This window comes from Lactobacillus isalae, assembly GCF_947539375.1.
Lineage (GTDB): Bacteria > Bacillota > Bacilli > Lactobacillales > Lactobacillaceae > Lactobacillus > Lactobacillus isalae.
The window spans coordinates 288,358-346,028 of record NZ_OX443569.1 but is presented as its reverse complement, the minus strand read 5'-3'; the positions used below and the strand labels follow the sequence as shown (position 1 = coordinate 346,028).

The 57,671-nt window shown below is 33.7% G+C and carries 56 protein-coding genes, 1 tRNA gene and 3 pseudogenes (2 of these 60 only partly in view); 5 read left to right on the top strand and 55 right to left on the bottom strand.

Annotated features, from left to right (window positions below; all coding sequences use genetic code 11):
- Positions 1 to 23, bottom strand: partial view of a M1 family metallopeptidase gene (locus tag QM512_RS01590; protein ID WP_282805802.1) — the start only. It extends 2,512 nt beyond the left edge of the window; the window shows 23 of its 2,535 coding nt (coding positions 1–23); its start codon is at positions 21 to 23; the stop codon falls past the left edge of the window.
- Positions 24 to 221: 198 nt separating this feature from the next.
- Here QM512_RS01590 and QM512_RS01585 point away from each other — a divergent pair, with 198 nt between their 5' ends.
- The gene (locus QM512_RS01585) at positions 222 to 2,606 is read left to right on the top strand and encodes a Xaa-Pro dipeptidyl-peptidase (RefSeq protein ID WP_282805801.1); all 2,385 of its coding nucleotides are present in this window, start codon (positions 222 to 224) and stop codon (positions 2,604 to 2,606) included.
- Positions 2,607 to 2,753: 147 nt separating this feature from the next.
- On the opposite strand, the gene QM512_RS01580 is transcribed toward QM512_RS01585, so the two are convergent.
- The 11 genes from QM512_RS01580 to map form a co-directional block, all read right to left on the bottom strand.
- Positions 2,754 to 3,614 carry a zinc ribbon domain-containing protein gene (locus tag QM512_RS01580; protein ID WP_282805800.1) on the bottom strand — a complete coding sequence of 287 codons (861 nt, stop codon included), beginning with the start codon at positions 3,612 to 3,614 and terminating at the stop codon, positions 2,754 to 2,756.
- 70 nt (positions 3,615 to 3,684) lie between these two features.
- Positions 3,685 to 5,139, bottom strand: coding sequence for a zinc ribbon domain-containing protein (locus tag QM512_RS01575; protein WP_282805799.1), 1,455 nt, complete (start codon positions 5,137 to 5,139; stop codon positions 3,685 to 3,687).
- A 170-nt stretch (positions 5,140 to 5,309) separates the two neighbouring features.
- A complete protein-coding gene (locus QM512_RS01570) occupies positions 5,310 to 6,584 on the bottom strand; it encodes a sensor histidine kinase (RefSeq protein ID WP_282805798.1) in 1,275 nt (424 codons plus the stop codon).
- Between the two features lie 9 nt (positions 6,585 to 6,593).
- Positions 6,594 to 7,259, bottom strand: a complete 666-nt coding sequence (locus tag QM512_RS01565) for a response regulator transcription factor (RefSeq protein WP_282805797.1) — start codon at positions 7,257 to 7,259, stop codon at positions 6,594 to 6,596.
- A gap of 3 nt (positions 7,260 to 7,262) precedes the next feature.
- Complete coding sequence (locus QM512_RS01560) at positions 7,263 to 7,874, bottom strand: GTP pyrophosphokinase (RefSeq protein ID WP_282805796.1); 612 nt, start codon at positions 7,872 to 7,874, stop codon at positions 7,263 to 7,265.
- A 149-nt stretch (positions 7,875 to 8,023) separates the two neighbouring features.
- Positions 8,024 to 8,434: an OsmC family protein gene (locus tag QM512_RS01555; RefSeq protein WP_282805795.1), complete on the bottom strand. Its 411-nt coding sequence runs from the start codon at positions 8,432 to 8,434 to the stop codon at positions 8,024 to 8,026.
- Positions 8,435 to 8,447: 13 nt separating this feature from the next.
- Positions 8,448 to 9,998 carry an ABC transporter permease/substrate-binding protein gene (locus QM512_RS01550; RefSeq protein ID WP_282805794.1) on the bottom strand — a complete coding sequence of 517 codons (1,551 nt, stop codon included), beginning with the start codon at positions 9,996 to 9,998 and terminating at the stop codon, positions 8,448 to 8,450.
- Complete coding sequence (locus tag QM512_RS01545) at positions 9,991 to 10,953, bottom strand: ABC transporter ATP-binding protein (protein ID WP_282805793.1); 963 nt, start codon at positions 10,951 to 10,953, stop codon at positions 9,991 to 9,993. The genes QM512_RS01550 and QM512_RS01545 overlap by 8 nt, the downstream gene beginning before the upstream one ends.
- Positions 10,954 to 11,366: 413 nt before the next feature.
- Positions 11,367 to 12,275 (bottom strand): UTP--glucose-1-phosphate uridylyltransferase GalU, encoded by a 909-nt coding sequence (galU, locus tag QM512_RS01540; RefSeq protein WP_282805792.1) that lies wholly within the window; start codon positions 12,273 to 12,275, stop codon positions 11,367 to 11,369.
- 57 nt (positions 12,276 to 12,332) lie between these two features.
- The gene (locus QM512_RS01535) at positions 12,333 to 13,256 is read right to left on the bottom strand and encodes a YihY/virulence factor BrkB family protein (RefSeq protein ID WP_282805791.1); all 924 of its coding nucleotides are present in this window, start codon (positions 13,254 to 13,256) and stop codon (positions 12,333 to 12,335) included.
- 14 nt (positions 13,257 to 13,270) lie between these two features.
- Positions 13,271 to 14,095 carry a type I methionyl aminopeptidase gene (gene map / locus QM512_RS01530; protein ID WP_003651099.1) on the bottom strand — a complete coding sequence of 275 codons (825 nt, stop codon included), beginning with the start codon at positions 14,093 to 14,095 and terminating at the stop codon, positions 13,271 to 13,273.
- Between the two features lie 185 nt (positions 14,096 to 14,280).
- Between map and QM512_RS01525 the strand changes: the two genes are divergently transcribed.
- Positions 14,281 to 14,727: a flavodoxin gene (locus QM512_RS01525; protein WP_282805790.1), complete on the top strand. Its 447-nt coding sequence runs from the start codon at positions 14,281 to 14,283 to the stop codon at positions 14,725 to 14,727.
- On the top strand, positions 14,720 to 15,229 hold the full coding sequence (locus QM512_RS01520) for a GtrA family protein (RefSeq protein WP_282805789.1): 510 nt from the start codon (positions 14,720 to 14,722) through the stop codon (positions 15,227 to 15,229). Before QM512_RS01525 ends, QM512_RS01520 begins: the two co-directional genes overlap by 8 nt.
- Positions 15,230 to 15,270: 41 nt before the next feature.
- Here QM512_RS01520 and wecB read toward each other — a convergent pair whose 3' ends face one another.
- The 5 genes from wecB to QM512_RS01495 form a co-directional block, all read right to left on the bottom strand.
- Positions 15,271 to 16,413: a non-hydrolyzing UDP-N-acetylglucosamine 2-epimerase gene (gene wecB / locus QM512_RS01515; RefSeq protein ID WP_282805788.1), complete on the bottom strand. Its 1,143-nt coding sequence runs from the start codon at positions 16,411 to 16,413 to the stop codon at positions 15,271 to 15,273.
- Between the two features lie 373 nt (positions 16,414 to 16,786).
- A tRNA-Arg gene (locus tag QM512_RS01510) sits at positions 16,787 to 16,859 on the bottom strand.
- Between the two features lie 50 nt (positions 16,860 to 16,909).
- Complete coding sequence (locus tag QM512_RS01505) at positions 16,910 to 18,241, bottom strand: PTS sugar transporter subunit IIC (RefSeq protein WP_282805787.1); 1,332 nt, start codon at positions 18,239 to 18,241, stop codon at positions 16,910 to 16,912.
- The gene (locus QM512_RS01500; protein ID WP_282805786.1) at positions 18,241 to 19,470 is read right to left on the bottom strand and encodes a DEAD/DEAH box helicase; all 1,230 of its coding nucleotides are present in this window, start codon (positions 19,468 to 19,470) and stop codon (positions 18,241 to 18,243) included. Before QM512_RS01500 ends, QM512_RS01505 begins: the two co-directional genes overlap by 1 nt.
- A gap of 10 nt (positions 19,471 to 19,480) precedes the next feature.
- Complete coding sequence (locus QM512_RS01495; RefSeq protein ID WP_282805785.1) at positions 19,481 to 20,200, bottom strand: GH25 family lysozyme; 720 nt, start codon at positions 20,198 to 20,200, stop codon at positions 19,481 to 19,483.
- A 114-nt stretch (positions 20,201 to 20,314) separates the two neighbouring features.
- On the opposite strand from QM512_RS01495, the gene QM512_RS01490 reads away from it, so the two are divergent.
- Positions 20,315 to 21,625, top strand: a complete 1,311-nt coding sequence (locus QM512_RS01490) for an APC family permease (protein WP_282805784.1) — start codon at positions 20,315 to 20,317, stop codon at positions 21,623 to 21,625.
- Positions 21,626 to 21,706: 81 nt separating this feature from the next.
- On the opposite strand, the gene hpt is transcribed toward QM512_RS01490, so the two are convergent.
- The 6 genes and pseudogenes from hpt to QM512_RS10210 form a co-directional block, all read right to left on the bottom strand.
- Positions 21,707 to 22,276: a hypoxanthine phosphoribosyltransferase gene (gene hpt, locus QM512_RS01485; RefSeq protein ID WP_282805783.1), complete on the bottom strand. Its 570-nt coding sequence runs from the start codon at positions 22,274 to 22,276 to the stop codon at positions 21,707 to 21,709.
- Positions 22,277 to 22,373: 97 nt separating this feature from the next.
- A complete protein-coding gene (locus tag QM512_RS01480; protein ID WP_282805782.1) occupies positions 22,374 to 23,753 on the bottom strand; it encodes a hemolysin family protein in 1,380 nt (459 codons plus the stop codon).
- A 50-nt stretch (positions 23,754 to 23,803) separates the two neighbouring features.
- Complete coding sequence (locus QM512_RS01475) at positions 23,804 to 24,499, bottom strand: hypothetical protein (RefSeq protein WP_282805781.1); 696 nt, start codon at positions 24,497 to 24,499, stop codon at positions 23,804 to 23,806.
- Positions 24,500 to 24,611: 112 nt separating this feature from the next.
- Positions 24,612 to 25,268: a nitroreductase gene (locus tag QM512_RS01470; protein ID WP_282805780.1), complete on the bottom strand. Its 657-nt coding sequence runs from the start codon at positions 25,266 to 25,268 to the stop codon at positions 24,612 to 24,614.
- 166 nt (positions 25,269 to 25,434) lie between these two features.
- Complete coding sequence (locus QM512_RS01465; RefSeq protein ID WP_282805779.1) at positions 25,435 to 27,840, bottom strand: phosphoketolase family protein; 2,406 nt, start codon at positions 27,838 to 27,840, stop codon at positions 25,435 to 25,437.
- A 124-nt stretch (positions 27,841 to 27,964) separates the two neighbouring features.
- Positions 27,965 to 28,757, bottom strand: a pseudogene (locus tag QM512_RS10210) (DeoR/GlpR family DNA-binding transcription regulator).
- Between the two features lie 264 nt (positions 28,758 to 29,021).
- Here QM512_RS10210 and QM512_RS01450 point away from each other — a divergent pair.
- The gene (locus QM512_RS01450; protein WP_282805777.1) at positions 29,022 to 29,348 is read left to right on the top strand and encodes a bacteriocin immunity protein; all 327 of its coding nucleotides are present in this window, start codon (positions 29,022 to 29,024) and stop codon (positions 29,346 to 29,348) included.
- Positions 29,349 to 29,412: 64 nt separating this feature from the next.
- Here QM512_RS01450 and QM512_RS01445 read toward each other — a convergent pair whose 3' ends face one another.
- The 32 genes and pseudogenes from QM512_RS01445 to QM512_RS01290 form a co-directional block, all read right to left on the bottom strand.
- Positions 29,413 to 30,141: a GntR family transcriptional regulator gene (locus QM512_RS01445; protein ID WP_282805776.1), complete on the bottom strand. Its 729-nt coding sequence runs from the start codon at positions 30,139 to 30,141 to the stop codon at positions 29,413 to 29,415.
- A complete protein-coding gene (locus QM512_RS01440; protein WP_282805775.1) occupies positions 30,141 to 31,064 on the bottom strand; it encodes a nucleoside hydrolase in 924 nt (307 codons plus the stop codon). The genes QM512_RS01445 and QM512_RS01440 overlap by 1 nt, the downstream gene beginning before the upstream one ends.
- A gap of 92 nt (positions 31,065 to 31,156) precedes the next feature.
- Positions 31,157 to 32,731, bottom strand: a complete 1,575-nt coding sequence (locus tag QM512_RS01435) for an ATP-binding cassette domain-containing protein (RefSeq protein WP_014567265.1) — start codon at positions 32,729 to 32,731, stop codon at positions 31,157 to 31,159.
- 68 nt (positions 32,732 to 32,799) lie between these two features.
- On the bottom strand, positions 32,800 to 32,928 hold the full coding sequence (locus QM512_RS01430; RefSeq protein ID WP_257578787.1) for a hypothetical protein: 129 nt from the start codon (positions 32,926 to 32,928) through the stop codon (positions 32,800 to 32,802).
- A gap of 24 nt (positions 32,929 to 32,952) precedes the next feature.
- Entirely contained in the window at positions 32,953 to 34,065 is a 1,113-nt protein-coding gene (locus tag QM512_RS01425) for a lanthionine synthetase C family protein (RefSeq protein ID WP_014567264.1), read from the bottom strand.
- Positions 34,058 to 35,557, bottom strand: coding sequence for a class III lanthionine synthetase LanKC N-terminal domain-containing protein (locus QM512_RS01420; RefSeq protein ID WP_282805774.1), 1,500 nt, complete (start codon positions 35,555 to 35,557; stop codon positions 34,058 to 34,060). The genes QM512_RS01425 and QM512_RS01420 overlap by 8 nt, the downstream gene beginning before the upstream one ends.
- Positions 35,558 to 35,713: 156 nt before the next feature.
- Positions 35,714 to 36,526, bottom strand: coding sequence for a helix-turn-helix domain-containing protein (locus QM512_RS01415; RefSeq protein ID WP_014567262.1), 813 nt, complete (start codon positions 36,524 to 36,526; stop codon positions 35,714 to 35,716).
- Positions 36,527 to 36,591: 65 nt separating this feature from the next.
- Positions 36,592 to 37,290, bottom strand: coding sequence for a ribose-5-phosphate isomerase RpiA (gene rpiA, locus QM512_RS01410; RefSeq protein WP_282805773.1), 699 nt, complete (start codon positions 37,288 to 37,290; stop codon positions 36,592 to 36,594).
- Complete coding sequence (rbsK, locus tag QM512_RS01405) at positions 37,290 to 38,216, bottom strand: ribokinase (RefSeq protein WP_282805772.1); 927 nt, start codon at positions 38,214 to 38,216, stop codon at positions 37,290 to 37,292. The genes rpiA and rbsK overlap by 1 nt, the downstream gene beginning before the upstream one ends.
- Before the next feature lie 90 nt (positions 38,217 to 38,306).
- Positions 38,307 to 38,774, bottom strand: coding sequence for a Dps family protein (locus tag QM512_RS01400; RefSeq protein ID WP_282805771.1), 468 nt, complete (start codon positions 38,772 to 38,774; stop codon positions 38,307 to 38,309).
- A 76-nt stretch (positions 38,775 to 38,850) separates the two neighbouring features.
- Positions 38,851 to 40,389, bottom strand: a complete 1,539-nt coding sequence (locus QM512_RS01395; RefSeq protein ID WP_282805770.1) for a YfcC family protein — start codon at positions 40,387 to 40,389, stop codon at positions 38,851 to 38,853.
- 155 nt (positions 40,390 to 40,544) lie between these two features.
- A complete protein-coding gene (gene phoU / locus QM512_RS01390; RefSeq protein ID WP_282805769.1) occupies positions 40,545 to 41,237 on the bottom strand; it encodes a phosphate signaling complex protein PhoU in 693 nt (230 codons plus the stop codon).
- Between the two features lie 14 nt (positions 41,238 to 41,251).
- Positions 41,252 to 42,007, bottom strand: a complete 756-nt coding sequence (gene pstB / locus QM512_RS01385; RefSeq protein WP_282805768.1) for a phosphate ABC transporter ATP-binding protein PstB — start codon at positions 42,005 to 42,007, stop codon at positions 41,252 to 41,254.
- A 10-nt stretch (positions 42,008 to 42,017) separates the two neighbouring features.
- Positions 42,018 to 42,818: a phosphate ABC transporter ATP-binding protein PstB gene (gene pstB / locus QM512_RS01380; RefSeq protein WP_282805767.1), complete on the bottom strand. Its 801-nt coding sequence runs from the start codon at positions 42,816 to 42,818 to the stop codon at positions 42,018 to 42,020.
- Between the two features lie 10 nt (positions 42,819 to 42,828).
- The gene (gene pstA, locus QM512_RS01375) at positions 42,829 to 43,719 is read right to left on the bottom strand and encodes a phosphate ABC transporter permease PstA (RefSeq protein ID WP_282805766.1); all 891 of its coding nucleotides are present in this window, start codon (positions 43,717 to 43,719) and stop codon (positions 42,829 to 42,831) included.
- The gene (gene pstC, locus QM512_RS01370; protein ID WP_282805765.1) at positions 43,719 to 44,711 is read right to left on the bottom strand and encodes a phosphate ABC transporter permease subunit PstC; all 993 of its coding nucleotides are present in this window, start codon (positions 44,709 to 44,711) and stop codon (positions 43,719 to 43,721) included. Before pstC ends, pstA begins: the two co-directional genes overlap by 1 nt.
- A 16-nt stretch (positions 44,712 to 44,727) precedes the next feature.
- Positions 44,728 to 45,597 carry a phosphate ABC transporter substrate-binding protein gene (locus tag QM512_RS01365; RefSeq protein ID WP_282805764.1) on the bottom strand — a complete coding sequence of 290 codons (870 nt, stop codon included), beginning with the start codon at positions 45,595 to 45,597 and terminating at the stop codon, positions 44,728 to 44,730.
- Positions 45,598 to 45,715: 118 nt separating this feature from the next.
- Entirely contained in the window at positions 45,716 to 46,237 is a 522-nt protein-coding gene (locus QM512_RS01360) for a GNAT family N-acetyltransferase (protein WP_282805763.1), read from the bottom strand.
- Between the two features lie 97 nt (positions 46,238 to 46,334).
- Positions 46,335 to 47,069: an amino acid ABC transporter ATP-binding protein gene (locus QM512_RS01355; protein WP_282805762.1), complete on the bottom strand. Its 735-nt coding sequence runs from the start codon at positions 47,067 to 47,069 to the stop codon at positions 46,335 to 46,337.
- Complete coding sequence (locus QM512_RS01350) at positions 47,053 to 48,549, bottom strand: ABC transporter substrate-binding protein/permease (RefSeq protein WP_282805761.1); 1,497 nt, start codon at positions 48,547 to 48,549, stop codon at positions 47,053 to 47,055. The genes QM512_RS01355 and QM512_RS01350 overlap by 17 nt, the downstream gene beginning before the upstream one ends.
- Positions 48,550 to 48,651: 102 nt before the next feature.
- Positions 48,652 to 49,500 carry a patatin-like phospholipase family protein gene (locus QM512_RS01345; protein WP_282805760.1) on the bottom strand — a complete coding sequence of 283 codons (849 nt, stop codon included), beginning with the start codon at positions 49,498 to 49,500 and terminating at the stop codon, positions 48,652 to 48,654.
- Positions 49,501 to 49,572: 72 nt separating this feature from the next.
- Complete coding sequence (locus QM512_RS01340; protein ID WP_282805759.1) at positions 49,573 to 52,377, bottom strand: cation-translocating P-type ATPase; 2,805 nt, start codon at positions 52,375 to 52,377, stop codon at positions 49,573 to 49,575.
- 87 nt (positions 52,378 to 52,464) lie between these two features.
- On the bottom strand, positions 52,465 to 52,743 hold the full coding sequence (locus QM512_RS01335; RefSeq protein WP_282805758.1) for a hypothetical protein: 279 nt from the start codon (positions 52,741 to 52,743) through the stop codon (positions 52,465 to 52,467).
- A gap of 7 nt (positions 52,744 to 52,750) precedes the next feature.
- Positions 52,751 to 53,041 (bottom strand): bacteriocin immunity protein, encoded by a 291-nt coding sequence (locus QM512_RS01330; protein WP_282805757.1) that lies wholly within the window; start codon positions 53,039 to 53,041, stop codon positions 52,751 to 52,753.
- Between the two features lie 192 nt (positions 53,042 to 53,233).
- Positions 53,234 to 53,464 carry a hypothetical protein gene (locus QM512_RS01325; RefSeq protein WP_282805756.1) on the bottom strand — a complete coding sequence of 77 codons (231 nt, stop codon included), beginning with the start codon at positions 53,462 to 53,464 and terminating at the stop codon, positions 53,234 to 53,236.
- Positions 53,465 to 53,477: 13 nt separating this feature from the next.
- Positions 53,478 to 53,675 (bottom strand): hypothetical protein, encoded by a 198-nt coding sequence (locus QM512_RS01320; RefSeq protein ID WP_282805755.1) that lies wholly within the window; start codon positions 53,673 to 53,675, stop codon positions 53,478 to 53,480.
- Positions 53,676 to 53,822: 147 nt separating this feature from the next.
- Complete coding sequence (locus tag QM512_RS01315; RefSeq protein ID WP_282805754.1) at positions 53,823 to 54,107, bottom strand: bacteriocin immunity protein; 285 nt, start codon at positions 54,105 to 54,107, stop codon at positions 53,823 to 53,825.
- A gap of 44 nt (positions 54,108 to 54,151) precedes the next feature.
- A complete protein-coding gene (locus QM512_RS01310) occupies positions 54,152 to 54,745 on the bottom strand; it encodes a hypothetical protein (RefSeq protein WP_282805753.1) in 594 nt (197 codons plus the stop codon).
- Between the two features lie 10 nt (positions 54,746 to 54,755).
- Positions 54,756 to 55,706 (bottom strand): annotated as a pseudogene (locus QM512_RS01305) (ATP-binding cassette domain-containing protein); the annotation flags it as partial.
- A gap of 33 nt (positions 55,707 to 55,739) precedes the next feature.
- Positions 55,740 to 56,787: pseudogene (locus tag QM512_RS01300) on the bottom strand (IS30-like element ISLjo1 family transposase).
- A 359-nt stretch (positions 56,788 to 57,146) separates the two neighbouring features.
- On the bottom strand, positions 57,147 to 57,521 hold the full coding sequence (locus QM512_RS01295) for a hypothetical protein (RefSeq protein ID WP_011161713.1): 375 nt from the start codon (positions 57,519 to 57,521) through the stop codon (positions 57,147 to 57,149).
- 86 nt (positions 57,522 to 57,607) lie between these two features.
- Positions 57,608 to 57,671, bottom strand: the 3' end of a protein-coding gene (locus tag QM512_RS01290) for a Blp family class II bacteriocin (RefSeq protein WP_011161712.1). Its footprint extends 125 nt past the window's final position; only the last 64 of its 189 coding nucleotides appear in the window; its start codon lies beyond the right edge, outside the window; the stop codon is at positions 57,608 to 57,610.

Here is a 57,671-nt window from a genome sequence, read left to right as displayed (position 1 = left end):
TAAAAGCGTTTAACTTCTGCCATACTAGGACCTCCAATATTTTTAACTTCTCAATTATTTATTATAAGAAATTAAAATCTTACTTACCAGTTTTTAGATTAAATTAAAAATAATTTAGGTGATCAGTAAAATTTGAAATATTGTTTAATTCTTCTTTTATTCAATTAAAACTAGTAAAATAAAAATTAAGAGAAATAGAAAAAAGGAGTGTTCTTATATATATGAAATATAATCAATACGGCTATTTAAAAACCGATTTTGACCAAATGGTTAAAGAATTAGAATCTATTAACTTCTTACCTGATACTTGGAAAGAAAATAGTTTTTCTGATCTTTTAGCTACTCTAGTTGAGAATTCAGTTGCGGAAGCAAAAACTTACGGTGCAAAAGAAGCTAAGCTTGCAGAGTTCGCAGTTAGCGAAAATGAAAGTCTAAAAGATTTTTTGGCTAAAGAACCGGCTACAATTTCACGCAATAGTTTCTATAATATTGCCTTGCAATTACTCGGCTATCATGTAGGATATGACTATGATTTAAATGATCCACTTGCTCGCATGAAAGCGAATGCTCTTCCTTATACCGAAAAAGAAGAGATTGACCGTGATGAATTAATTAAGGTCTTCTATCATTTACTTAATACTCGCGCCAAAAACGGTCAAACCTTCATTGATAATATGGCTGGCAAGGGATATTTTACTCAATTTTACGGTAATAATAAGTTTATGTTCTTTAATGGAAAATCTTTACCTGTTTTTGATATGAGTAAGGTAATCCGTGAAGTTGTTTATGTCGAAAGCGATCTTGATACTGATGAAGATGGCAAGCCTGATTTACTTCAAGTAACTGTCTTTCGTCCATATCAATCAAACAACTTCAAGTTCCCTGCACTTTATACAGCTGACCCCTATTTCGGCGGAATTATTGCTAATGAAAAACGTAACCACAATGTTGACGTTAACTTAGAAGACGCAAGTAAGAGTACTTATCCTAAATATGAAGCAATGCCGACTGCTAAGGCTAAAAAGCCAGCTAGCGAAGATCAAGCAGCAACTGAAGAGGCAGTCCACAAAGCAGCCTATTCTTTAAATGAATACTTGCTTGCACGCGGTTTTGCTAATGTCTATGCAGGTGCAATCGGAACAAGAGGTTCAGACGGTTTGAGAATCACTGGTGCTCCAGAAGAAACTGAAAGTGCTAAAGAAATCATTGAATGGCTTCATGGAGACAGAATTGCTTATACTGACCGTACGAGAAAGCACGAAACTAAAGCTTCTTGGTGTAATGGCAATATCGGAATGACCGGCCGTTCATACTTAGGTACGCTTCAAATTGCAATTGCAACTACGGGTGTTGCCGGACTTAAAACAGTTGTTTCAGAAGCAGCAATTTCTTCTTGGTATGATTACTATCGTGAACATGGTCTCGTTATTGCTCCAGAAGCTTGTCAAGGTGAAGATTTAGATATGCTGGCTGAAACTTGTCAATCTAACCTTTGGGATGCTGGCGACTATCTCAAGATTAAGCCGAAGTTTGATGCTATGCAAAAACGTCTTTTAGAAAAATCAGATCGTGAAACTGGTCAATATTCTGACTTCTGGGAAGCTAGAAATTACCGCCATCACACCGACAATATTAAGTGTTCTTGGATCTCAGTTCATGGGTTAAATGACTGGAATGTTAAGCCAAAGAATGTTTATAAAGTTTGGCAAAAAGTATCTAAATTACCAATTGCTCATAAATTATTCTTGCACCAAGGGCCGCACTACAACATGAATAACCTACTTTCAATTGACTTCTCAGACCTAATGAACTTATGGTTCTGTCATGAATTATTAGGCATTAAAAATAATGCTTACAAACAATGGGAAGATGTTATGATCCAAGATAACTTGCAACCAGATATCTGGCATGAAGAACCAACTTGGAACAACGAACTAGGTAAAAAAGAAATTTACTTCCCTGATAAAAAAGGTAATCTCTTAAAAGATGGCGGCGAAGATAATGATAAACTTTCATTCACAGACCAAGGTGGTAAAGTCTTCAAAGAAGCTAAAATTTCCGAAGGTAAATGGCAATATGACTTTATCTCTGGTGAAGAAAAGTGGCTTGATCAACAATTACGCTTTGTAACTGATGAGTTCATTCATACTGTAACTTTAGTTGGCCGTCCTAAGATTAAAATGAGTGTTGCTAGCTCTCTTCCAAAGGGACAAATTTCAGTAGCCTTAGTTGATTTAGGATCAAGAAAACGTCTTACTCCTATTCCTAAATCATTCAATGATCAAATCCAAGAATTAGGCTATCGCTTTGGTACAGAAGTAATGAAGGAATTTGTTCCTGATAAAGAAACTAAAGCTAAGCTAATTACTAAGGGTCATATGAACGTCCAAAACTACGCTGATATGAAACATGCAGAAAAGATTGAAGCAGGTAAATTCTATAACTTAGAATTCGAATTGCAACCTACCTTCTATCGCTTACCAGCTGGTGCAAGATTAGGTTTGATTATCTATTCAACCGATCAAGGAATGACTAAGCGTCCGCTTGAAGATGAAACTTATACAATTGACTTAGATAAGACTCAATTGATCTTTCATGAAATGTAAAAAAAGGAGATAATTTAGATGGAAACTTCAAGTTCAACCATGTATTGGATTCATTTTTAAGATGATAATTTAAAAAATATAATATATACAAAAAAGCAGCTAGTCTTCACATCTGAAAACTAGCTGTCTTTTTATCTCGTATTAAATTTAATAGTTAAAGAAAGATTTAGTAAAGTTACCAAAAATAGTTTGTGCCTGACTAATAACTTGATTCTTAAGAATTAAACAAACTACACCTGCTACTACTAGCATAATTATCACATAGATAATAACACCCCAGAAAGAATCACGATTCTCTCCATGCCCTTCGCAAATAGAAACTGCCCCGGCAATTAAAAAGAGCAAGCCAGCAAATAAGGCTAAAAGACTAATAATTGAAATTAACCCTTTATAATCAATAAAGCTTAAAAGCGTTACGGCTAAAACTACAATGGCATTAATATTACTTAATTGAACAATCTTATTGGTATAATCTAAAAATGCTGGACTTTTTTCATTAACAAATTTATGAGCAAAATATGATCCAACAACTACTCCAGCTCCTAATAGGAAAACTGCTAAAAACAAATCAATTGTAAGGCTATGAAATACCTGGTTGAAGTTATTTTGAAATTCAGTATTGTTCGAGGTATTGATTCCGGTAATTTGAATTACGGCTTTCTTAATTCCAAAGACGGTTCCCCAGATGAAAAGAACCATTTCAATTAAAATAGTAACAATTCCATACCATTTTTCGCCTTTCTGATTGGCACTTGGCGTTTTCCAAGAAGTAACAAACCAATTCCACAAGCTATCTTTATCAAAATTTTTAACTGCTGCTGTAACTCTTGAAAATGTTTCATTTTCTTGCAGTTTATTTACTGAATTAGACTTAGATGAATCCTTAGATTGACTATTTAGATTCTCTTGATCGTTTGCAGCAGAAATATTTCTAAGATCTGTCCCACAAACAGTACAAAAGTTTACATCAGCTTCCATTTCAGATCCACAATTTGGACACTTCTTCACAATAAATCCCACTTTCTATTTTCTTAAAATATGTATGTCATTCCACTGTTTATTTTTGTATCTTTCAGCTTTAATCATCATTATCTGAATCAGAATCACTATTGGTATCAGTATCATTACTACTGTCTCCAGTAGTCACTTTATGATCTTTAGTTAATTTACCTGTACCAATCTTTTTAATTTTAGCACCTGATTCATCTTTTTCATTAGTTAAAACGGCATTTGTATATTGCATTACTTGAACACGATCATAATCATCATGGACAAAAGTCCATTTAACGCTATAAGTTACTTCAGATGAATTATTATCATATGGCGTAATTGATTGAACACTTACTTCTGATTCAACATTACTAATATCATCTTGATCCTTATAACTATCAATCATCTTCTTCATTTCAACATAGTCGCTATTATCACTACCATCAACGAATTGGTCTGGATCAGGAATATCAAAAGCATCACTTAATACGCTTTTTGCGTCATCCTTATTTACTAAACCTTTCCATTCAGGTTTAATTACATACTTATTACCATCTGTACTAATCGTATCAGTGCCATCAGACGCATAATCAAGACCTTCTGAAAGATTATCAATAGTTTCCGATTGAATAGTTCGATTATTTACGGCAGCACGAACATAAAGATTCATATTACCAGAAATTGGATATTCTTTCAGAAGTAATTTTCCCTTGCTATTTAATGTTCCAACTTTCTTATCATTTATATAAACAATTCCATTGGGCAAACTTTTAATTTCAAGTGTTTCAGTCTTAATATTTAAATTGACCGTTTTATTAGACCAAATATCTGTTTCAGCAGTTGTAGAAAGCTTTCTTCCTTGAACTGTTGATTTAATTGAAAAGTTATATTGGCCCGGTAAAAGAGGTTCCAATTTCTTTGAATAATCGCTTGCACTACCTGTTAGTTTTCCAATGTTTTTACCATTCATTTTCACTTCTGAATTTGAATGGTTAGTACGGACTGTTGGTGTAAATGCTGGAACTTGCAACTTATATTTGGGAAACAACAAAAAATATCTGCCAGTTTGTTCAAAGTTTACACCATAACTATCAGTTTGATGCTCAAGCGCATAAATTGCATTATCTGCTTGTGTTTTATGATTAGAATAGTATCTTTGAAGTGGTTTAACATTTTCATCTGTAACCTTCAAATCAGGATCAGTAGAAGTAATATACTGACTTACCTTTTTATTTGGATCTTTCAAAGCAGAAACAATTCTTCTCACTTGATTATGTTCACTATAATAACTAGATCCCCATGCATAGAAACAAACAAATAAGACAGCAAGCACGCCAACAATGCTAAGAATAATTTTATTGCGTTTACTCATTGGTTTCTTTTTTGAGTGCTGAATTTGCGAGCGAATTTCATCGCCATTTTTCTGAATTATTGGCTGTGATGGTTTTGAAATCTTTTCTTTCTTTAATTTATAACCACAATTTGGACAGAAGTCTGCTTCTCCTTTTATTTCTTTACCACAATTTGGACAAAATTTTTCCATTTCTTACCCCTTTAGAAAAACACTTTAATCAAAATAATTTGATTAATTCCCACAGTATTTTCGTTAAAACACACCTTTTCTAATAAAACATAAGAATTAAAAAATGTACATACTTTTTTTAATTCAACACAAAAAAGCAGTTAGTCTTCAAACCTGAAAACTAGCTGCTTTTATTTTGCTAATCTTAAAATCACTGTGAAAACAATCATGTCATCTTTATGACTAACGTGAATCTTACCATGGAAAGTTTGCACAATCTCTTGTGCCATTGCTAAACCAATACCAAATCCAGACTTCTTTGAATTATGAGATTCATCTTCACGATAAAACCTCTCAAAGAAATGAGAATAATCTTTTCCCTTACCTTCTTTATAAGTATTCGCAACTTTTAAAATTGCATTTGTTCCAAGCTTACCTTTAACAAGGCTTACCCTAACTTCTCCATCTTTATCACAATACTTACGTGCATTATCGAGCAAAATATTTGTCAATTCACTTAAAATATTACTTTCAGCTTTAACATACAAATCAGGCATAATCATCGCATTATATTTCAAGTCATTCTTCTGCATTACGGACTTAAAACTTGTAACATTCTTTTTGACTATTTCAGAAAAGTTTACCTTATTTAAAACAACTTCTCCAGTTTCACCAGTCCTAGCTAAAGCAATTAAACGATTAATCAATCTAGTTAAGCGATCAACCTGCTCTTTTGTACTTTTATTCCATTCTGAATTATTCCCCAGCATTTCTTCCATTTCAGTATTAGCCGAAATAATTGCTAAAGGAGTCTTTAATTCATGCCCCGCGTTAGTGATAAATTCGCGCTGCTTACGATAAGTGGTAATAATTGGCCCAATTGCCTTTTTCGATACCAAAATCAAAATCAGAGCAAAAACAATCAAGGCAATAATTCCGAGTACTATTGATACTCTAAGCAATAAAGAAAAACGATGGTATATCAATGATTCATTTAAATAAACAATGAATTTGTATCCTTTTTGATTCTTACCTACTCGGTAAGCATACTGATTATTACCAATATCAATGGATCCACTAGTTGATTTATTCTTAAAAATTTGCTTACTAGTCTTAAGAATCTCTGATCTACCAACATCATAGACGTTATCGTCATTTACAATACGAGGCGTATTATTGTACGTACTAGCTACGGTAAAATAACGATATTGAAAAACAGCTTCCGGATTATATTCTCCTGATAAAAAATTCTTATTAATTGGATCCTTTTGATTACCAAAAACTGGCTTAGCAGTTCTAGGAGTTAGTTGCCCTTGATTATTAACTAAGGCTGTTAAAACCCGATCAACTTCATTATGACTCTGAGTGTAACTAACTCCTAACAAGGCACCTAAAGTTATGACTAAAACTACGAACAATGCAGTGATCGACATTCCAATAAACTTCCAGCGAAATTTTTGAATCATTAATCTCACCTACCTAATTAATGAAAAACTACCACCTTTTTCACCTACAATCTGGACTGAACTTTGAATCGATTGCAGCTTTTGTCTCAAGTAAGAAATATAAATCCACACTACATCTTCATTAGCATCGTCTTCATCTTTCCAAACATGCGCTAATAAATCAGAAGTTGAGAATTCTTTACCTTCATTAAGCATTAAGTAATTTAAAAGTTGCGTTTCTTTACTGCCTAATCGAATTGAATTATGACTTACTAATTCCTGTTCAGCAACATTTAAGGCAAGATCCCCAACCTCAACCTCATTAGGTGTATATTGGTCATCGCGCCTTTCTTTTGAACGTAAGCGTGCAAGTAGCTCTTTTAGTGAAAATGGTTTAGTCAAATAATCATCAGCTCCACTATCTAAGCCAGTTACTCGATCATCAATTTCTGCCTTTGCAGTAAGCATTAAGACATAGGTCTTATCGCCACTTTTACGAATTTGTTTTAGCGCCGTAATTCCATCCATAATCGGCATCATGATGTCTAAAATAATTACATCGTATGAGTTCTTTTTAGCAAGTTCTACTGCATCCCGACCATTAAAAACAGCATCGACGTCATAATTAACGCTTTTCATTGCTGCTACTAAAACACGGGATAACTGTTCTTCATCCTCTGCCAGCAAAATCTTCATAATTTAATCTTCCTCTCTAATTAAATGACGCAAAGTCTGCATGCTTACATCACAAGACGCTAATTCATCTGCAACTCGCTTTAGCTCTTTACCAATCATTTCAGGATTCTTTATCTTATGCTTATATTTCATTTCATGCTCTAAACTTGCCCAGGTATCCATTGCAATCGTTCTAAGCTGTACTTCAACATAGTAGTGTCCTGGATTATTGCCTTCAATATCTTTCTCAGGTCTTTCAACATCTAAAATCATGTGGTAAGAACGATAGCCGTTAGGTTTGGCATTGGTGATATAGTCTTTTTGCTTAACAATTTCTACATTATCCCAATCTTTAATCAGGTCAATACAAGTATAAATATCATCAATAAAATTACAGACAACGCGAATACCAACACTATCTCGATTTTCTTTCAAAGCTGACTCAGGATTTACTGGCAATTCTTTTCGCTGACATTTTTCAATCATACTCTCAGGTCTTTTAACCCGACCAATTAGGTGTTCATAGAGACTATCGCCGGTTTGTTCCTGGTGAATTTTATTTTCTTCTTTAAAGTGATTCAGTATCTGATTAAGTAACTCATCTAAAACTGGAGTGTAGCCACCATAAATATCCATATTTATCCCTCTTTATTGGTTTACTAATATTATAGCAGTCGATATTTTTCTAATAACTATAATAATGTTAATTTTAAAAAATTTTGCTTTTTATCGAAAAAACTTAAAAAAATGCCCCTAGTCTGACCGACTAAGAGCATCTTGAAATATTATTTTTCTAATTCTACGTAGGTTTTAACACTTTGAGATACTGTTTGATAAACAGTTGAAACATGTAGAGTATGAGCTAAAAATTCCTGCTTTTCTTCTTGAGACATAGAGCTGTCAAAAGAAACTGTAATTAACATTTCACTAACAACGGACTTCCCATGGCCGAGCTTAGTAGTAATTGCCTGGTTAGTTACCTTAAAGTTCTTTACATCTAAATGATGGACATTTGCAATCATCCCTGCAGAAATTGAGATACAAGAATTCACTGCACCTGCTAAATACTCTACTGGATTAGGAGCAACATTTTTACCGTTTGCTGATTCATCAGCCATAAACTTATTCTTCTTAGTTCTATTTTCAATTTGCCAAGGAGTATCAGTTAATTCACTTTTTACTGTATATTTTGTCATTTTTATCTCTTTTCTAAATTAATCCATGCTTTACTAAATAATCATGAGCTACTTTAGCTGGCTTTTCATGCTTAACATTAACCTGATAATTCATTTCCTGCATTTCTTGAGTTGTAATTTTACCCGCTAATTTATTTAATGCTTTTACAATTTGCGGATTTCTTTCTGCAAATTTTGCTCTCATCAAAGGTGCACCTTGATATGGTGGGAAGAATTTTTTATCGTCATCAAGCATCACTAAGTTGTACTTCTTAATCTCAGCATCAGTAGTGTAGCCATCAACTACATTGGCCTGATTGTTAGCGATAGCGTGATAACGAATGCTTGATTCAGTACTTTTAATGGAAGCAAAGTCCAGCTTGTAAACATTCTTTAAACCTGGATAACCATCTTTTAAGGAAGTAAAATCTGGGTCAAAAGCCGCATGAACTTTTTTATTTACTCGATTTAAATCACTCATTTTAGTTAGGTGATTATCTTTAGCAAACTTTTGGGTTGTAGCTAAAGCATAACCATTTTGATAAGCCATTGGCTTTAGGTATTCCATGCCAAATTGTTTCTTTAAGTCGCTTCTGGCTTCAACGTAAGCCTGATTTGGATCATTGCCAGTCTTTTTACCCGTTTTAACTAATGTCTGTAAGACTGTTCCTGTAAATTCAGGATAAATGTCAACCTTATCTGTTTGAAGTGCCTTGAACAAAAATGTTGTTCCACCAAAATTAGGTTTTAAGACTACCTTTGTATTTGGATCATTTTTCTCAATCAAATCCTTATACATATTAATTAAAATAGCAGGTTCAGATCCCATTTTTCCGGCAATTGTAATTGTTTGTTTTGGTTCAGCAATATTATTCTTTGAAGTACTAGTAAAGTGAGTATATAAACTACTTCCGCCCCAAATGAGCAAAATTCCAGCAATAATAATACTTCCCCACTTGAGTCGTTTATTATTTTTAGCAATAAATTTTAAAACGCCACTAAATACTAGGGCAAGAAGAGCAGATAAAATAGCGCCCATTAGAACTTCTGTATTATTGTTTGAATTGATACCAACATAAATGTAAGTACCCAAGCCTCCGCCGCCAATCAAAGCTGCCAAAGTTGCAGTACCAATAATCATTACCAAAGCAATTCGAACTCCAGCAAAAATCATCGGCATTGCCATTGGAATTTCTAATCGCTGTAACTTCTTCCATTTTGTCATACCAAAGGCTGTAGCAGCTTCTTCTAAGTTTTCAGGAATATCAGTTAAGCCTGAATAAGTATTCTGAAAAATTGGCATTATCGCATATAAAACTAGAGCAATGATTGCAGGCATTGTTCCAATTCCGACAAATGGTAGCAGTAAACCTAAAATTGCTAAGCTTGGAATAGTTTGAATAATTCCAGCAATTTGCAATGTGAATTCAGCTGCCTTTTTATGTCCTTTTAAGATAAAAGCTAATGGAATTGCAATGACCATTGCAATAAGAAGCGCAATCAGCGAAATTTTAATATGTACAAGCGTTGTAGCCCAGATTTGATCATGTTCTGTTATCAGCATTTGCCACAAAGATTTAATCATTTCCAGCCACCCACTTTAAAAAGAAATTCCAAACACGTTTTGGTTCAATTAAAAACTCGCCAAATTCTGTTTCCGCAATAAATAAACTATTGGGATGATTAGAGCAATCTTTAATCAAATCTTGCACACTATACACATGATAGCGAACTAAAGTCTCTACCTTTGGATAAAATCTAGGATCTACTCCTAACTCGCTCTTAAGCAAGGTTTCCAGATCAAGTTTTTGATTAATACGATTTCCTGCAAAAAACTCTTGAACAAACTTTGTTGCAGGATGACGTAAAATTTCTCTGGGCTTCCCTACTTGTTCTAATACGCCCTTATGTAACACACCTATTGTATTGCCTAGCCGAATTGCTTCCTGCATATCGTGCGTTACAAATATCACAGTCTTATTGAGCTGATCATGGAGATTAAGCAATAAATCTTGTAATTGTTTTCTCACGACTGGATCAAGCGCAGAAAAAGGCTCATCCATAAGAACTACCTCAGGATTTGCAGCTAGCGCACGAATAATTCCTACTCTTTGTTGCTCACCGCCTGAAAGCTCATTTGGCATCCGATCGCAATACAATTTTGGATCTAAATCAACACATTTTAGCAATTCTTCTTGCTTCTTACGTCGCTCTTTTCGACTAACGCCTTCTTGCTCTAAGACAATTGTAATGTTCTCACCAACAGTCAAATTTGGAAACAAGCTGGCCGTCTGCAAAACGTAGCCTGTTTTTTCTCTTAATTTACGTAAATCGTAGTCTTTTATTGATTTATCATCTAACAATATCTCACCTTTTGTTGGTTCAATCAGTCTATTAAACATTTTTAATAGCGTAGTCTTGCCACTGCCACTAGGCCCAACTAAGACGAAGATATCTCCTTTTTTTACTGTAAAAGAAACATCTTTTAGGATTTCTTGCTCGTGATAGTTCTTTGAAATATTTTTGTATTCAATCATCATTTAATCCTTATAAAAAAATATTACTTATATTTTCTCACTACTTATAAGGAATTGGCAAAAAGATTACATTTTTTGACAAAAAAAGATTGATCATCCTTTATTTCAAACATAAAGTAATAACCAATCTCTTTGTAGATTATCATTTTTTATTAATTCACTCATTTTAGATACTAGTAAACCATTCTTGGAGATATCATAATTGAAAAGATATATTTGTTTCAATTGCTGAAAACCGAATTCATAGTATTTCTCATCTTGATCATAAGCTAAAATACTTGAGATTGTTCGTCGCTCTCTGGATAAAACTTCTTATGAAAAGATTCTCATTACTATTACATAACAACAAAAAGAATAATTATTAAAAAAAGAAACTATCAATTGATAGCTTCTTTCTAACATGCTAATAAAAATTATTATTTATTCTTATTAGGCTTTTTATCTTCATTTTGTAATTTTTGGCCCATTGCAATGATGTACTTACGTAAATCATCTTTAATTTGTGGGTGAGATAGACCATATTCAATTGATGTTTCAATGTAACCTTCCTTGTTACCAACATCATGACGTTCACCGTTAAATACGTGAGCAAATACTCGTTGAGTCTTATTCATCGTATCAATAGCGTCAGTTAATTGAATTTCACCACCACGACCAGGTTTTTGATGTGCTAAGATATCAAAAATTTCTGGAGTTAATAAGTAACGACCAATGATTGCGTAATCACTAGGTGCCTTATCAACATCAGGCTTTTCAACAAAGGCCTTAACATTAATTAAGCCCGGTTCAATTTCACTATCTGGATCTATCACACCATACTTAGAAACTTCTTCATGTGGTACAGGCATAACAGCAATAGTTGATGCATGAGTCTTGTCATAACGATCAATTAATTGCTTAGTTAGTGGAACCTTGTCCTCCATCAAATCGTCACCAAGCATAACAGCAAATGGTTCATCCCCAACGAAGCTACGAGCTCTTAAAATCGCATCTCCTAAACCAGCTGGATGTGGCTGACGAGTGTAGTAAAGGTTAACGCCTAAATTAGTAATTGATTGGGTCAAGTGTAAAAGCTCAGTCTTACCCTTTTCTTCCAAATCTTGTTCTAGTTCTGGGTTAGCGTCAAAGTGGTCTTCAATTGAGCGCTTGTTCTTACCAGTAACAATCAAGATATCTTCAATTCCTGATTTTTTGGCTTCTTCTACAATAAATTGAATTGTCGGTTTATCAACAATTGGTACCATTTCTTTAGGCATAGCCTTAGTTGCAGGTAAAAATCTAGTACCTAATCCAGCTGCTGGAATAACTGCTTTTCTTACTTTCATTTTATTCTCCTCACAAAATAAGCTTTCCATAGTGTATTTTACCAAACTTACGTTAACTTATTTAGGTATTTTTTTATTTTTCCTAAAAATTCTCAAAATCGGGCTTTGACTATATTCAATCTTTCTATCTTTTAATTCATTACCTACTGCATTGATACAAATTCCAAGCAATAGTAATAATGAACCTACATTCAGCCACAACATGAAAATGATAAATGAACCTACAATCCCGTAGTTTTGCCAGCGCGTCCCAAATTGTCTTAGGTATAAACCAAAGAAATATGACAGGGCGCTCCAACTTATTACAGTAAACCATACTCCGGGCCAAACCACACGTTTTTTAACTCGGATATTCGGAATCACATAATTAATATATAAGTTAACAATAATGGTCATAATAATGATAATCGGCCAACGGTAATTTTCTAACTTATATACCCACCATAATGATAGATTAAAAATTGGCGCTAAAAATTCCATAATTTGTCTACCAAAAGTGAAAATAAAGATTATTACTGAAAAACCAACTACTAAGATTACAGAAAGTGCAAAAGTAAAAGTCCTAGCTAGTAAATAATTCCACCAAGACTTTCCTTTTTCTTGCTTATCAACACCATAAATCTTATTTGCAGCTAGACGAATTGAATTAACCAAACAACTTAATGACCAAATTGCAATCACAATACCCAAGGAAATAAAGCCACTTGAATGCTTCTTCAATAAGGCATTAATAATTGGCATGATTAAACTTGAAACTTGAGAGGGAAAAATCAACTCAAGATAGCGAGCAATTGGTTTAGTATCGATACTAAATAAAGGCAAAACATTTCCAATAATAATGATTATTGGAAAAATACTCAGCAATACATAGTAAGCAATAATAATTGAAGTCTGGTTTATTTCGCCTCGACTAATATATTTAGATAATAATTGAAAAAACTCTGTTGTACGGTTTTTAGTCTGATTGAGAAAAGATTTCATAAACTTTACTACTATTAATCTTCATCTAAAAAGTGAGGAAGATATTTTTCATAGCCATCGTATGGTTTTTGTAAAGTTAAGATCTTAGGACCATCTGGAGTAATAGCAAAAGTATGTTCAAATTGAGCAGCTTTTGATCCATCTGGCGTTGCGTAGTAAACCCAGTCATCATTTGGATCTGAAACAGTCTTTTGTTCAATTCTCCAATCACCACCAGCTTCAACCATTGGCTCAACTGTAATAGTCATTCCTTCACGCAAACGTAAACCGTGACCAGCTTTACCCCAGTGAGGAACTTCAGGATCTTCATGGATTGATGGTTGAATTCCATGGCCTACTAATTCACGAACATCTCCGTAGCCATTTTCATTTTCAACATAATTTTGAATAACGCTACCGATATCACCAATACGGTTACCAACAACTGCTTGATCAATACCCATGTACATCGCTTTCTTAGTAACATCCATTAACTTTTGATCTTCAGCTGAAATTTCACCAACACCGTAAGTAGTACATGAATCAGTTTCATAACCGTCTACGTTACAAGTTACGTCAACGCTAACTAAATCGCCTTCCTTTAAAATCTTATCTTTTCTAGGAATTGCGTGGGCAATTTCATCATTTACACTGATACAAGTGCCGTATTTGTATCCTTCAAAGCCTTGTTCTGAAAGACGACCACCATGTTTTTTCATAAAATCTTGAGCAAATTCTTCGATTTCCCAAGTAGAAATTCCAGGCTTAATAACATCACGTAAACCTTCAAACATTGCTGCTAAAACGCGACCAGATTTTTGCATTCCTTGCAATTCGCGTTTCGACTTAATTGTTATCATTAAAAAATCTCCTTTTTTAATTTATATACTTTTAGCATACCTTAAATAGGCATAATTTAATAGTGATTGAGATAGTCTCAAAAATTCATTATAAAGCTTTTCTTAAATAATTTCTCTTAAGATTTACAAACTCTCTCACTTCTTTAGTATAATAGGAGAAAACGTTATAGAAAGAAGTTTTTTACATGAAAGCACAAATTGTCTTTGCCAGCATGACTGGTAATGATGAAGATATGGCAGAGATTTTAGAAGAGAACTTACAGGATGCAGGCTTTGACGTCGAAAATATTGATGTCAGCTTTGCAGACGCTACTTCTTATCTTGATGCTGACCTTTGCGTAATGGTTACCTATACCTACGGCGAAGGTGTCATGACTGATGAATTAAAAGACTTTTATGACCAATTAATTACTCTTGATCTCTCTGGTAAAAAATTTGCAGTAATGGGTTCAGGAGATAAGACATACAAGGATCATTACTGCGAAAACGTAGATGATTTTGAAAAAGCATTTATTAAATGCGGTGCCGTTGAAGTAGCAAAACCAGTAAAAATCGAAAATGCTGTTGATGATGAAGATATCGATTTAATTGATCAAGCTACTGAAGAAATAATTGAGGCATTTAATGACTAAAAATCATCATAAAAGAAAGGGGCAAAAAATTACTCAAGAGCAATTACGAAAGCTCGGGAGTAGACTTGTTGCTAGACACCGAAACTTTTATGTTTATGTTATTTTTGGCTTTCTAGCAGCAATTATTAACATTGTCTGCTTTCTTTTATTTCATAATGTTTGGAAAATTCCAGTAATTTATGCCAACACGATTGCATTTATTATTTCTAACTTAGCTTCTTTTTCTTTTAATAAGCACGGTGTATTCATTCAAAACGTTGATAAAAAACATGGCGTTGTTTACCAGCTTTGTTTATTTTTTATCTATCGTATTATTAGCTTAATTCCCGACAACTTAATTATGCTAGTTGGAATTTCATGGCTTCACTGGAATGCACTTTTTGTGAAAATTATTGATCAAATTTTAGTGGGTATTTTTAACTATCTAACCACAAAATCTATTTTCCTTAACACAAGCAGCAAGTTTGCTAAAAAGTTTAAAGATCATTTTAATAAGAAATAATACATAATAAAAACTCCAGATAAATATCTGGAGTTTTATTTTTATCTAAAATCTGCGGGTCTTTGGTTGTGTTCTTTATCAAAATAATATGCAATTGCATTCATAATGCGCTCAGAAGCTTTTCCATCCCCATATGGGTTTTTAGCATTGGCCATTTTATTATAGGCATCCTTATCTTCAAGTAAGCAAATCATCTCATCATGAACCTTATCTACTTCAGTTCCGACAAGTTTCAAGGTTCCAGCTTTAACACCTTCGGGACGCTCTGTTGTATCGCGCAAGACTAATACAGGTTTTCCAAGAGAAGGAGCTTCTTCTTGCACACCACCTGAATCAGTCATGATAAAGTAACTTCTTTTAGCTAAATTATGAAAATCAACTACATCAAGTGGCTTAATTAAGTGAATGCGAGGATCTCCGGCTAATACTTCTTTAGCTACTTCTTGCACCCGTGGAGAAAGATGAACGGGATAGATAATTTCTACATCTTGATAACTATCTATCACCTGCTTCATCACCTTAAAAACACGCCGCATCGGCTCTCCCTGATTTTCTCTACGATGCATAGTAACTAAAATCACTTTATTTCCTGGCGTAATTTCATCAAGAACATCGTGATGATAGTCTTTTTTTACCGTTTGCTCTAAAGCATCAATTGCTGTATTTCCAGTTACATAAATATTATTAGCAACGTGATTTTCTTTAATTAAATTATGCTTGCTTAATTTAGTTGGCGCAAAATAAAGATCAGCCATATCATCTGTCATTTGCCGGTTCATCTCTTCTGGAAACGGTGAATACTTATTCCAAGTACGAAGACCAGCTTCTACATGACCAAGGGTTGTTTGCTCATAAAAAGTCGCTAGACCAGCTGCAAAACTAGTTGTAGTATCGCCATGAACTAAAACGATATCTGGTTGTTCCTCTTTAATTACCTTAGCCATATCAAGCATTACTTTAGAAGTAATATCTTCTAGAGTTTGATTTTTATGCATAATATTAAAATCATAATCAGGCTTAATTTTAAAAGTATCTAAAACCTGATCTAACATTTCTCGATGTTGAGCACTCACTACAGTAATTTCCTCGAAACGATCATCTTGCTTCAATTTTAGAACTAACGGTGCCATCTTGATAGCTTCTGGTCTCGTACCAAAAACTGTCATTACCTTTATTTTTTTCATAACTTTGGTTTCCCTTATCTTAATAGCTAGCTTATCTCTTATACTATAGCTTACTTTATTTTTCTTTGGTACTATCTGAAAAACTAATTTATACTTATATACTATAAGGAAAGTGAGTAATTATGTTTAGTTTTTTATCTTTGGCTGCAATTTTAATTACTATTATAGTATTTTGTTTAGTATTTCTTTTAGGAAATTCATATCCTCAGAAAACTAAACACGTTTTAATTGGAATCATTGCAATCCTATTAATTATTTTTCTCTGGATTGTTTTAGAGATTTTTATTAATCCATTAAAGTATGTGTAAAAGCCTTATAGCAAAAAAATAGTTGACTTAATAAAGCCAACTATTTTTATTTTTCACTTAAACTATGACCCCGGTGAGATTCGAACTCACCTCTACGGTTTAGGAGACCATTGTTCTATCCAGATGAACTACGGGGTCAGAACCAGTTTCTACTTTAACATAAAAACTGATTTTTAACTATTAAAAATTTAATACTGCGGCAAATAGAAATTACGTTGATTATTATCCTGCTTGGCAATTTTATCGGCCGCAAAAACAAATGGCATCCAAATAAGAAGTGCAATAACCATATTAATAAGCGCTAAAACAATAGCTCGCCAGTCATAGTTACATGCCAAGAACGGTCCAATAAGTGGCGGCATAACTGTTGGAACAAATATTTGAACCGGATTAACTAACCCTGCCTGTGTAGCCCAATAAGCAAGCGATACATTTACTAATGGTGCTACTACAAAAGGAATCAAATATACGGGATTAAATACAACAGGCAAGCCGAAAATAATAGGTTCATTAATATTAAAAATTCCTGGTGCAACAGCCATTTTTGCTATAGTTCGGTAATCTTTACGTTTAGAAAACATTAAAATAGCAATAATCAAGACTAAAGTTCCACCCGCTCCACCAAACCATGCAAAAACATTAAAGGAATCTCGTACCCAAATATAAGGGACATGATCGCTATTTCTAACTGCTGTAACGTTAATGTTTTCTGGCGTTAACCACAAAGAATCCATTACTGGTGTTAAAACGCTGATACCATTGATCCCAAAGAACCAAAATATTTGAACTAAAAATGTAACTAATAAAACTACTCCAAAACCTTGTCCCAAGTTGACTAAAGGTCTTTGAATAGTAGTAAGTAACCAATTTCCAAAGTAAGTTCCAGTAAGACGCTGGAAAGCAAAATTAACAAATCCAACAATAAAAACTGAAAGCAAAATTGGAACTAAGGTGCTAAAAGCAACCCATTCTGCATGAGGCATACTACTATCAACTTTTAAACGAATTCTCGCCTTGTAAAACGTAATAAATAGCGCTGTCCCAATACAACCAAAAATAATTGCTGTAAATAATCCCATCGTTGAGAATTGCTTAATATCAAAGGCATTTTTAATATCAACTACATCCCCATCAATACGTAGTTTTACCGAATCACTAATACTCATTGAAAAAGCAACTAAAGACGCAATTGAACCAGCAAAGCGATTTACCTCATAAGTTTTAGCTAGGTGATAACCCCAAGAGATCGCAAAATATACAGCAAAAAGCGCAAAGGTACCTTCCCAAATAATATTGTCAATTGCGACAACAGGTTGCATTAAAGAATAAAAAGTATCCCAATGCATCTGTACCTTAGCAGCCCGTATGATGCTATTAAACAGCATTGCAATTGAGCCAGCAATCGTGATTGGCAATAACGAAACAAAAGTATCTCGCATTGCAACTAACCAACGGATTTGAGCTAATCGAGAGGCGGGTGGCAAAACATAAGTTTCTAACCATTTAACTAAAGATGCCATTATTTTTCTCTTCTACCCTTTCGCGGATGATATCCCTTATTCTTCTTATTACGCCAACGTTTCTTTTTATGCTTTGGCTTATTTTCCGGTCGTTTCTTTTCTTTCTTTTCCTTTTCTTCGTTCTTAGGCTTTGGCTTTTCAGTTGTTAAACTATAGCCAGCAAAATAGGCTCTGTCAACTTGGTAAGTATCATCAAGCAACTTTTTCAGATTTCTAAAATCATGGTCATCTCCCAGAGTAACAACAGTACCTGATTTATTCATCCGACCAGTTCTACCGCTTCTATGCAAATAAGTATTAACTTCACTAGGTATTTCAAAATTAATAACATAGCTAACATCAGGTAAGTCTAATCCACGTGCTGCTAAATCAGTCGCAAACAAGAACTTAATTCTACCTGCCCTAAAATCACTAAGAACTTTTTCTCTATTTTGCTTATTAGTTTCATTACTTAAAACTGCAAACTTAGTCTTACTATGACTAAAAATTCTAGCAAATCTCATTTCAGTTTCGCTGCTATCAAAAAACAAAATTCCCTTAAATTTGTCTAGTTTTGCTAGTCGCTGCAAAAACTGCATCTTATATTCATTGGAGACTTGTAAGAAATAGTGCTTAACTTCAGACTTCTGTTCCGGGCGAACATCAATTAATAAGAAAGTATGGTTAAAAAGCTCTTCCGCATCTTTAGTAATTTCTGATTCTGAAGCTCCAAAAAGCAAAATTTGTGCAGTTGAAGATAGGTTCTGTCCCAAAGAAGTCAATAAATCTAATTTTGCAAACTCCAAAATATCATCTGCTTCATCAATAACCAAGGCATTAATATTCTGATACTTAATTCGATTTTCAGACAAAAAATCAAAGAATCTACCTGGAGTTGCAATAATTATCTCTGGCTTTTCTTTCTTCAATCGTTCTAATTGTCTTTTTCTATTACCTGCCCCAACTAGCGCAATGGTCTTAAGGTTTAATGCCTTGGCATAAAGTAAAAGATTATTTCTAGTTTGAATAGCAAGCTCAGTGGTTGGCTCTAAAATAATGCCGCAGCCACCAATTTCAGCAATTCTTTCCATAACCGGTAATCCATAGGCTAAAGTCTTTCCTGTACCGGTCTTAGCTAATCCTACTAGACTTGCACCATTACGAATAGCGTCATATGTCCTCTCCTGGATTAAAGTAGGCTTGATTTTATGTTCTTTCTCTAAAACGTGTGTAATTGCTTGTGAATACATCTTATTTCCTCTATTGCATTTTCTGTTGACTATATAACTGCTCATACTGCGTATTAGTTCCAATATAAGCAAACATCGTTACATCTCTATTTAAATTATCGATATTTTTTACTCGTCCATTTTGAGTGTAACACCAAAAAGCATAGTGCCGTCTATCTTTTAAACTGGCACCTGTATATAAAAATCTGGTTCCTTCAGGAAAATAACTGCGATAGTGATAATCACCTGCTATCATGACGCGTTTACCTAAATTATTATTGATCATTTGCGCAAATTCGCCCATTTGTTGCCAATATGATTTTGTTAAATGACTAGCAGCAGGAACAATCATAATTGGTAAACTCCCAGTATTAGTTCCAACCTTACTTAAGAAATACTGATACTGATCTTGATTGCTTGTCTCATCGCTATAAGCAATAATTGTACCAAAATTCAAGTTAGTCCCCTGAAGTTGATCACGGTATAGTAAATAATTATCATCAAAATATGATTTTCCCTGCGTTGACCGCAAGTAAACAAAAGAAATTCCATTCTTTTCTAATTTATGCAAATCAACATAGTCTTTAGTTTGATCTAGTTCAATTCCGAGAACGCTCATATTTGAGCCACGCGGTACAGTTGTATTTTGTCTCATATTAAAGTATGCCCACACTAATCCCAAAATAGCTAATACGAGCAGAATAATAATACTTGGGAAAGTATATTTATGTCGATAACGATGCACAGTCATCCCTCCATTAGCTATTTTAGCGAACTTCTTCTTTCTATACCACTTTCACTATAATTTAGTATAAAATGATAGCAACAACAACACTCGTATTATAAGTTGAAAGGAACGCTCATATTGAAAAGACAAATTAGCTTTGGACAGGCTCTAGCTACAGTTGTCGGAACTGTAATCGGCGGAGGTGTCTTCTTTAAAATTGGAAGTATTAGTCATGAAACGGGAACTCCATCCTTAACTCTTTTTGTTTGGATTTTAGCCGGAATCGTTTCTATTGCGTCAGGTCTAACAGTTTCTGAAATTGCTGCCGCACTGCCAGTTACTGGTGGATCAATAAAATATATTGAATATACTTATGGAAAAGTTTGGGGATTTTTATTTGGTTGGGCTCAAATGTTAGTCTACTTTCCAGCCAATATTGCCGCTTTAAGCGTAGTTTTTGGGCAGCAATTCGTTGTTTTATTTGGCTTACCGACTAAATATGCAACCTTAGTTGCTATTTTACTTGCTCTATTTTTAATGGGTCTTAATTTTATTTCTACTAAATTTTCGACTAGAATGCAGTCAGCAATGACGATTCTTAAGGCCATCCCAATTGCTTTGATTGTAATTTTTGGACTTTTTAATCCTACAAAAATCAGTGTTGATTTACTGCCACTAACCTCTGGTCAAAATGTCTCTTTTTGGGCTGGTTTGAGCGGTGGTTTATTAGCTGCCTTATTTGCTTATGATGGCTGGATCAATGTAACAAATTTAGCAGGAGAAGTTAAAGAACCAGAGAAAAATCTATCAAGAGCGATTATTATTGGACTATCCGCTATTACTTTAATCTATGTATTAGTAAATTACGCTTTTCTAACTACTATTCCTTTTAAAGAAATTATTGGAAATCAAAATACAGCATATCTCGCTTCTTTAAAATTATTTGGGAGTTTGGGCGGTAAGTTAATTACTATCGGAATTTTAATTTCTGTTTATGGAGCAATTAATGGATTTATGCTTACTGGGATGAGAATTCCATATACTTTAGCTAAAGATAAAATGTTGCCATTTTCAGATAAAATTGGTCGAACTAACGTTAATACAGGCGTCCCAACAATTAGTGCTCTAATTATTCTAACAGTTTCTTTAATCATGATTTTACTAGGAACTTTCGATCTCTTGACCAATATGCTAGTTTTCGTAATGTGGACTTTTACAACATTAATTTCAATTGCAGTTGTAATTTTACGCTACCGCGAGCCAAAATTAAATCGTCCTTACGTGGTTCCTTGGTATCCAATTATTCCAATTATTTCAATTGGTGGTGGTTTATTTATTGTAATTAGTACTGTAATTAATGAATTCTGGCTTTCAATAACTGGAATTGGGCTAACAGCATTAGGTTTACCAATCTATTACTATATGAAAAAACATAATAAAGCTGATTAGCATATAAACAAAGGGTTGAAAAGATTCGCCAAACAGCGAGTAATTTCAACCCTTTTTAATTTCTACAAAAACAATTAATTATTAGCGGTTTAAATTTGCTTGAATAACTTCTGGCTTTAAGACACCAACATAAGGTAAATTCCGGTAAGCATTTAAGTAGTCTAAACCATATCCAACTACAAATTCATTTTCAACTTTTGAACCATAGTAATCTACAACTACATCATCTTCACGGCGTTCAGTTTTGTTAAGAAGCGCGCAACATTTTACACTTTTAGCGCCACGTTCAGTTAATAAATCCTTCATGAATTTCAAGGTGTGTCCAGTATCAACGATATCTTCAACTAATAATACATCTCTACCTTTAACATCAGCTTGAACGTCAATATCCAATCTAACCTTACCAGTAGATTCAAAGCCATCACCATAACTTGAAACATCCATAAAGTCATTTTGCATCTTCACATTCATGTGGCGGGTTAGATCAGTCATAAAGTAAACTGCACCCTTTAACACACCAATAACCAATGGAAACTTACCTGCGTAATCTTCAGTCAATTGCTTGCCAAGTCTTTGACAAATTTCTTCAATGTCATCTTGACTGAATAAAACACGATCAATAATGTTGTCAATATTATCACTATTTTGCATCTTAACCCTCTATATCCTTCTACAAATGCTTTGTTAATAGTAGAATTATAACATTTAATTATACAAAAAAGCACCTATCTTGAGGTGCTTTTGACGATTATTTAGCTTTTTCTTCACTATTTTGATCGTTATCTTCTGATTTTTCTCCAGCATTATCCTCGATTTTAGAAACCAAGAACCAACGCATAAAGCCTTGTTCAATATTTACCAACTTAAACTTGAAGCCCTCTAAATCAACAGATTCGCCCTTCTTTAAGTTAGGATAATGTTCCATCATATAACCACCAATTGTAATGATGTCACTATCTTCAAAGCTCTTAAGCTTAGTGTGGAAATAACGTTCAAAATCATATAAGGTAGTTTTTCCTGAAACATGAATATTACCATGGTCATCGCGAACAATATATTCATCAGAAACATCATCAATTTCATCTTTGATGGATCCAAATAGTTCTTCATAAATATCTTTATCGGTTACAATACCGCTAGTTCCACCATATTCATCTACTACCAAAACGATTGGCGTGTGCTTTTTAATCATTAACTTCAAGATATCTTGAATTAACATTGATTCAGGTACCGTAATAATCGCTCTGATAATTCTTGTAATTGGAACATCCGGATTTTCTTGGTCTTGACTGACTATATCGTAAGCATAAACATATCCTACAACGTCGTCTTTATCGTTGTCACGTACAACTGGGAAACGACTAAAACCATCTTTAATGTATTTCTCGAGTGCTGTCTTTACATTATCAGTAGCATTTAGAACTTGAAGCTGAGTACGGTCAGTCATAATATCTTTAGCAACCTTATCGTTTAATTCAAAGGCACGCTCCATATATAAAAGATCGTCTTTATCAAGTGACCCACCAGTTACGGCATTGCGTGATAAACGTAAAATTTCAGATTGTGAATAAACTTCACTTTCTTCATCTGCTGATTGCATCCCCAACAAATGAAGCAACCCATTGGCACTATGGTTAAGTAGCCAAACAAATGGATATACTACTGTGTGGAAGACAGCCAAAGGAGTAACAACAGCCATCAAACACTTTACAGGCATATCAATCGCAATATTCTTTGGCACAATTTCAGTGACAACAACTTCTAAGTAAGTTAAAAGTACAACACCTAAAGCTGCTCCTAATACCCCGCTAGTTTTAGCTCCAAACCAAGGCGTCATCTTAAATACATCAGTCAATAATTCTTCAATTGTTCCTTGACCAATCCAACCTAAAATAACACCAACTAAAGTAGTACCTACTTGAGTAGTAGATAATGATTCATTCAAGTTATGAACCATGTGCAAAGCACGCTTTAATTTCTTAGGATTACCTTGACCGTTTGCCAGCATATCTTCTAGCTGACTAGATCTAGTTTGCACCAATGCAAATTCAGCGACCACAAAGAAAATCGCAATTAAAAACGTTATGAAAATAACAATTAAATTAGTAGTTATAGTACTTGTAGACAAGTGATCTTCACCTTTTTTATATATTAAATAATTACATCTCTATTTTAGCATTATTTCTCCGAATCAGGGATCCAGTTTGCAACTAATCCGGGATGATTATAATTTTCTTCAATATTTTCTGATACTTGCTTATTATATGAATTTTCTGGTAATTCAACCTTATCACGCAAATTATGCTTTAGATCAATAAAGCCCAGCTTTAGAAACTTTTTATTTCTTATCTTAAAATGATACCCAGTAAAGTATGCCTTATTGCCAGGAATTTTCTTACAATCTGCCAAACTAAATTTCATTACTGTATTGTCTAATTTAACAAAGGCATAATAATCGTTTTTACCAAGATAAGTCACCTCTTGTCTTACCGGTATCTTTTGATAAATTGATGGCAAGTGAGATGGTGTCTTAATATCAGCTACATATTTAAATGCTTCAATTTCATCAGGATCATAGTATTTATTAGCAAAAATTTGAGCATCATACACTCGCACCATTGCTGTTAAGTAGTGATTTTCCTGCAAATACTCTGTTGATTCTTTATTTTTAAAATAAGATGCGCCTAAGAAAATACATAAAACAGTAGTTGTTATCCCAAATAAACTGATAGTAATTTTATTCCGTACGCATAAAAATGGAATTAATCCGACAAACAAAAAGATAGTCCCTAAAATTAAAATATAGCCAGGTAAGGTGTAATTAAACCATTGATCCCAATTGGCCCATTGAGTAGGAGAAACTAATAATGTCATTTTTATCACCTTTAGTTGTTTTTTATAATTATGCCATATTTTAATTTTATTTTAAATAAAGAAAAAAGACTCTTGAAGATTTAAAACGCTGATTTCTTCAAGAGTCTTATTATTAAATATTCTTTTTCATTTTTAAGATTTCATCTAAAGGTACACGCTTAGACTTATAATCATTGATTGTAGCCTTCTTATTAGGATAACCTAATCCAATACCAATACCAATCGCTTCATCTTCTGGTATATCTAAGTACTTTCGAATTACATCTGGATATTTAACAAAAGCATGTGCAGGCATTGTACTCAAACCACGGTTAGTGGCAGCAAGCATCAGTGTCTGTGAATATGCACCAAGATCAAAAATTGACCAAGCTGGAGATTTTTTAGGTATGGTTAAAAAGACGATTACTGGAGCATTGAACAACTTTAATTGAGCTTGATCAAAATCATCTGATTCACCACGTAAGAAGTAGTCTAAAGTTTCGCTCATTGTTGCCATATTTTTACTTGGGAATGTATCCCATTCCACTTTTAGCAAAGATGGGAAATCTTCATGCGGATCTTCATTAGCCAAAGTCTTTTCTTCATGCTCTTTTCTAATTGCCTTTGCTACATCGCCTTCAGCAACATAAATCCGCCAAGGTTGCGAATTAAGCAAAGAAGGTGTCCGTTGTGCTTCCTCTATAACTTTCCGAACGGTATTTTCACTTACTCTTTGATCATTAAACTTTCTTGTTGCATGTTCAAGTGCCAAAACATCTTTAAATTCCATCTAATCATCCCTTTCTACAAAATTCCTTACAAATAAGACTATACCCTACATTTTACAGAACTATTATAACAACAAAATACTTGATGCGCATAGAACTATTTTTTAATAACTATAATCAAAAAAGACCCAAATCTAATTAGGTCTTCTTCGAGAAATTATTTTAATTCTATTTCAAACCATTCCATTTCCATTCAGTAACTTCAGGCATATCTTTACCATTATCACGAATGTATTGGTGATGTTTAGCAAGTAAGCTGTCCATTTCGTCAATGAAGTCAGCATTCTTTTCACTTAATTCAGGAATACTTTCTACTACATCTTTAGCTAAGTCGTAGCGATCCATATGGTTCAACACACGCATATCAAATGGTGTAGTGATATCACCATTTTCTTCATAGCCATGAATATGAACATCATTCTTACCGCGTCCACGGTCAAACCAAATTGATTCCATCATTGGTTTAAATCCATGCCAAGCAAAAATTACTGGTGTGCCCTTTGGGAAGAGACGATCAAATTCTTCATTGCTAATTGCATTTGGATTCTTTTCAGTAGACATTAATTTCATCACATCAATGACATTAATGTAGCGAATCTTCAAGTCTGGGAACTTCTTGTGTAGCAAATCAATTGCAGCCAAAGTTTCAATTGTTGGTTCAGTACCAGTTGAAGCAAAAACAACATCAGGTTTTGCGCCCTTATCAGTTGATGCCCAGTCAACATAGCCAAGTCCCTTATCAACTAACTTCTTAGCTTCTTCAATTGAGAACCATTGAGGACGTGGCTGCTTAGAAGTTACCAAAACGTTAATGCATTCGCGATCTCTAAACGCCTTATCAGATACTGCAAGAAGTGAGTTAGTATCTGCTGGTAAGTATTCATGAATTAAATCTGGACGATTTTTTTCATAAAGGTGAGTTAACATACCAGGATCTTGGTGAGTATAACCATTATGGTCTTGCTGGAAGACAGTTGAAGTATCAACTAAGTTTAAGGCTGGATAATCATGTCTCCATGCTTGTTCCTTAGCCTTTCTTAACCACTTCATGTGTTGAGTAAGCATTGAGTCAACTACACGACCGAAAGCTTCATAAGTAGCGAAGAATCCATGACGACCAGTCAAAACATAACCTTCAAGCCAACCTTCATCTTGGTGCTCAGATAATTGTGAATCAATTACACGACCTTCGTGAGCCAAGTTTTCATCATTTGGAGTGTGAATATTCTCCATCCATTGACGCTTTTGATTGTCTAAAAGTTGGAATAAACGGTTAGATTTTGTTTCATCTGGACCAAAACCACGGAAATTATTTGGGTTTAATGCAGCCATCTTATCCAAATATTTTGCCCATTCAGCCATATCTTGCTTTTCAACAGAACCTGGTTTATCAAATTTAACCGCAAATTCACGGTAGTCTGGCATATTCAAAACCTTTGGGTTAATGCCACCATTAGTTACCGGATTCATGGCCATTCTTTGATCACCTGACAAGGTATTTTCTTTAACAATATCCTTAGGTGAACCATCCTCGTTGAATAATTCTTCTGGCTTGTAACTTTCCATCCAGTCAGTAAGCATTTCTTTATGACTCATATCGCCTTGAGAAACTGGAATTGGAATTTGGTGAGCACGGAAACTATTTTCGATAGGGTTACCGTCTAAGTCAAACTTAGGTCCAGTCCAGCCCTTAGGTACTCTAAAGACAATCATTGGCCATTTCACTAATGAATCATCGTTATTTTCACGAGCATGCTTTTGAATAGCCTTAATTTCTTCAACTACTTCATCCATGGTCTTAGCCATTTCTTGGTGAACTTCCATATGGTCCTTGTAACCATTAAATTCACCATCTTTATATGCAGAAACAAAGTAAGGTTTCCAGCCCATTCCCTCAAAGTATTTAGTCAGATCTTCATCGCTCATTCTAGAAACGATAGTTGGATTAGAGATCTTAAAACCATTGATTTGTAAGATTGGAATGACAGCACCGTCTTTAATCGGGTTAATAAACTTACTTGAGAACCAAGAAGTAGCAAGTGGACCAGTTTCTGATTCACCATCACCAATTTCAACAGCTGCAATTACATCTGGGTTATCTAAAATTGCCCCCACACCGTGAGAAAGTGAATAACCTAACTCTCCACCTTCATGAATTGATCCTGGAGTTTCTGGTGCAGCGTGAGAAGCAACTCCACCTGGAAAACTAAATTGCTTAAATAATTTCGCCATTCCCTTTTCATCTTGGGTAATTTCTGGATAACGTTCAGTATAAGAACCATCTAAGTATGAATTAGATACCATTACCTGACCACCATGACCAGAACCTTCAATATAGAACATGTTTAAATCATACTTTTTAATTGCACGGTTTAAATGAGCATAAATAAAGTTTTGTGGAACGATTGTGCCCCAGTGACCAATTGGCTTAGGTTTTACGTCTTCGGCCTTTAACTCACCCTTTAATAGGGGGTTATTCATTAAAAATAATTGACCAACTGATAAGTAGTTAGCTGCACGCCAGTATGCATCAACACTCTTTAAGTATTCTTGAGAATCGTAATTTACTGCCATACCAAAATATCTCCTTGAAATAGTTTTCATTGCTTATTACAGTATTAATCATAGAGCATTCAGTGCAAAAATTCAACCTTTCAGATTATTGGGACGGTCCAATTTAAGTAACTTAATATTATCTTTAAAACTCATTTATTTTTTGTTCTTCCGCTAATACTTCCCGAATTTTAATATTTTTTCTAAAGTACTTTCGATATTGCGTTTTTAGTCGATTATCCGTAATCAATATATCTGCCTGGTCGCAATTCATTACTTTATATGGTGAAGAACGGTCTTCTTTAAATTTATATTCTTCAGCGAGTAAAATAACTGTTTTTGCACGATTAACTACTTCTCTTTCAATTTGTGCATCAGAATGATTAACTACAAAAACCCCATTTTTATTAACTGAAGACGTTCCAATTACTGCTATATCAAATTCATATTGATCAATTTCTTTCAAACTATTTAAAGAAGATGTATAGTGATTTTCCTTGTTCAAATAGCCACCTAGTAAAATCACGTTAGGCAAATTATCCATCATTAAGGCTCCTGCATTATCAATTGAATTTGTCATAATTGTGGCATTCAGTCCTGTTAAATAATGGCAAAGCTGCGAAATCGTAGTTGACGCATTTAAATATATTAACTAACTTATCAGCCGTCAAATATTTCGCTGTCATTTTAGCCATCTTATTCTTAATAGGTGATAAAACATGTGCTCTAGAATTATAGTCAGGCACTGTTCCTTGCTTGATTTTCATCAATCCACCATGAATTCGAATTGCTTGACCAGTATTGGTTAATTTAATTACATCCCTTCTAGCCGTATCAAAGGAAACCTGGCATAATTGCATAATTTCACGAGTACTAATTGTTTTTCTTTCATCTAATGTACGTCTAATTAAATCTAATCTTTCAACTTGCGATTGCATCTCTCTCACCTCACAAGTCTAATCTTATCAGAAAGCCCTATCATATTTGCGTGTTTCTCTGTATTTTTAGCTTTATTCTAAGCATTTATCAGTATTTAAGAAACAAGTCACTGATAAATTTCAGTATGATGTTATTTAAATCAAGACAAACACTTAATAAAAGCTGCAATATAGGCACAGAACCGTCTTTTCATACATTGCAAATGCTAGTATTTAAGTGGGCCCAGAAATAAATTAGTTATTTAAGATAGTGAGGTCTTTATCATGTTAGAAACTACTATTACTAAACAAAATGAAATTGTTAAAACACTGAAAGATTTATATGCTAGCTTCAGCAAAGTTCAAATTAAGGCATATTTTCCTCTTGAACAAACAATTTTAAAAGTTATAGCCAAAGCTGAGAACCATGATGACGCAGCTGCTTGGAGTAATAAGTTAGTCATGTATTTACAATCACAAATAGCGCTTAAACAAATTCCAATCAACAAAGAACAAGATGCTTTAATTAATTCTCTTAGTGAACAATGTAAAAATACTAACTTAAACTATGTATATCTGGCATCAATTGATAATAGTTTACAATTTGATTAAACTATTCTATTTATCAAAAAAGACATCGCTTCTCTCATCCCCCGAGAAAAACGATGTCTTATTTTTATTCTTGACTTAAGTTAACGAAAGTATTGTACTTCATATACTTATAGTGAATCCGCATATTTGAAACTTCAAATGGCGTCCCATCATCTAAAAAGAAAATACCTTCCATTACTCCTACTGGTTCATTAGGTGCAAGCATTAGCTTCGATTGATCTTCTAAAGTTGAAGGTTCAACAGTAATTGTTAAGAATGACCGCGTTACAGTTTTGTTTTGCGTATCTTCTAAATAATTAAATAGCGATCCCTTTAAAATATCTGGATTTAATTCTGGTGTAATCTTAATTGGGATAAAACCAGTTTCAATCAAAAATGGTTGATCATCTAATAAACGCAGTCTCTTAATTTGGTAGACAAAATCTGATTCTTTCAAAAATAGATCTTGTCTTAAATCATCATCAGCCTTAATTACTTGATAGTCTAGTAGCTCAATACTTTGCTTTTTACCAGGAACACTAAAAGAATCCGTAATACCTAGGTTTGAACCCTCATATTTAAACAGAGCTTGATTCTTTAAGTAAAGAGGATTAATAAAAGTGCCACTACCCCTTTTTTTAAAAACTATTCCTTGCTGAGCAAGCAATCCTAAAGCCCGCTTCATAGATGAACGGCTTACATGGTAATAATCGCTTAAGCTTCGCTCATCTGGTAAGCGCATATCTTCATATTCATTATTAAGTATTTTTTGTTTAATATCGCGCATTACTGAGCGATAGACTAAATCAGTCATTATTTTCTCCCATTATTGGCAGCTTGGATACTCTGAATGAACCAAGTCGCAAACTTCTCTGTATCGACGTCGGTTGCAATTTGTGCATTATGTTTTTCACTTAAGAAATCCATTACGCTAGCGCCATATGTATAGCGGCCAGCTAATTCAATCTCAACATTAGCTGATTTTAAGGTAAAAAATTCAGGATGAAGCATAATCCCTACAGCAGTTGGATCATAAATCTTAATTCTTGTATCCCCATCAGGTTCGTGAATATTTGAAAACATCGAATATAGCATATTTCCAACTTCACCGCATTCCTTAATTTTGTCCATTTGATCTTTAGTTAAATGCGCCTTGTCACCAATTTCAAGCGGAGCGACATAGACTGGTAATCCAGAATGAAAAACAATTTGAGCAGCTTCTGGGTCGCCGGCAATATTATATTCAGCAAATGGACTATGGTTTCCGTGACCAATATTTCCACCCATAATATAAACTTCGGCAATATTTTCCACTACATCAGGATATTGCTTAAATAAAAGTGCGAAATCAGTTAAGGGACCAACTCCTAAAAGGGTTACTTTTTCAGGACTATTTTTAATTGCTTCATACATTTTAGTAGCAGCAAGTCCTTTTTCAAACAAATCATCATTTGCAGTTTCAAATTCAAAACCAGCGATCCCTGTTTTACCATGAACAGAAGCAGCGCTAATGGCTGGACGCACTAGTGGTTGATTAGCGCCTTTAACTACAGGCACTTTAGTATGTAAAAACTTCTCTAAATCAAGAGTATTTTGTAGGGTATGCTCTAAAGAAACATTGCCCCAAGTTGGCACAATCATCTTAACATCAAGTTCAGCTGCAAAAAGACTGATAGTCATTGCAGCAACATCATCGATTCCAGGATCTGTACTAATAATCAAGGGCTTTTTTGACATAAAGGTCCTTCTTTCTAAATTTACGTATCATATTTATTATGAACTAAGATTTGTTACAAAAAAAGACTTGAACTGATCAAGTCTTTTAAAAATTATATTAGTTTTTGATCTTTAACTGTCTTTTTAACAAAGCTATATTTATCAAGAAGGCGATTATTAATATGGTGTGCACTTTCAATAATTGTTCCAGGGACTTGATATACTAGTTCTCTAATCTTATCACTATTCTTATCATCTAAAGCAGCAGTGATTTCATCAAGTAAAATAATAGATTTATTTCTTAAAAGCGCACGAGCAATTACTAATCTTTGCTTTTGTCCGCCCGAAATATTTTCCTGAGTTGGATTTATTTTTCTATTAAGGATATTTTCTCCTAGTTCTGCTACTAATCCTACTTTTTCCAAGATTTTCATTAGCTCTTTATCAGAATATTTTTCGCCTAAACATAAATTATCTCTGATTGTTCCCTCAAAAATCCATGGCGTCTGCGCAATATATGTTATATCAGCTAAATTTGGTTTTCTTTTATTAATCAACACTTTTCCTTTATTAGGCTTGATTACACCAGCTATTAAATTCAAAAATGTACTCTTCCCTGCTCCTGATGGTCCTTGTAGTAAAATCTTACTACCGTAAGGAATATCAAAATTTAGATTATTATAAATTACTCGCTCATCATATGTTACATTGATATTTTCCAACTTAATATTCGGCTTACATAATTCTATTTTTGATTGCTCTAAAATATCTTCGTTAATTTCATCAATCTTACGTATATTTGTTGTTCCGGCTACTTCTGACCAACACTGCATTAAAATCCGAAAATTTTGAACTACACTATTTGCAGAAAGAGTTAAGGAAAGAAGTGCACTAATTGTAACGTTAAATAAGTGGTTGACAATAAAGTAGAAGCCAATAGCCCATGGACCTACTAATGCTAAAATTGTAAACAATAAGTTTACATATTGCACAAGCCACTGTAAATTTTCTTGCTTTAAAAGAATACTTTCACTTTGATTAATTGTAGAGGAAACATGATTAAAGAATGTTCTTTGTGCATTATATTGCAAAATATCTCTAAAACCACGAAGCCAGTCACCAGCCGTATGCATTACCTTAGTATTACTTTTACTCCATTCGTCTCCTAGCCTTCCAAGTTTTTTCTTACCAAAAAGCATCGGGATTAAACTTAGACAAGAAAAGGTTACAAAAATAATTCCCATTAGAATATTAACCTGTAATACATAAATAGTCGAAATAACTGCTGCCACAGCAGTAGATAAAATCTCGGCAATTAGAGAGAAATAATTCTCATCGATTTTGGCTGCATCATTACTAATTTGATTCAAACCTTTTTCTGTTTCTTGATGATTTGAAAAACTACTTAGAAGCATAGTTTTTTTTAGAGAAACTCTTAAAATTTTCCGTGCATAATTTAAGAGTATATTTTTCAAAACTAAAGCTGTATAGACAATACAGAAAATTCCACTACTTTGAATCAAAAATAAGATTAATTTGTTTGAAGATGCATCCACAAGATTTGGAAATTGTCCTAAAATAATTCCATTTACTACACCTTCAAAACCACCTAAAATTAAAAAAATTATAATTAATCCGATTAACCAAATAGGAAGATTTTTAATTATCCATTTGAAGTTGATTTTCATACCCTTTTCTCCTAATTAGAGACAAAATAAGAATGTTATTACTAACATTCTTATTTATGAATACTTTATTAATGAAATGCAGAACATCCACAACTTAAACTACTTGCAAAATGATTATCATTTGCTGTTGCTTTGTGATCTTTCATTGGAATAGATTGCAAATCTTGCAAATCTACTACAGTTTCAATGTTTTTCATGTTTCTCACCTTCTTTCAAAATATTTACAAATCTTTAAAAATAGGATCAAATTCTTGATTATCGATAATCTTTTTTAAAGTTAATAAGATTCCCATTGAACCAGATCCGTAATCTATAAATTCTTTAAAGTTTTGATCACCAGAAAAAATAATTTGATTTTTCATTTTAAAGCCTGTCGATAATAATGATCGAATTAACTTTTCAAAATATATTCTTACCTGGTACGGATCAGTTTTATCAAATTTTAAAATATCATTTAAAGTTGAAATAATACCCGCTGTACCAAAAGCATAGCCAGACTGCAATGTAGACGACACCTTCAATGAATTTACTAAAAAATTTAATTCTTTTCTCAAACCAAGATCATCTATTTCTCCTAAATATAACAAAGTAGTCTTAATTATACCGGCAGTACCATAGGGAATGTATATGTAAGGTATATTAGATTTTAAATTGCATCTAATTCCTCTTAATTTATTTTTTCCATTTATTAATTGACCTTTTTGGATATCTGTTAATATATATTTTTTTGACTGTTTAAGTATAGAAATTTTCTTTCTGTACTTATAATACTTAATTAGAAATACAGCTACCCCTGTGTTTCCATAAGCTAAACCAAATGTAGATAAAATAATCTTTTGTTGTAAAATGATTTTTACAATAATATCCGGAATAGAAAGATAATACTCTTTTTGGGTTATTTCATACATTATTAAAGATAATATACCTATTCCACTTAATCCATTGTCCAGAGAAAAAGATATTTTTTTAGAGAAAGCAATCCTAGAAAATTCACAATTTAATAAATTTGATATTTTATTTTCCAAATTTGGATCTAGCGTTAGACGATAAATCACTATCATTGGAGCCAATTTACCTCGCGAAAGTGACGAGGGAAGAACTTCATTATCTTTACTTTTTATTTTCTCTAAAGTAGCGTCTAATAAGTCTTGAGGAATAGATTCATCAAACTGCTGTAATCCATACAATACTCCCGCTGTACCATATAAAAAATTATAGGTATTGGAAAAATACGGGGTCAGTTTAGACATATAATTTTTTTGACTTAAAATATCTATTAATCGATTTTTTCCACTTATTAAAGTTTTTTGACATAATATACTCACATCATCCATAAATTTGAATTTCCTTGTTTAGATCGCTTAATATTTCTTTTATACAATTTTGTGTCTTAGAATTATTTTTATAATGTTCTAGATACAAGATTAAATGGGTACATAATTGCGCCCATGAATCTTGTATTTCTCTACAAAATTCTAGTGATTGAATTATTAACTTAATATTAATATTTAGTAGTTGTGCCCGTGCTATCAACATATCTATTAAACACATGACCCATGAGAAATCATCGTTTGTGCTAAGTTTTTTTGAATAAAAATATTCTGAATACCCCGGCGTAACAAATAAAGGATAGGTAGTTTTTTCACAGGACAGATCAACACTACTTTCTAAATCAATTATTTTAGCTGAATTCGTTTTTAAATCTACGATAATATTATTTGGCGTAAGATCATTTAATATAATCCCATTTTTGTTTATTTTATTGATTTTAAAGTATAAATCCAAAAATATATGGGATAATTTCTTTAAATATTGATTATACTCATCTTCTGTAGCATTTGGATAATACAATGGATTTTCAAGACGTAATGTTCTTAGAAGATCTCCACTAACATATTTTTCGACTAGATAATCTCCTGACTTTTCTTTAAAGTAACTTATTGGTTTAGGAGTAGCATTTATTAAACTAATTTTTTGTAAAATTAAATATTCATTTCTACGAATTGATCTTACATCCTTAGGGAAACTATTATTAAATATATTTCCTCCAAAATATTTTTTTGCTTCTTTAATTACAACGTGTAAATTATCTTTCTTTTGAATTGCTTCATAAACCCCACCATAATTAGTAAATTGAAGTGCATTTTTAAAATTATATTGTTCTAATAACTTAGATTTTTGTTTTGGATATAGATTATTTAATGGTTTTACAAAATTCTCAGTTATCCACTCAGGCTTATAAATTCCAATTTCTCTTCTGTCATACACCAATTTTTTGTTTGTATCTCTTATACAATATATTCCATCTCCTTCATTATCGTAATCCAATATTTTCTTAAAACCACCATATCTAATTGATATTACATTTCCGATAGACTTATCTGTCAAAATAGGAACACCACTATATTGACGTAATTTTTTTTGAAATATCCTGCATAAAACTTGAAACTGAATATTATTCTGAGGATAAATAGTAATGAATTTTCCAGCCTGTTCTCTCAAAAAATCTTTGGTTAACATAATATTTCTATTCTTAATAGAAACCCATTTAAAAGAAACATTCAGTGGAACTATTATTCTAATTACTTCTTTTAAAATGTGGATATAATTATTATTAGAAGCTGAAATATGAATTTTCCACCCTTGTTCTTTCATAATATTTTTAGTAGAAATACATTCTATAAAAAAATTATTTTGTTTAACTTCATAATCTGGTAAACTTTTCAATTTTTTTAATATTAATTTTGATAATTTCGAGTTTTCCGGTTGTGATAGTAATTCTGCATATTCTATATTCTTAATCAAATTAATATTCATTATTTTCATCGTTATCATCTCACCAATTCATCTATTTAAAGTGGATACCAGGGAATAAACATCTGAATACCTCCATTTCAGTTTTAACTAACTTTCTTTATGTACTTATATTAAAATTAATTCTTATAAAAAAATAAAAAGTGTTAAATTTAACACTTTTTATTTTTACTTTTTTAATATTTTATCCATTCCGCTATTTCTTATGACTTTTATAATTTCTTCCATATTTTTGCTATTTTCTGCAAAATATTCTCGATAATATAAAGTCATTAATTTTGCAAAACAATTATCCGGTTCTCCATTTAAATTATCTAGTACCTGAAATACTTTCTTGATCAATTGAATATCTGAATTTTGAACTTTAACAGAATAAGATAAAAAATTTACTAGTATCGCAGATAAAACTAACCTAAATTCCTTTTCTTCCAAATTCAAATTAAAATGGCGACTAATAATAGATTTTACCACCGAATTCAATTCAGAAATATCAAAAAGTGATATAGCAATTGCAAATAGCCTTAAATCTTCTACTTGCCATTCATCATTACTAAAAATAATTCTTTTAATATTTTCTTTTGATTTATCCGATAATGTATCAATACTGTTTGTAAAGTAAGCTTTTAAAAGAGATGCTTGTGCTTCTAAATTTTTTAACTCTAGTGTTTTTGGTTGTTTATTTTTCAATTTATTACTAATTTGCTCAATTTTCTCAATATTTCTCGTGTAATAAGCTGCATGAAGCTGTGCTAAATAGGCTTTCGTATTTTCTTCTTGATTAGTAACAGAAATCTTTTTAAAAAATTCAACCACATCAATGTTATGTAAATTTAAAATTGTTAATAAATCATTTGTTCTAATGTCAAACAAGCCACGTTCAATTTTTGAATAATGTGATTTCGTTATTAAATTTCCTGTCATTTGAGACTGGCTTAATCCCAATCTCTTTCTTTCTGCTTTTAAAGCTTCTCCAATCGTCATATTTATACCTTGATTAGTATTAGTTAAACAAATAAGGACTCATTTTTATAATGAGCCCAAATTAATTATTTTCTCTTCTTGTCTTCGATTGTACCATCACTATGTGCAATGATGACTTCATCACACATGTCTAAAAACAAACCATGCTCAACTACACCAACTGTGTGATCTAGATAGTCAGCTAAACCATGTGGTACTGGGGTTGGATCAGCAGCTAAATCAATGATGTAGTTACCATAGTGCGTTACGTAACGCTTTCCTTGATCATCTAAACGCCATTGAGGCTTCAAACCTTCAGCTTCAAAACGTTTAAAGTTTTGTTCAGCAGATACTGGTAATACTTCAACTGGAAGCGGGAAACCGCTGAGATGGTGAACCAGTTTTGATTCATCAACAATCCAAATAATCTTCTTTGAGTTGATGGCAACATTTTTTTCTAAAGTTAAGGCACCACCACCGCCTTTAATTCCATCTAAATTATCGTCTACTCGATCAGCGCCATCTACTGTTAAATCAGCTTGATCAATATCTGCTAACTCATCAACCTTAAAGCCTAGTCCTTCAAGTTGCTTCTTACTACGGTTAGAAGTAGTAACAATATGCTTTAAACTAAATCCTTCTTTTTCTTTGCGTTCACCTAATGCATCGATAAAAAAAGCAACTGTTGAGCCTGTTCCAACTCCTAAAACAGAATTAGGCTCTACCATATTAGCAGCTTTAGTAGCTGCTTCTTTTTTTAATTGATCTTGCTCTGTCTTATTCATTAGTTTTTCTCCTTCAAAGCTTCTTCAACTACTTCTCTAGTTGGAATAGATGGAAATGCACCTAATTTTTGAACTGTAAATGAAGATGATTTGGATGCATAAACTACGCTTTCTTTTAAGTTACTTAAGTCAGGTTTTAGTTCACTAGACAAAGCACCTAAGAAAGTATCACCAGCAGCAGTTGTATCAACTGCTTTAACCTTAAATGCTGGAATAATTTCTTCGATATCTTCATAAGAAACATACGATCCACGTTCACCAATTGTGATAATTACACCCTTAATTCCCATTTGATGAAAAATCTCGCTACTCTTCTTCATTGACTCTTCACTGTCAACTTTAATTCCCGTAATACTCTCAGCTTCAGTTTCATTAGGAGTAATCAAATCGGTTAACTCTAATAATTCTTCTGGAATATCAGTACGGGCCGGCGCAGGATTTAAAATAGTAATTTTACCCGCTTCTCTAGCAATCTTAAAAGCTTCAATAGTTGCTTCAATTGGTGTTTCAAATTGAGCAATCACAAAATCGCTATCTTCAATTTGATCTTTTGCATTTCTAACATCTTCTGCTGTTACGTCAAAATTTGCACCATGTTGAATAATAATTGAATTTTGCCCTGTCTCTTGAAGCAAAATATAAGCTTGTCCAGTTTGTTGGTTTGGCGTTACAGCTACATGGTCAACATTAATTCCATTTTCTTTAAATTGTTCAAGCATAAAGCGGCCATTGTCATCATCTCCAACACGTCCAACAAAAATTGTTTCATTTTTTGCTCGACTACTTGCTACGGCTTGATTTGCTCCCTTACCACCAGCAGCCTTTGAAAATTCAGACATTGCTATTGTTTCTCCTGGTTGAGGAAGTTTTTTAATATGCATAATGTTGTCAACGTTAATTGATCCAACAATTGTAACTTTATTCATGGTATTCCTTTCCCTATATGGCAAATAATTTACCTTAATTATAGCAAAAAAGCATTCACGAAACGGAATGCTTTGCATAATATATTTAATTTATTCTCCCTCGCCAGGACGTTCCCCAAGTTCAGCTGACATCATCCAGATTCGCTTTTCAATATCAGTATGGTAAGCAATTAATAAGTCATTAGTGGAATCGTCACCTTCGTCTTCACTAATTTTTATTCCACGCTCATAATCATCGCGCAATTGCTTATAAGCATTCACGATTAATTGGAATCTTTCCTCCATGGATAAGTCCCAACTACCAATTTGATCAGGAATATTGGTCTCTTCTAAGACTTCTTCATAAGTTGAAATTGGACTACCATTGATCTCAATTAATCTTTCAGCAACACCATCTTGTTGTTCAGCCAATTCGTCCATTACTTCATCTAAATATGGATGTAATTTTAAAAATCCTCTGCCAAGCATATACCAGTGATGTTGATGTACAACCATATGTGCTTGAGTCAAATCAGCAACAATTTCATTCATAATTTTCTTAGTTTTTGGATAAGTCATAAAAATGCCTCCCTGAATCAATAATTATACCTAAATCATAACTACAAAAATTAATAAAAGCTATTAATTTGTCTTATCAGTAAACAACTAAGCCAATTGCCAAGAATGCTAGACAAATTCCAAATTCGATTACCAACAGCTTCCAGCAAAACTTAAACCACTTGTTAAAGCCAATGTTTACCATCATCAAACTCATTAAAATTAATCCTGTTGGTGCCACCAGGCTAATAAACCCTTGACCCCAATTATAGGCATCAATAATACTTGCACGGTCAATTCCGACTACATTAGCTAAAGGAGCCATAATTGGCATGGAAAGAACAGCTAAGCCAGAAGATGATTGAATAAAGAATCCTAGAACAATAAAGACTAAGAACATAAACCAAATAAACAAAAGTGGTGGCATACCTGAAACTTGTTGGCTGAAGAAATTCATGATGGTATCGCTCGTATGGCTTTCCTCCATCACAATTGAAACTGCACGTGCTAGTCCGATCGTTAATGCTACACCTAGTAAGTCGGCTGCACCATTTACAAAACTTTCAACAAATTTATGCTCACTCAAGCCAGAAATAAAAGCGAAAATATATCCCGTTGCTAGAAATACAACTGCAATTTCAGTAAAGTACCAACCTTTTTGTTGGACTCCCCAAATCATTACGATAAACGCAATTACAAAAATAAGAAGAGTTAATTTCTGACGCCAAGTAAATTCATGGCCTTGTGTTGTTTGATCCTGGTTCATATATTCTTGATCTTCTTTGACAAAATCATTGTAAACATATGATGCCTTCGGATGCTTTTGAACCTTTTTGGCATACATAATGACATAAATCATGCCGACAATAACACAGGTCGCCCACATGCAGATTCGAAGTGGCAATGCATCGGTAAAGTTAACGCCGGCAGTGTTAGAAGCAATCACAGTTGAGAAAGGATTGATAGTTGAAGCCATCGTACCAATACTAGTTCCTAAGAAAATCGTCGCCACAACTGTCATTCGATCAAAACCAGCAAGCAAAAACACCGGAATCAGTATCGGATAAAAGGCCATTGTCTCTTCGGCTAAGCCGAAAGTTGTACCTCCTATCGCAATTAAGCCCATTACCAAAACAATCAATAAAACTTGCTTTCCCTTGATCTTTTTAGAAAGAGCCTGCATTCCGGCATCAATTGCACCATTTGCATGTACAACACCAATACATCCACCTAGAATCAAAACGAAAGCAATAATATCAATACTTTGTGCAATTCCGTTTACTTGCGAAGACAAGAATTGATAAATTGCTCCTCCCAATCCGGGCTTTTTCTGGTCAATCTTTTCATATGAATCAGGAATAGCAACTGGTTTATAAATTGTGCCATTAGTAAACTTTTTGACATCAATTTTAACTTTATACTTATCTAAAGTTTTTTGAGTTGCTACTTCTTTATGTTTACTTCCATTTGGCTTGGTAATTACAAACTCTTTACTAGGCTGATCATACTCAAGTGTTGCATAATTACCTGATGGAATGAAAAAGGTTAAAATTTGTACCAACAATAAGACAATAATGATAACTGTATATGCTGTTGGAAATTGATGTTTTTTCTTTTTTTGTACTGTATTACTCATAACTTCCCCCGATCACTTTTGCAGTTTAATTATAATCTTATTATAGTTTTCTTTCTTTATTTTTGCACGCGCTTACAATCAGCCCCGTTTTTTCTTCTAAACAAAAAAGAAGTTCCATTGGAACTTCTTTTTTGAAAATATTTAAATATAAACTACTATAAATTATCTAATTCTGTACCTTTTTCACTATCGTTTTGGTTTAAATCAATTAATTCTCCACTATTTCGATAAACGACCCATTGGCCTAAATTAACAACGTGATCGCCTATTCGTTCAAGTAAACGAATTACCATAAAATAGCTAGAGGAAGCAACCGCAACTTTAGAATCATTCTTAATACCTTTAATGATTAATTTTCTGCCTTCAACATAGTCTTTGTCAACTTCATCGTCTTTTTTGGCAATTTCTCTAGCTAATTCTTCATCATTTTGAACATATGCCTTGAGCATTTGATCTAGCATATAATTCACTTTTTGGGACATATCTTTAAGCAATTGCTCAACTTCTGGAATACGTTCATTTCCCTTAACACGAATTGTTTCCCAGGCAATTGAATTAGCATTTTCACCAATTCGTTCTAAATCTCCAGCCGCCTCTAAAATACTAATTACATTTCTAAAGTCGCTAGCTACAGGTTGTTGTAAAGCCATCAACTTCAAAGTTCTTTTTACTACTTTAAGAGAATCGTGAGGAACCTTTTGATCATCTTTTACTAAATCTTGAGCAAGCTTTTTATCATGATCAATAAAAGCTTGTGTAGCTTCTTCAATTTGCTCACTAACATCGATACCCAAACTCATAAAGCGGGTATTTAATTTTCTTAATTCATCTAAAAAAACTTCATGCATTTTTGTTCTCCTTATTAACCAAAGCGTCCATTTAGATAATCACTAGTAATTTGTTTCTTAGGGTTCAGGAACATATCCGCTGTTTTGCCATACTCAATCAAATTCCCGCTCATCAAAAAGGCGGTATAGTCGCTAATTCGACTAGCCTGTTGCAAGTTATGCGTTACCATAATAAAAGTAAATTCATGTTTTAGTTCAAGCAGGGTTTCTTCAATTTCACTGCTTGAAATCGGATCTAGTGCACTTGTCGGTTCATCAAGTAAAACCACCTTTGGCCTAACTGCTAAAGCACGAGCAATACAAATTCTTTGTTGCTGTCCTCCGGAAAAGGCCTGCGCATTACGATCTAAGTTGTCCTTAGTCTCTTTCCAAATTGCCGCTTGCTTCAGACTTTCTTCAACACGCTGATCAATTAATTCTTTATCCTTAATTCCTGCAATTCTCAAACCATAAGCTATATTGTCATAAACTGAAAACGGAAAGGGGCTTGGTTGCTGGAAAACCATTCCAACTTCTTTGCGCAATTCTACTAAATCCATCTTTGAGCCATAAATATTTTGGCCTTCAAACTTAATATCGCCACTGATATGAATATTTGGAATATCATCGTTCATTCGATTCAAACAACGCAAGAAAGTCGACTTTCCGCATCCCGAAGGACCAATTAAAGCAGTAAGTTCTTTTTCTTCAAAATCTAAGCTAATCCCATGTAAAGCTTCAACGTTTCCATAGCTTAGATGAACATCTTTACTTGTAATAATATTTTCCACAGTGATCCCCTTATCCAAAACTTCCGCGAATATAATCTTCTGTAATCTCACCTTTAGGATTAGTGAAAATATTTTCAGTCGTATCATACTCTAAAACATGGCCCAAATGGAAAAAGGCTGTATAGTCACTGATTCGACTGGCCTGTTGCATATTATGCGTTACCATAATCATCGTATAATCAGTTCTTAGCTGTTTAAGCGTATCTTCCAGTTTAGAAGTAGATACAGGATCTAGTGCACTAGCTGGTTCATCAAGAAGCAAAATTTCCGGTTTCAGAGCAAGCGCTCTAGCAATACATAAACGTTGCTGCTGACCACCAGACATAGCTAAGGCACTTTTATCTAATTTATCCTTAACCTCATCCCATAAAGCTGCTGCTCTCAAGCTTTCTTCTACAATCTGATCTAACTTTTGCTTGTCTTTTTCACCATTTGCTTTTAAGGCATAAGTAATATTTTCTCTAATTGACTTTGGAAATGGGTTGGGTTTTTGAAAAACCATTCCAATATTTTTTCTTAATTGATAAACGTTGATATTATTCCTATTAATGTCTAAATCGTGATACCAAATCTCCCCATCAACACGTGCTACTTTATCATTCATGCGATTAAGGCAACGTAAAAAAGTAGATTTTCCAGAACCAGACCCACCAATCAAGGCAGTAATAGTCTTTTTCTTAAATTGAAGGCTAGCATCAAAAAGCTTTTGAACGCTCCCACCATAAAAGACGCTAAGATCTTTAGTAGAAATTATTTGTTCATCTTTATCAAATTGATGAATAAAAGTAGGTGCTTCATTTACATTTTGCATAGAATTCTCCTTATGACTTAGCTGCTGTCAACTTGCGGTATAAGTGATTACCTAAAGCGCGAGCTCCTAGGTTAAATAAAATTACTACAATAATTAATAAAGCAGAAGTGGCAGCTGAAACAATAGTTGCATCCGGAATAATTCCTTCTGTATTAACCTTCCAAATATGAACAGCAAGAGTTTCCGCTGGACGCATAACATTTAAGAAACTAGTTGGACTAAGCGGATTCCAGTTACTATAGTCAATTGTTGATCCACTCTGACCTGCAGTATAAATCAAAGCAGCTGCCTCACCAAAAATTCTACCAGCACTCAAAATAATACCAGTTAAAATTCCTGGTAAAGCCGCAGGTAAAACAATTCCACGAATTGTCTTCCAGTTAGATAAACCTAAAGCAAGTCCCGCATCTCTTTGCGCTTGTGGAACTCCCTCGATAGCCTGCTCAATGTTACTAGTCAAGGTTGGCAAATTAAAGAAAGTTAAAGCTAAGGCACCAGAAATAATAGAAAAACCAAAGCCAAACTGAACTACAAATAGTAAGTAACCAAATAAACCAACAACAATCGATGGTAAAGAACTCAAAATTTCAATAGTCGTTCTAATTAAATTTGTAAACCAATTATCTTTAGCATATTCTGCCAAATAAATTCCTGCTCCCAAAGCAATTGGGAGTGAAATAATCAAAGTTAAAACCAATAAATACAACGAATTAAAAAGTTGGTCTCTTACCCCTCCTCCTGCTTGATAAGAAGAAGCTTCAGAAGATAGAAAATGCCAAGAAAGATGTGGCACACCTGAAACTAGAATATCGCCTAAAATTCCAAAAAGAATAATTACGACAATACTCACTAAGGTATAAATTCCAGCGGTAGCAATTTTATTACTAGTTTTTGCGTTCATTATTTCTGTCCTCTCTTTCCAATTAAGCGGACTAAGAAGTTAAAGACTAAAGACATAATTAACAATAATAGGGCTAACGACCAAAGAGCATTATTTGGTAACGTTCCCATCACAGTGTTTCCCATTTGACTAGTTAACTGACTAGTTAGTGTAGCTGATGGGCTCACTAAATTAGAAGGCATTAAGACAGCATTACCAATAACCATTTGTACAGCTAAGGCCTCACCGAAAGCACGAGCCATCCCGAAAATCACAGCAGTCATAATTCTAGGAGAAGCAACTCGCAAAATAACCTTATAAATTGTCTGCCACTTAGTTGCTCCCAAAGCTAATGAAGCCTTTCGATAATCAGAAGGAACTGCCTTTAAACTATCGACAGTCAAAGAAGTAATCGTTGGTAAAACCATTACAAATAAAACTAAAGTAGCAGATAAAATTCCAAATCCAGTTCCACCAAAAACATTTCTAATAAATGGAACAATAATTGTTAAACCTAAAAAACCATAAACAACAGACGGAATACCAACTAGTAATTCAATTACTGATTGTAAAAAGCGCGCACCCTTTTTTGAAGAATATTCAGTCATAAATAAGGCTACCGCAATTGCAAATGGGGTTGCCACTAAAGCTGCTAATAAAGTTACAGAAAATGAAGTTACAATCATTGCCGCTGCTCCGACGTGATTTTTTCCCTCACCTGGATCCCAGTCACTAGATGTCAAAAATTGGAAAACATTAACATGATCCTTAGTAAAAGTTTCTAAACCATGAAATCCAATAAAACCAATAATTGAAGCAACTAAAATGACAATCAAGATAATAGCACAGTAAGTTAAGCCTTTTCCCCAATATTCTTGCCTGGTTTCTTTTGAAGGCTCAGTCAAACTCGCAACGTCAACCTTACTTGCACCAATCTTTTTTAACTTAACATGAGGAACTTTTTGTTTATCTAAAGCAGATTTAACTACTTTTTTTAGATCTTTGTTATTCATCAAAACGTCCTATTCTTTATTTTTGAACAACATGATTATTACTATCACGTTCAACTTGCATCTTATTGATACTAATATAGCCTAACTTAGGTACTAAATCATTTTGTACCTTACTGCCAAGCATATAGTCAATAAACTTTTGAACATTTTTATTAGGTTTACCCTTAGTATACATATGTTCATAAGACCAAAGATGCCAGCGATTAGTCTCTACATTTTTATTCGTAGGCTTTATTCCATCAATGCTCAATTTTTGAATATTTTCATCATTAGCATATGGGAAGGAAATATATGAGATTGTCCCTGGAGTAGAGCTAACAATCTTACGTACAGTACCGTTAGAATCTTGTTCTTGAGCTTGGATCGGCTTTTTTCCATTCAAAATTAAACCTTCAAAAGTTCCGCGAGTACCACTACCTTTAGAACGATTAATTACGGTGATATTTTGATTTTTTCCGCCAACTTGCTTCCAGTTGGTAATCTTACCAGTAAAAATATCACTCAATTGCTGCTTGGTTAAGTTCTTTACGCCAGCACTCTTATTAACAATTGGTACAATGCCAACTACGGCAACTAAGTGATTTTGTAGTTTTTTGGCATCAATCCCCTTTTGAGTCTCGGCAAAAACATCAGAAGTTCCAATTTCAACGGCACCAGCCTGTACTTGGCTAAGACCAGTTCCAGAACCTCCACCTTGAACCACAATATTACTGTCTGGATGAGAAAGACGATAGTCATTTCCAGCTTGTTCAGCTAAAAGCTGCATGGCACTAGATCCAACAACAGTAATCTTATTGCTATTATTGTTAGCACAGCCTGTAAGTCCGATTAAAATAGCTAACAATCCACAAAATGCTGCTATTTTAAATTTAAAATTTGTTCTCATCAATTTCTCCATGTAATTTACAGTATTTAACAAGAATATTCTAACATAATACTATGCGTCAACAGAATGCCTAAGCCTAACAAAAAAGCTAGGTTTTTCAACCTAGCTAAAAAATTACTTAGTCTCTGACATTTTCATAAACATATGAAATTTCATCTGGACGATAAACTCCATGCAATTCGCCGACTTTTGTAAAGCTCATTTTATCAATTAAGTGTTGCATAGCAGCGTTGTTTTCGTGAGTGTCAATGCGAATACTATCAATATCTTTACGATTATCACGGATATAATCAATTACTTCAGTCAAAAGTTTAGTGGCATAGCCATGTCCTGCGTGTTTTGAATGAATTGCAACACGGTGAATTACCACATACTTATCTGTATCAAGAAGCCATTCGCCCTTTAAATCATCATAGGAATGGTCAGGTGCTTCTACAATTGAAATTGCACCGACAGTTTCGCCATCAGCTGAAACAGCTAAGTAAGCAAAGCCATTTTCAATATCTTCTTTAATTTGATCAGGAGAAGGATAATCTCCTTGCCATTGATCCACGCCACGCTCTGCCAGCTGGTTAGCGCCATCCTTCAAAATGGTCATAATTTGATCGTAATCATTCATTGTAGCTTGTCTAATCTTCATTAAACTCATCCCTTTCCAACTTTTTCTAACGCAACTATTATAAAGAAAAGCACTCTCCTTGTAAAAAGAAAGTGCCTATTTTAAAAAATATTAATATTTATAGAACCTTAGAAAGAAAATCTTGTGCACGCAAGCTTTGTGGATTTTCAAAAATTTGCTCTGGACTACCTTGTTCTTGCAAATATCCATCAGCCATAAACCATACTTCATCAGAAACCTCACGAGCAAAGCCCATTTCGTGAGTAACAATGACCATTGTCATCCCTGAATCTGCTAAGTCCTGCATTGTCTTTAAAACTTCGCCAACCATCTCTGGATCTAGTGCACTTGTTGGTTCATCAAAAAGCATTACTTCTGGATCCATCGCTAATGCACGGGCAATGGCAACACGTTGCTGCTGACCACCAGAAAGACTCGATGGATATTGTTTAGCGCGGTCTTTCAAACCAACCTTATCAAGCAATTCTAAAGCTTGCTTTTCAGCCTCGTCTTCACTTACACCCTTAACTTTCATCGGAGCAAGTTTAATATTTTCAATCACATTTATATTTGGAAAAAGATTAAAGTTTTGGAAAACCATTCCCATCTTCTCACGTAAAATATCAAGTTCTTTTTCACTAATATGCGTTAAATCCTGTCCGTCAAAAACAATTTTGCCGCTAGTTGGAGTCTCAAGTACATTAAGACAACGTAAAAAAGTACTCTTTCCTGATCCAGAGGGACCAATGATACTAATAACTTTCCCTTTATCAACGTTTGCAGAGATATCTTTGAGGACTTCTTTTTTTCCAAAATTTTTCTTTAAATGTTCAACCTTAATCATTGCTGTCATTACGCTTCATCCTCTTTTCAAAGTGATTCAACAATCTCGTTAATGAGAAAGTCATAATAAAGTAAATAATCATGGCAATGAATAATGGTAATACACCTTTATAAGTTGAAGTCTGAACTAATTGTGTTTGATACATTAATTCAGCTACCCCAATTACTGAAACTAAGGAACTATCCTTAAGCAAGGTAATAAACTCATTACCCAAAGCTGGCCAAATATTCTTGATGGCTTGAGGAATAATAACATATCTAAATGCTTTCTGACGGCTTAATCCTAAAGAACGAGCGGCTTCCATTTGACCTTTTGGTAAAGAGTCAATTCCTGATCTAATATCTTCAGCAACATAAGCTCCTGAATTAAGACCGATCGCAATAACGCCGGCTACTAATGCTGAAAGATTAGAAATTAGATATCCAATTCCAAAGTAAACAAACAGAATTTGAACCATTTGTGGCGTACCACGAATGAATTCAATGTAGCAAACAGCAAGCCAGTGCAAAATTGGATTCTTGGATAAACGCATTAAGGCCAGAATAATTCCTAGAACTATTCCAATTACAACTGAAAAGACTGTAATTACAATCGTATACCAGATTCCCTTAAAGAAATATGGAATATATTTAGCAAAAGTATTGCTCTTCTTCTCAGTCTTCATGTACTTAGCTGCTGCTGGAAGATATTCTTTATTAATCAAATCTTTTTTCTGCACGTGATCAATAGTCTTATTAACTTGTACAACTAAGTCATCTTGCCCCTTAGCAATTGCCACTGCATTGCCGGCTTGTGTTTCCTTTAAGTTAGAACGTACTGCAGCTAGACTATTATTATTTTCGGCATAAGCCTTAGCAATTAGCTCTTCAACCACAACAGCTGATACCTTACCTGATTGCAAAGCTAAAACCAAGTTATTAATCTTTCCCAGACCCTTTAATTTAGAGTCTTTCATTTGTGATTTAACTAAATTATATTGATTACTTCCTGTTTGAGCTCCAACGGTTTGTCCCTTAAGGCTTTGAATACTGTTGTACTTGTCTTTATCTTTCTTATTTACTAAGAAATATTCACCACTTGGTTTGTAGTAGATTTTTGAAAAGGCTACACTCTGCTTTCTTTCAGGCGTAGGAGTCATAGCAGAAATTACCATGTCTACCTTACCTGTCTCAAGTGCAACTAACAATGAGTCAAAAGACATATTCTTAATAACAAGCTTTACACCCAAGTCTTTAGCAATATCTTTTGCTAATTCAACGTCAACTCCAACGTACTTAATCTTGCCATTTTCACTTGCTGTGAACTCTAATGGCGGATAGTCGGCAGATGTTCCAACTACTAGCTCTCCACTCTTTTTAATCTTCTTTAAAACAGTGCCTTCTGCTACTTTCTTTTCACTAGCTGCTTGAGCTGGTTGAATAAAAGCGGCACTGAGTGAGAAAAACATCAAGAATGCAAAGAAGAAGCTAAATAGTTTTGATTTCTTCATTATGCTCATTCCCTCTATAATTACTATTAAAAAAACTAAAATTTTAAGCTTTTGCTAATTATAGCGAATGAAATGCAATAAAGACAAGTAGTTCAAGAAATATTATTCACCTAAATATGCCCGGATTGCTTTTAAGTTCTTCTTTGCTTCTTTTACACCAACCTTATATACCCGTTTCAGTTCTTCCGGATTCTTTTCCATCGTACCAATATCTAAGGGATATGGAGGTCTAATTACTAAAAGCTTTCCTTGAACTTCCTTTTTTCTAAGATAATCAAGTACGCGATTATAATCTCTTGCTCGCGTTTTGAGTTTGCCTAAAACAGCAGGATATTTATTCAAGAGCAATTCTAAAGCTGGATATAACTTACTTGCTTCTTTTCGATAAGATAGTGGCTGCGTTAAGACTACAACATTCTTTTGATAACCAATCTTTTCAAAGAACTTAATCGGAATCGAATCGCTAATACCACCATCCCAATATTTACGATTACCAATTTCAACTGGTCGAGCAAAAACAGGAATTGAAGAAGAAGCACGGATCCACTGCAAATCTGCTTCTTTACCTGAGATTAGTTTATGATATACTGCTTCACCGTTATTAATATCAGTTGCCACGCACCAAAAATCCATCGGATTATTTTGAAAAGCACTTGTATCAAAAACATCTAATTCAACTGGTAATTCTCGATAACAAAAATCTGCTCCATATAAGTCTCCCGTTTTAAACCATGAATGCCAGCTAGATAAACGTGGATCACTAGCATATTTCACGTTATAACGCAGGACTCGCCCGATTTGCTCTGACTTATAATTACAGCCAAATGCTGCTCCTGCTGAAACGCCAACCGCTCCATCAAATACAATTTTTTCTTTCATTAAAGTATCAATTACACCAGCGGTAAACATGCAACGCATTGCTCCGCCTTCCATGACCAATCCTTTTTTCATACTTTCGCCACCTTTATTTTTAATATTCTAGCAAGAAAAAACCGCTAGTTAAAACTAGCAGTTAAAGTTTATTTATTTTTTTGAATCTTTTCTAAGAATCCATTTTCTTAATTCGTCAATTAAAATTAACGGAATTGGAATACATACTAACATAATCCAATCATGAGCATTTAATGGTTCAGTTCCAAAGAATGATTGAAATACTGGAACGTAAGAAATACACAAGAGCAATATAACTTCCATAATAATCCCGATAAAGATCATTGAATTCTTAAAGAAATGCTTATTGAACATTGATTGTCTTGCATAACGAATATTTAGAACCGCGGCAATCTGGCAAAAGATAATCGCAGCTAAAGTTACCGTCGTAGCCTGACGATAATCCCAACCTGCCGATGGCAAATTTGGAAAGACATGGCCACGATAAAAGTTAGCAATAAAGAATGCAACTGTTGCAATAATTGACGCAATCAAACCATACCATAAAAATGCCTTAGCTAAAACGTTCTTATTAATTAAGTGATCCTTAGGAGATCTTGGAGGTCGATCCATAATTCCTTTTTCGGGATCTTCACGGCCTAAGCCCAGAGCTGGAATCATATCAGTTCCAAGGTCAATAAACAAAATTTCCATTACAGTTAAAGCTAGTGGAATCGCTCCTCCTGATAGCAAGAACAAAACAGAAGGAACTGCTTCAGGCATATTCGAATTCAAAATATAAATCAAGAACTTCCGAATGTTGCTGTAGACCCCGCGTCCCTCTTTAATTGCTCCTACAATCGAAGCAAAATTATCATCAGTTAAAATCATGTCTGCTGCTTCTTTTGCTACGTCGGTTCCTGTTCCGCCCATAGCAATTCCAATATTTGCTTTCTTCAAAGCAGGCGCATCATTGACACCGTCTCCAGTAGCAGCAACAATTTTACCCATTTTCTCATACATGGAAACAACGCGATACTTTTGTTCAGGTGCCATTCTGGCAAAAACTACTTCACCTTCCAGATAATGTCTTAACTCATTATCTGGCATCGTCTTTAAAGCATCTCCTGTAATTACAGTTAAAGGTTTATCTGGATCAGTCAAGCCAATCTCACGCGCAATACTTTTAGCTGTTAAACCATAGTCACCTGTAACCATCGTCACCTTAATTCCCGCTTTGCGACATTCGCGCGCAGCCCTATAGACTTCTGCTCTTGGTGGATCCATCATGACCGTCAAACCTAAGAAAGTAAGGTCTTTTTCAACAGTATCAATCGTTGCTAAATCTAAATTATCCATTATCTTTTGATCAAGATTACGTCCCGCAACTGCTAAAACACGTAACCCATCTTTAGCATACCCGTCATTAGCACGCATAATCTTGTCTTTTATTTCCTGGGTAATAGGCTTTATTTCACCTTGATATAAATAAGAAGTACACTTATCGACCACACAATTTGGTGCACCCTTTGTATAAGTATTAAAACGGTGCGTACCATCAGAACTTTGAATTACTGTCATCATTTTTCTGCCTGAATCAAACGGCAATTCTTTAATACGTGGTGTCTTTTTCACTTCAGCTTCAACATCAACTTTACCTTTTCGAGCAACCACTTCCAGACATGCCTCAGTTGGATCGCCTAAGATTTGGTAGCGTAAATGTTTTTTATCAGGTGCTTGAATTCTTGCGTTATCTGCAAAAACACCGCCAAGTAATACTTCTTTCAAAGTATCGTTATCTTTAGCAAAAACGTGCCTTGGACCCTCTTTAATATGACCACGAACTGCATAGCCTTCGCCTGACACATGGTAGCTCTTTTCTAATGTCCAAAGTTCCTTAACTGTCATTTCGTTCTTAGTTAAAGTTCCAGTTTTATCAGAACAAATCACCGATGTCGAACCCAACGTTTCTACACTAGACAGGCGCTTAATTAAAGCGTGCTTTTTTGCCATTCGTTGTACTGCACCAGCTAAAGATAGAGTAACCGTGGGCTCTAATCCTTCCGGAATAAAGGCTACAATCATCCCTAAAGCAAAAACAAAACCTTTTACCAAAGGATAATGAACAAAGAAAGTAGCAATTAAGAAAAAAATAATACCAATAGAAATTGCTAAAATTGATATTTGCTTAGTTAAAGTATCTAGTTCCTTTTCAAGCGGACTCTTTTGTTGAACCACGTTTTGAGTTAATTCAGCAATTTTACCAAAATCAGTATTCATTCCTGTCTTAACTACGACTCCAGTTACATTACCTTTCATCATATTGGTACCAGAGAAAATCATGTTATCCAAATCAGCATGGTTCTTTTTACCAATTTCTTTAATTGGATGGGCTCCCTTGTGAACTGGGTTTACTTCACCAGTTAGGGAAGATTGATCAGCTTGTGCAGTTGTGGCCACAATTACACGAATATCGGCTGGTATATCGTCACCCTCTTCAAGTTTAACGATATCGCCAGGCACTAAATCTTTAGCTAAAATCTTATCTTCCTTACCATTTCTTACAACACGTGTATAAGAAGGAAGCATGTTTGCTAAGGCCTCGGTTGCCTTATCAGCTTGGAATTCTTGCCAAAAACTAAAAATACCATTAATGATATTTACTGCCCAAATAGCAATCCCTAATTGCACCAAATCAGCACAAAACGCAATAATACCTGCTACCCAAAGCAAAATAGCCATTAAACTAGTAAAATTAGCTAAAAATTTCTTCCAAAGTGGTTCTTGTTTAGCTTTAGCAAAAATATTCTTTCCATATTTATGCTCTAGTGTATGAACTTCATCAATGGTTAAACCACTTTGGCTCGTATTTAATTCTTTTAATGCATCATCGACAGATAATTGTGCAATCTTAATTATCTCATCGTCTTCATCATCATTTTCAGTCAAAGTTATCACTTCTATTCCCTTTTACAGGTCCATTTTAGTTCACTTTGAGAAAATATGCACATAAAGTTAATATATTAAAAAAGAGTAGTCTTTCAACTACTCTTCATTCTTTGCTAAATTTTTCTTTTGATATTTATATTCTTCAACAATTCCTTCTAAGAGAATTGTTTCTAAAATAAGTAATCCCAGAACTCCTTGTTTTGAAGCAGAAAAGAGATTTGTACCAATTGTCAGCCACAAACCAACGCTTCCAATTAAGGCAAGATATACCACGGGTGAGAACCAGATAAACTTATGAACTTTAATTGAAGCAAAAATGTACATTCCAATTACAATTACTGCCAAAGCTGGCATTGCATAATATAGAAATTGCATTGTTCTCCTACTTTCCAGGCCAAGTGTTGGTCGTGTTCCAGCTATTCAAGCCACCAATCCAGCCATTACTCATTGAAATTTCTTTAATCTTTTCAAGTAATGCTTCTTCATCTTTTTCTAAGTGAAGATGGTTAACAAGGCAAATAGTATTTATATTTTGATAAGTTGCACGTGCTTCATCAATGTCATCTTGAACATTATGTTCTAACTTGTCTAAGGCAACTTCAAGTTGTTCTAATAAGTATTCGTTGCCTTTTCTATCATAATGAGCCTTAGCAAGTGAAATAAAATCATTCAATACTTGTTCAAATTCATTTTTTATTTTTTATCCTCCAAAGAGTTATGTCGCTTTTTTAATATTATCATTTATTTATTAATTTTACTATCATTTTTTTATAAAACTTAAAAATGTCCGATTTGGACCAATCTATTACCAATTTGGTATTTGGAGATATAAATTGTTTACTCTTTTACTCATTATTTATATCTTTTATTTTCTATTCTTTAAGCGTTGTTGCAATTTGTCTTTCACATAATAATAAGTAATTGAGAAAATCCACATACTAGTAATTCCAATTACAAAGTTTAGGACTACACTATCAATATTTACGAAATAGAAGAATACTTTTCTTACAAAAATCGCAAAGATTAAGCTTAGTACAATCACTATCCATTCTTCCGTATTTGTTTCCTTATTTTTAATTGTTTCAATCCATTTCATTGATAGTCTTCCTTCATACTTTTAATTTCTTATTTTTCATTCTTTTTATAAATTTAAATACTAGATAGGCAAAGATTATTCCCCATAGGATATTCCCTAAAATTATGCAAAAAGTTAGCTGACTTCCAACTGCAAGATCACCCAAGCTAGCAAGAATACTAATTAAAATTCCGCTAAGAATAGAACAAAAAATAAGCTGTTTATCATTCATTTTCTTTCTTCTCCTGTAAAGATCTTGCTATGATTTTAACATTTAAAAATCGGCAAAAAATAAAAAAGACCTATTCGGTCTTCTTTACGACAAATTTGGTATTTATTTACTACGTGCCGAATCTAATAGTGTTGAATAGTGATTTTTCTAAAAATTAGTCAGTGACAAAGTTTCTCCAGCACCAGCCCATTTATCAGGATCTTTATCTAATAAAAGCTGTAACTTTGTCAAAGTCTCTGGTAGCTTAAATCCATGCGCCACAGAATACATATTAATATCTTGCTTTAGATCATGCATAACTTTTTGTAAATCAATTTTTCTATCTACTGCGTCAAGTGCTGATTCAATTAGTTTTTGTGCTTCTGGATCAGTTGCAATATCAACATTTGCTTTGATTTTAGTCAACATCATTTTTAGCTTATTTTCATTCATATTTCTGTCCTCACCTAATATGATTTAACATCATTTTATCAAACTTATTTCTTATTCAAGATCTTATCTAAAAAGTATTCAAAATAAGTGCTACTACCCGTGAGAATTGTCGCATTTCCCTGCATCCCATACTTAACATTCTCATCATTAATTTTCGCAGTTGAAATGACTTCATAGCCACTCTGCTTATTTACATTTACTGGATAAACGCCAATTTCTCTCACTTTACCAATTAATCTACTGGTCAAGCCATCTCCTGTTGGGACAGAAAAGTTTATCGTCTGTCCCTTTTTAATAGTCGAAACCTTATTACTTGGTACATAAGTGATTATCTTCACCTTTTTCTTGGCTACTATCATGGGCATCAAATTTACTGCATCATCTTGATCAATATGGGCTACCCATTTTTGCCCATGTTTTGTGACAATTTGGCCTTCATCATAATTAGCAGCTTTTTGTTTAATCACAGTCATTGGTTCAACAACTCCGACTGAAGAAACTGTATTCTGTCTCACTGCAAAAAAGGAACCAATAAACACCAGGAAGACAAGAACAGCAGCTGGAATAATAATCATTGTCGAAAAATTTTTAAATTTATAGGAATAGAATTCTGTGCTTTCATAGTCTTTTACGTCCATCTATCTTCACCTATCCCTTTACTAAGTCATAATAAAAACCATGTTGCTCCATAAGCTCTTCATGACTTCCTTCTTCAACAATCTGCCCCTGATCAATTACAACCACCTTATCTGCACGTTCTGCAATAGCTAGACGGTGTGCAATAAAAATGATTGTCTTGTCTTTTAGTTTCATAAGATTGTCAACTACTCTTTTTTCTGTAATTGTATCTAAACCACTTGTTACTTCATCAAAGATAAAAACTTTTGCTGGCGAGAGTAATGCTCTAGCAATAGTTAATCTCTGCTTTTGTCCACCGGATAAAATCTTGGCATTCTCATCTAACTTTGTCTCGAATTGTAGTGGCAAACTAGCTATCTCCTGATCAATTCCAGCAATCTGACAGGCTTTAATTACATCTTCTTCGCTAATATCCGGTCTGCAGCCGAGTAATAAATTCTTCTTAACTGTTCCAGAAAAGATATATGGCGTTTGAGGAACATAGTTAACATATGAGCGTAAGGTATGTTTATTAACTTCACTAGTTGCATGACCATTTAAAGTTACTTCTCCCTTACTTGGTGAAAAGAAATCAACGAGTAACTTAACCATTGTCGATTTTTCTGATCCACTCATGCCAACAATTGCTAATTTTTCATCTGGCTTAATCTTTAGATTAATATCTTTTAAAATATCCGTCCCATAACCATATCGATAATCAACATGCTTGTATTCAATTATTCCTTCTAAAGCAGCCGAGTTCTGGATAGAAGTATTTGCTTTAAATTCACTTTGCACCTGATAGACCTCGTTTAATCTATTTTGTGCAACACTAGCTGATTGAAGACGAGGTTGTAAGTTAATAATATTTTGAAGTGGGTCAATGAAATAAGATAGTAATGCATTAAAAGTCATTAATTGACCAATACTCATCTGTCCTTGCATCACTACTCGTGCGCCAACCCATAAAATAATTACATTCGCAAATTGCAATAATAAATTGAACACTTTTAGTTAAGCTGCTTGATAGATTAGATCTAATTCTCTTTCAAAGATTTCATCTGGTGTATGATAGGCCAGTATCTTTCTTGGCAAAGAATTGCACCAGGTTTCAATATTAATGATGTCTTGTAAAGAATAGTTAGCTATTGCTTCTCCCTTAGGAATGAATCTGCGAATAAGACCATTGTGTCTTTCAACTGTTCCCTTATCACAAGAAGTGTAAGGATGGGCATAGTAAACCAGTGTATTGGATACTTTTTCTAGGTTGGAAAGATCTGCAAACTCTGAGCCATTATCAGTGGTAATGGTTTTAAAAATATCATTCCAATGTTCGCTGTATTGCCTTTGGAGTTCTTTAAAGGCCTGCATGACACTGACAGAAGTCTTGTCAGGAATACGAAGAATTAAAAACTCACGACTCATACGCTCAGATAAGGTTAGCAGTACCTCATCATCTTTGCTCTTATGTCCGAGAACTAAATCGCATTCCCAATGACCGAATTCATTACGTATTGATCTCTTTAGGACGTTCTTCAATGCTTCTGCCAAGTTTTTTCTTATTTTTGCGAATACGATGAAGCTTAGTATTGCGTTTAAGCTTCTCTGGCAAGTCGTAATTATAAATTCCTAATAAGCCTTGATCAACGTAATTATAAAGAGTTTTGGGGCAGACAACATCGCTGCTAGCGAATTCGCCAACAGCAGTAGCACGATTACTGCACACATCAAGCGACCAGCCATCTTTAAAAAAATGCTTGTGGACATAGCGCATGAATTGAGCTTTCCTGAGAAAGTCTGATTTGCGCCCACAATTTTTACGATGAGCTTTATATGCATCATGCCCTTGAGTAGCCTTATATTTTTTGACTTTACCATGATACAGTTTTACAGTGCCACGCTTAACCTCATAGCTGATAGTAGAAGGAGAACAGTTAAGTTCACGGGCAATTGCACGCAAAGAATAGCCATCTTTCAAACGCAATTGAATAATAACTCGCTCTTCAAATGATAAATGCTTGCCTTTAACGTGCTGGTTCATGGTAGAATGTAAAGAGTCCATTTTGACCTCCAATAGAAAGTTTTTGTGGTTATTAACATTCTATCAAACAGGTCCGAATGGACTTTTTATTTTTTATCAAGTGTTCAATTTAATTTTACAATCAGCGAAAACAATTTATTCATTGAATATCCAAAAGCAGCAGCTAGAATTAGTGTTATCCATTTTTCTTTATTTGATGCTATCTTTTCATTATTTTTAATTATTTCCATTTTTATCACGCTCTCTTTTTTACCTTATTAAAAATTTTATCAGGTTCAAAATTTCATAAGATAAAAAATACCAAATTAGTCGTTTTACAGACCAATTTGGTATTCTAATTTTTATTTATATACGATTGAAATAGATAAATTATTTAGACTTTATTTTTTGTTTTTCAAAATATACTTACTTATGATTATTAAAGCTGCTCCTCCACCAAAGAAAAGCCAAAACTTGATAGTATAACCAAGATCTGTTGAATTATATAAATTAGTTAAAAAGAGATATATAGGAGCACATAAATAGCATAACCACCATACAAGCTCATATTTTTCATTCCATTTCAATAATTTGGGTGTAACTGAAAAATACATAGTAGTAACTAAAAGTAAAATCACAATAATTATTGCCAATACTTGATTATAAGTAAAATGTAAGCCATACTCATGAACATTTCCGATAAATATTATCAATCCAGTAATCGTAATTACCCATGACAATATCCTTAGACCAATAATTTTATAATGTTTAGTCATTTAAACTACCTACTAATGAATCTATGAATAAAGTAATGCAGTGCTAAATATCAAATCATCACTGTTTTACTTTAATTGACTATAGTTTAATTATGAGTATAGCCAAAATAACCTCCTATTGCTGCACCTCCTACACCACAAATTGCCATT

Excerpts from the sequence above, each read along its gene's own strand:
- QM512_RS01310 (WP_282805753.1), bottom strand. The coding sequence starts at position 54,745 with ATGGACGTAAAAGACTATGAAAGCACAGAATTCTATTCCTATAAATTT.
- QM512_RS01435 (WP_014567265.1), bottom strand. The coding sequence starts at position 32,731 with ATGAAAATCAACTTCAAATGGATAATTAAAAATCTTCCTATTTGGTTA.
- QM512_RS01350 (WP_282805761.1), bottom strand. The coding sequence starts at position 48,549 with ATGAAGAAATCAAAACTATTTAGCTTCTTCTTTGCATTCTTGATGTTT.
- QM512_RS01320 (WP_282805755.1), bottom strand. The coding sequence starts at position 53,675 with ATGAATGATAAACAGCTTATTTTTTGTTCTATTCTTAGCGGAATTTTA.
- QM512_RS01545 (WP_282805793.1), bottom strand. The coding sequence starts at position 10,953 with ATGATGATTGAATACAAAAATATTTCAAAGAACTATCACGAGCAAGAA.
- QM512_RS01565 (WP_282805797.1), bottom strand. The coding sequence starts at position 7,259 with ATGAAGATTTTGCTGGCAGAGGATGAAGAACAGTTATCCCGTGTTTTA.
- wecB (WP_282805788.1), bottom strand. The coding sequence starts at position 16,413 with ATGAAAAAAATAAAGGTAATGACAGTTTTTGGTACGAGACCAGAAGCT.
- QM512_RS01415 (WP_014567262.1), bottom strand. The coding sequence starts at position 36,526 with ATGACGATTGGAGAAGCTTTAAAAGCAGAAAGAAAGAGATTGGGATTA.
- QM512_RS01505 (WP_282805787.1), bottom strand. The coding sequence starts at position 18,241 with ATGGCATCTTTAGTTAAATGGTTAGAAACTTATGTTTTGCCACCCGCC.
- QM512_RS01450 (WP_282805777.1), top strand. The coding sequence starts at position 29,022 with ATGTTAGAAACTACTATTACTAAACAAAATGAAATTGTTAAAACACTG.
- QM512_RS01475 (WP_282805781.1), bottom strand. The coding sequence starts at position 24,499 with ATGACATTATTAGTTTCTCCTACTCAATGGGCCAATTGGGATCAATGG.
- QM512_RS01495 (WP_282805785.1), bottom strand. The coding sequence starts at position 20,200 with ATGACTGTGCATCGTTATCGACATAAATATACTTTCCCAAGTATTATT.
- QM512_RS01355 (WP_282805762.1), bottom strand. The coding sequence starts at position 47,069 with ATGACAGCAATGATTAAGGTTGAACATTTAAAGAAAAATTTTGGAAAA.
- QM512_RS01465 (WP_282805779.1), bottom strand. The coding sequence starts at position 27,840 with ATGGCAGTAAATTACGATTCTCAAGAATACTTAAAGAGTGTTGATGCA.
- QM512_RS01445 (WP_282805776.1), bottom strand. The coding sequence starts at position 30,141 with ATGACTGATTTAGTCTATCGCTCAGTAATGCGCGATATTAAACAAAAA.
- map (WP_003651099.1), bottom strand. The coding sequence starts at position 14,095 with ATGATAACAATTAAGTCGAAACGCGAATTGCAAGGAATGCAAAAATCT.
- QM512_RS01360 (WP_282805763.1), bottom strand. The coding sequence starts at position 46,237 with ATGAAGATTAGACAAGCTACAATGAATGATTACGATCAAATTATGACC.
- QM512_RS01535 (WP_282805791.1), bottom strand. The coding sequence starts at position 13,256 with ATGAAATCTTTTCTCAATCAGACTAAAAACCGTACAACAGAGTTTTTT.
- QM512_RS01345 (WP_282805760.1), bottom strand. The coding sequence starts at position 49,500 with ATGAAAAAAGGATTGGTCATGGAAGGCGGAGCAATGCGTTGCATGTTT.
- QM512_RS01325 (WP_282805756.1), bottom strand. The coding sequence starts at position 53,464 with ATGAAATGGATTGAAACAATTAAAAATAAGGAAACAAATACGGAAGAA.
- rpiA (WP_282805773.1), bottom strand. The coding sequence starts at position 37,290 with ATGAATAAGACAGAGCAAGATCAATTAAAAAAAGAAGCAGCTACTAAA.
- QM512_RS01440 (WP_282805775.1), bottom strand. The coding sequence starts at position 31,064 with ATGTCAAAAAAGCCCTTGATTATTAGTACAGATCCTGGAATCGATGAT.
- QM512_RS01295 (WP_011161713.1), bottom strand. The coding sequence starts at position 57,521 with ATGACTAAACATTATAAAATTATTGGTCTAAGGATATTGTCATGGGTA.
- QM512_RS01560 (WP_282805796.1), bottom strand. The coding sequence starts at position 7,874 with ATGGATATTTATGGTGGCTACACTCCAGTTTTAGATGAGTTACTTAAT.
- QM512_RS01365 (WP_282805764.1), bottom strand. The coding sequence starts at position 45,597 with ATGAGAACAAATTTTAAATTTAAAATAGCAGCATTTTGTGGATTGTTA.
- QM512_RS01430 (WP_257578787.1), bottom strand. The coding sequence starts at position 32,928 with ATGAAAAACATTGAAACTGTAGTAGATTTGCAAGATTTGCAATCTATT.
- pstC (WP_282805765.1), bottom strand. The coding sequence starts at position 44,711 with ATGAATAACAAAGATCTAAAAAAAGTAGTTAAATCTGCTTTAGATAAA.
- QM512_RS01520 (WP_282805789.1), top strand. The coding sequence starts at position 14,720 with ATGACTAAAAATCATCATAAAAGAAAGGGGCAAAAAATTACTCAAGAG.
- pstA (WP_282805766.1), bottom strand. The coding sequence starts at position 43,719 with ATGAACGCAAAAACTAGTAATAAAATTGCTACCGCTGGAATTTATACC.
- QM512_RS01420 (WP_282805774.1), bottom strand. The coding sequence starts at position 35,557 with ATGAAAATAATGAATATTAATTTGATTAAGAATATAGAATATGCAGAA.
- QM512_RS01425 (WP_014567264.1), bottom strand. The coding sequence starts at position 34,065 with ATGGATGATGTGAGTATATTATGTCAAAAAACTTTAATAAGTGGAAAA.
- QM512_RS01400 (WP_282805771.1), bottom strand. The coding sequence starts at position 38,774 with ATGACTTATCCAAAAACTAAGAAAATTATGAATGAAATTGTTGCTGAT.
- hpt (WP_282805783.1), bottom strand. The coding sequence starts at position 22,276 with ATGCAAAATAGTGATAATATTGACAACATTATTGATCGTGTTTTATTC.
- QM512_RS01585 (WP_282805801.1), top strand. The coding sequence starts at position 222 with ATGAAATATAATCAATACGGCTATTTAAAAACCGATTTTGACCAAATG.
- pstB (WP_282805767.1), bottom strand. The coding sequence starts at position 42,818 with ATGCAAAATGTAAATGAAGCACCTACTTTTATTCATCAATTTGATAAA.
- QM512_RS01570 (WP_282805798.1), bottom strand. The coding sequence starts at position 6,584 with ATGATTCAAAAATTTCGCTGGAAGTTTATTGGAATGTCGATCACTGCA.
- rbsK (WP_282805772.1), bottom strand. The coding sequence starts at position 38,216 with ATGAATAAAGTTACAATTGTTGGATCAATTAACGTTGACAACATTATG.
- QM512_RS01525 (WP_282805790.1), top strand. The coding sequence starts at position 14,281 with ATGAAAGCACAAATTGTCTTTGCCAGCATGACTGGTAATGATGAAGAT.
- QM512_RS01555 (WP_282805795.1), bottom strand. The coding sequence starts at position 8,434 with ATGACAAAATATACAGTAAAAAGTGAATTAACTGATACTCCTTGGCAA.
- QM512_RS01315 (WP_282805754.1), bottom strand. The coding sequence starts at position 54,107 with ATGAATGAAAATAAGCTAAAAATGATGTTGACTAAAATCAAAGCAAAT.
- galU (WP_282805792.1), bottom strand. The coding sequence starts at position 12,275 with ATGAAAGTAAGAAAAGCAGTTATTCCAGCAGCTGGATTAGGTACTAGA.
- QM512_RS01395 (WP_282805770.1), bottom strand. The coding sequence starts at position 40,389 with ATGAGTAATACAGTACAAAAAAAGAAAAAACATCAATTTCCAACAGCA.
- QM512_RS01500 (WP_282805786.1), bottom strand. The coding sequence starts at position 19,470 with ATGTATTCACAAGCAATTACACACGTTTTAGAGAAAGAACATAAAATC.
- phoU (WP_282805769.1), bottom strand. The coding sequence starts at position 41,237 with ATGCATGAAGTTTTTTTAGATGAATTAAGAAAATTAAATACCCGCTTT.
- QM512_RS01575 (WP_282805799.1), bottom strand. The coding sequence starts at position 5,139 with ATGGAAAAATTTTGTCCAAATTGTGGTAAAGAAATAAAAGGAGAAGCA.
- QM512_RS01335 (WP_282805758.1), bottom strand. The coding sequence starts at position 52,743 with ATGCAATTTCTATATTATGCAATGCCAGCTTTGGCAGTAATTGTAATT.
- QM512_RS01550 (WP_282805794.1), bottom strand. The coding sequence starts at position 9,998 with ATGATTAAATCTTTGTGGCAAATGCTGATAACAGAACATGATCAAATC.
- QM512_RS01470 (WP_282805780.1), bottom strand. The coding sequence starts at position 25,268 with ATGGAATTTAAAGATGTTTTGGCACTTGAACATGCAACAAGAAAGTTT.